Genomic DNA, 56932 nt, shown 5'->3' with positions numbered 1-56932 from the left:
CGGCTTCCGGGCGAGCGGCTCCAAGTACTACATCGGCAACGGCAACGCCGCAGGCCTCGTCTCCGTCTTCGGCCGCCGCACCGACGTCGAGGGCCCCGACGGCTACGTCTTCTTCGCCGCCGACAGCCGCCACGAGGCGTACCACCTCGTGAAGAACGTCGTCGACTCCTCGAAGTACGTCAGCGAGTTCCGCCTCGAGAACTACCCGGTCGGCCCCGACGACGTGCTGCACACCGGCCGTGCCGCCTTCGACGCCGCCCTCAACACCGTCAACGTCGGCAAGTTCAACCTCTGCACCGCCTCGATCGGCATCTGCGAGCACGCGATGTACGAGGCCGTCACCCACGCGCACAACCGCATCCTCTACGGCCGCCCCGTCACCGCCTTCCCGCACGTGCGCCGCGAGCTGACGGACGCCTACGTCCGCCTCGTCGGAATGAAGCTGTTCAGCGACCGCGCCGTCGACTACTTCCGCTCGGCCGGCCCCGACGACCGCCGCTACCTGCTCTTCAACCCCATGACGAAGATGAAGGTGACCACGGAGGGCGAGAAGGTCATCGACCTGATGTGGGACGTCATCGCGGCCAAGGGCTTCGAGAAGGACACCTACTTCGCCCAGGCTGCCACCGAGATACGCGGGCTGCCCAAGCTGGAGGGCACGGTCCACGTCAACCTCGCGCTGATCCTCAAGTTCATGGGCAACCACCTGCTGAACCCGGCCGAGTACGCCCCGGTGCCGACCCGCCTGGACGCTGCCGACGACGACTTCCTCTTCCGGCAGGGACCGGCCCGTGGCCTGGGCGCCATCCGCTTCCACGACTGGCGCACCGCCTACGACGCGTACGCCGAGGTGCCCAACGTCGGCCGCTTCCGCGAGCAGGCGGACGCGCTGTGCGCGTTCGTCACCACCGCCGCGCCCGACGAGGAGCAGAGCCGCGACCTCGACCTCCTCCTCGCCGTCGGCCAGCTGTTCGCCCTGGTCGTCCACGGCCAGCTCATCCTGGAACAGGCGCGGCTGACCGGCCTTGAGGAGGACGTGCTCGACGAACTGTTCGCCGTCCTCGTCCGCGACTTCTCCTCGCACGCCGTCGAGCTGCACGGCAAGGACTCCGCCACCGAGGAACAGCAGCGCTGGGCCCTCGGCGCGGTCCGGCGCCCGATCGTCGACGACGCCCGCTCGGCACGCGTCTGGGAGCGCGTGGAGGCCCTGTCCGGCGCGTACGAGATGAAGCCGTAGCACCGCGGCGACCAGGCCGTCCGGCCTGGTCGAGCCGGTCGTCGTCGTGGACCGCGGGAAGCCGCACATCCCGCGGTCCACGAGGGACGCCACGCCGCATGGGGGCTCCCAGGGGGCGGAGCTCTCCGCGAGTCACCGCCCCTGAGGAGGGGACGCTGGTTGACCGACAGGCATGCCGCTCGACGACTACGGCGTGCTCTCGGCTCTGGACGCCGCGGCGCTCGGCCCCGTGGCCGCACTGGGGCCCGGATACCACGACCTCGCTCACGCACCGGGTCGGGCGCGCTCGACCACCTTCGGCACCCGTTCCTGGCGAGCCGCCCCGCCGGGGGAAGCGGCGCACTGGGTGGCGTCAGCGACGTGCTGCCCGCACGTGTGGGCAGCCGTTGAGGATCCTCGTCGATCCCCGAAGGTGTCATGGCGCCCACCATGGCACGAGCGTGATCGAACACCTAGCGGAGCGGTCGGAAGTAGTGGGTGAGCGCCCAGGCCGCGAGGCGTTGGCCGGTGGCGTTGCCGACGACGTCGGCGGTCCGGAAGTGGATGCCTCCCCAGACGCGGGCATTGATCACGTCGCGGTTGTACTGCTCCGCGTAGGTGTAGTGCCGGGTGGAGCCGGTGGCTTGTGACGTGAGGGAGAGGTCGACTCGGGAGGTGCCGAGGATCTCGGTCAGCGTGCGCATGAGGGCACCGGCTGTCGTCGCGTGTCCGCTCAGATATTCCGGATGCGCCGGTGTGGAGAGCAGGGGCTCCCACGCCGGATCGGCCACGGTCTTCGGGTTTCCGTCGGTGTCGGCCATACGGATGGCGGTGACGGGCCGCCACGACCGATAGTGGAGCTTGGAGTCCCAGGCCGTGATGACCGCATCAGCTGTGGTGGTGTTCGTGGCGGCGAGCAGCCGCGCCGTCGCGGCGATGCCGAAGCGGTGCCGCGCCGCGTAGTCGCACAACGACTTCTGCGTGTTCAGGGCGCCGGAGAAGAACAGGGCGGTATCCGTCTGCTTCCGGCTTCGCTTCGTCCCGCTCTTCGCCCCGAACGCCTTCACCTCACTGACGTCCTTGGCGTAGCGGGCGGAGGTGAGCCTCGGCGGCCCGCCGGGGCGGAACTGGCCCGGAGACGTGAGCAGCATCGGTCGCAGCTTGCCCATCCAAGCGCTGTTGAAGGGGGCGTGGCCGGTCGGGGTCGGTCGCCACACCCCGGGGGCGGGGCGGGCGGCGAAGACGACGCGCGCGGAGCGGCCGTCGCCCTTCCGGGTCGTGATGATGTGGTCGGCGGCGCGTTTCCCGAACGCCACTCCCTGATCCTTGGCCCGCCCGTCGGGGATCTTGGCGAGCGAGGCGGAGTAGGCGGCCTGCAGGCGGGATTTGGAGGCCGGGAAGTACGTCAGAAGCACGCGGTGAGCGGCAGCCGCCGCGGCAGCGGCGGGAGAGGCGGAGCGGGGGCCGCGCGCCTTCCACTTGTAGGGAGCGTATCGGCCCTGAATGCCGACCACGGCGTTGTACACGGCGGTGGAAACGAAGGAATGCCAGATCGCCGGCTCGGGGATGGGGCGCCCGGCATCGATCTGGATCGTGGCGGACGCGGTGGCGGCCCAATCGCAGACCACGCTCGGGTCCGTGGCGGAAGGGACGCTTCTGCCCTCAGCGGGTGCGGGGCCGGGGCCGACGGCAAGTGCGAACCCAGCCAGACCTGTGACGACGATCCTCGCGGCTGCACGGGGCGAAGAGAACAACGTCGGACCGTTGTGGTGCATGGCACGCTCCCTCGTATACCGGCATGACACGCATGGCCGAGTCCCGGCGGACCCTTCCAGGGACTGAGCCGGAACGGGGCTCGGTCGGGGGGAGCATGCCCCGACCACGGACCTCGACGGATCAGGTTCATCGGATTTCGCCCGAATGGGGCCTCATGTGTGACGTCGGCCGACGTGGCCGCCCGCAAAACGCTTGGCGGGATCGGCCGGATAATCGCTCGGCAGCAGGATCCGGATGCGGTGCGCCCCGGCGGCCTGGAGCGTGTTAACGGCCGAGCCGCGCTGTTGCCGTCGCGCGCAAGGGCCCCGACCGGCCGCCACATCGCATCTGTGCCCTTGTCCGTCGGAGTTTGCGCGCACGACGTGTTTGCGTACACGACGCGAGGGCAGCCGGAGGGTGTCAGCAACGCGAGCGACGAGAAGGGAGTGATCGTCATGAGCGCCGGCGAGAAGGCCAAGACCAAGGGCGAGCAGGTCAAGGGCACGGTCAAGAAGGAAGCAGGCCGTGCGGTCGGCAATGAGAGCAAGGCCGCCGAAGGCCAGGCCGAGAAGTCCAAGGGCGACCTGCGCGGAGCCAAGGAAAAGGCCAAGGATGCCTTCAAGGACTGAGGCATCGCACCCCGTAGGGGCGCCGGAGGGGCCCAGCCGTCGCGGCTGGGCCCCTCCGCATGCGACAGCGGGCCGGCCTCTCCCTTGACGCCGTCAGGCGGTGGCGTCCGGCTGCTCCGGTGTGGTGCCGGCCGGTGAGGGGGCGATGAGGTCGAAGCAGGCGTCCACCGAGGCCGCGGTGGTGATCGCCTGGTCCACGCCGGTCAGAGCGAGTACGTGCTGTACGTGACCACCGATCGCCGCCAGGGCGATCCCGCCGCCGGCTGCCCGGGCGCGCTGCTGCGCGCCGAGGAGGGCGTTCATCCCGCGCGAATCGCAGAACGCGAGATGTGAGCAGTCCAGAACGACCCAACAGTGCCCGCTCTCCAGCACCTCGGTCATGGCCGCGGCCAATACCGCCTCACTGTCCAGGTCGAGCTCACCCGTCAGCCGGAGCACAGCCTGTCCCCCCTGCTCCCGGCTCGCGGGGAGAACCACCAGCCTGGTGTTCACCGCTCCTGCCTCCTCGTCCGACGCGGGTCGCGGCGCATGACGAAGTATCCCCGCGACCCACTAAAAACTACCTCATCGAAGGTAGGTATATTACGGGTCCGGGGTTAATTTTCTGACCGCTCGCAGGGGCGCCCGATGGATTCGCGCCGCGTGCGCCGGTGCGTTTTCGGTCGCCGACCGAGGCGCGAAGCCTGTGCCGAGCTCACCTACGTGCGCTGCGGCGAGGCTTCGCGGCTCGACCGGCGACCGAAAACGCATCGTGCTGCGGCTGCGGAGCGTGAGGCCACCGAAGGCTGCGCGTCAGCGCTCTCCGGTCGGCAGACAGTGGTCCTTCACCAATAGTGCCGCCGCCCGCCGACGGCATGTCCGACCGCGCCGAGGATCCACAGGATTGCCCCGATGACGAGCAGAACAATCCCGATGGTCCACAGGATGGAAATGCCGGTCAGGAAGCCGATGATGAGCAGGATGACTCCGAGGACGATCACGGTGTCCTCCGATCTCGCGAGTCGAGTGCAGGCTCAGTTCCACTATGTGCCGTGTCGGGCTCCATCGCAACGGATACTTTCGGATGAGCCTGCTCAGATGAGCATCGAGGTGATCGGAGGCTTCCGGTAGCACGGAGCGGAGGGGCGCGGGGTGCGGCGGCGACCCGCCGAGGGGAGAAGCGGTCGCCGCCCCGTCGGCTCGATCACCACCGCCTCGGCGGGCTCACTTCGGGTCAGGCATGATCCAGAGCTTGTTGCCGAACTTCCCTTGCGTCTCGTCGTTGTTGAGCTTCTCGAAGTCGGTGAGCTTCTGCTTGGCGAACTTCTCCAAGCCCGCGTTGTCGGAGTACTCCGCCTTGGGTGTTCCCTTGAGCTTGGCGGTGATCGCGTTGACGGCCTTGGCGTGGGCCGCAGGGTCCTTGCACATCTTCCGCCGGGTGACGGGATTGAACTCGCGCGTGCCGTAGAGGCTCTGCCGCACCTCGCCGGAGATGGTCTTGGTCTTGTCCTTGAGCGTGTAGGGAGCGCGGTCTTCGATCGCCGAGTACTTCTCGTACCACGTCTTGGTGCGGTCCTTGGGACTGCAGACGAAGTTGAAGATGGCTACAGCGCGGTCCGCGTAGGAGTCGTCGTACACCGATGCGGGCGCCTCGGCCGCCCTGCGATCGGCCGGGGCGGCCACGGCAGTGGTGGGCGTTCCGGTGATGGCCAGGCACGTCAGCGCGGTAGCGGTCACTCCCGTGCGGAGACCCGAGGCGACGAGCCGCGATGGGCTTCGGAGAAGGGATTCCATGAGGTGAATATCCTTGTCTCGACGAGAATCTCATGTGATGAGCGGGGTCGGGCGGCGGTGAGGCGCACGGACGGCCCCGACATGGCGGTACGACCCGAACGACCTTATGCAGCCGCCGCGGTTCCGGAGCGCTGCGGCACGGGCAAGGTCACCCATGCAGCGGGTCAGCTGCCGGTGGCTGCCACATCGAGGGAATCGATCTTCTCGCCGACCTGATATATCCGGTGGCGGTCCGAGCCGCCCGGCGACGAGGATCCCCGCATGCGTAACTTCCTGGAAACCGACCGGCTCGTCCTCCGTGCGTTCACCGAGACCGACACCGACCGCCTGCTCGCGCTGGATGGTGACCCCGACGTGATGCGCTTCATCAACGGCGGTCGGCCGACGAGCCGCGAGGCGATCGAGGCCCACACCCTGCCGAGACTCCTCCACGCATACCCCTGCCTCGGCGGCCGAGGCTACTGGGCTGCCGAGGAGAAGGGCGCCGGGACCTTCCTGGGCTGGTTCGAATTCCGGCCGCTGTCCGAGCGCGACCCGGCCGTGGTCGAACTCGGCTACCGGCTGAACAAAGCCGCGTGGGGCCGCGGCTATGCCACGGAAGGATCGCGGGCCCTGATCCACAAGGGCTTCACGGACCTCGGAGTGGAGCGGGTGACCGCCAACACCATGGCAGTCAACACACGGTCCCGGCATGTGATGGAGAAGGCGGGCCTGTCTTTCGTCCGGAGCTTCACCGGTGACTGGCCGGAGGTGATCGCGGGCTCCGAGCACGGCGAAGTCGAGTACGAACTCACCCGGCCCGACTGGCAGAGGGGCCGGCAGGAGCCGGCCGTTCAGTAGTCCGCCGACGGTCATGTCATCGCACGCCGCGTCGCCCACCCGTGGGTGTCCGGCTGCCCAAGGGTCCGGGGGCCGCCCCTGCTTCGCGTGGGCCCGCTGCCCGCCAAGGCTGAACGGGGCCGGGGCGTCCGATGCGCCTGGCAGGTGTGCAAGGAATGCTCTTCCTCCCCGCCGATGACCGGCCCCTGTTCGCCACCGCGTTGTGCAAGTGATCGCCGATACCCGCCACCGCTCCTGGCCTCGGCGGGTGGTGCCTGCTACTGCTTCCCGGCCGCCTCCTCGTACGGGAACCGGGCGAGCGGGGTCTCACCCCGGAAGAACGTCTTGGCGCGGATCATCGCCCGCTCGTCGTCCCGCACCTGACCGGGCCGGGAGCCGTTGCCGAACAGCAACCCTCCGAATCGCATCCGCATGTATGCCGCCGTGTGATGAAGGGTGGTCACCAGCCCGTCGGCGACGCGCTCGTCGTCGTCCGCCATGACCGTCACCCCCCAGAGGGTCCGGCCCGCCATCCGCTCCTTGAAGTCCGAGCCGGGTGCCGACAGCCAGCCCGACCAGTAGTCGAGGTAGCGCTTGGTGTGTGCGGAAAGGGTGTACCAGTACAGGGGCGAGGCGATGACGATGTCGGTGGCTTCCAGGGTGGCCTGCCGCAGTATCTCCTCGTTCTCGTCGGCCGGCCAGGCGCCGGTGTCGTGCCGCCCGTCCTGGAAGTCGGGCAACGGCAGGCGTGCCAGGTCCACCCAACGTTGTGGGTTGCCGGCGGGCAACTGTTCGGCGGCGGCCCGTGCCAGGACCTCGGTGTTGCCGTCGGGGCGGGAGCTGCCGAGGACGAAGAGGAACGAGCGGTCCGTGCCAGGTGATGTATCGGTGTTCATGTCTGCTCCGGTCGTGGACCCCGGGCCGGACGTCGAAAGGGCGTGTCGACGGCTGCTGTCCCGGGGGGAGTTGAGTTCCTGATCTCCAACTCCGACACCTGTGGGAGATATTCCGGCGGGTGACATCTCCTCGCCCCAGAACGAAGCTGAGCGCGATCGCGGGCGCGGCGGTTTGCCGGATGACCTGGGCGCAGTGAGCTGCCCGTCGTACGGGCCCGGCGAACGGCATGCGGCCGGGGACGGCGAGCGCGACGAGGCAGGTTTCCGGTTGCGCACTACCCCATCGTGTGCACGGCACGTGGCGCCCGGGGCCACGAATGGCTGAACGCTCGGCCGCCGGGCATGCGGGGTGCCCGGGCGTGCCGAAGACTGATCGAGCCGGGAACCGACCAGGGAACGGCCGGCATCGTGGCTCGCGAGGATTCAGACAGGGAGTGATCGAGTTGGCCCCACCGCATGAATCGGGTTGCGCGATGATGAAGCGCATCGCGAAGGACCTCGAGAAGGAAATCGACCGTACCCGTCAACGAATCAACGAGCTCGAAGACAAAATCGCTGCCCTCGAGGCGCAGGCGGATCCGGACCAGCAGGAGATCCAGGCTCTCAAAAAGATCGTGGAACAGCTCCAGAAGAAGCTGGAGGACGACCAGAGCTCCCTGTCGACGCTCCAGGACGTCATCACCGAGAACTGCTAGCCGGCCGCCTCTGTGGAGCGCTGCCCGCCGGGTGGGGGGCATGACAAGATCGCATGCGGTTCGGCATGATTGATCAGTTGCCCTGCCCTGTCCCCACCCGTTCCGGAGGAACGCCACAGTCCTCGAGCTCGCCCCGGCCTGCCTGGCGGCGCCGGGTGCGGGCCGTATGGAGCAACGCGCCACCCCGGCCATGGGCGACCCGCCCATGGGGTGCCCCGTGCAGGGTCGGAGCCATGACAGGATGTCCTTATGTCTACCAACGTTTTCTTCGACATCACCATTGACGGCGACGCCGCCGGGCGGATCGTCTTCAAGCTGTACGACGACGTCGTTCCCAAGACGGCGCAGAACTTCCGCGAGCTCGCCACCGGCCAGCACGGCTTCGGCTACGAGGGCTCGGGCTTCCACCGTGTCATCCCGGACTTCATGCTCCAGGGCGGTGACTTCACCCGCGGCGACGGCACCGGCGGCAAGAGCATCTACGGCGAGAAGTTCGCCGACGAGAACTTCAAGCTCAAGCACGACAAGCCGTTCCTGCTCTCCATGGCGAACGCCGGCAGGAACACCAACGGCTCCCAGTTCTTCATCACCACGGTGGTGACGTCGTGGCTGGACGGCAAGCACGTGGTGTTCGGCGAGGTCGTCGAGGGCCAGGAGCTGGTGACGAAGATCGAGTCCCTGGGCAGCCAGTCCGGCACCCCCCGGGCCAAGGTCGTCATCTCCGCGTCGGGCGTCGTGGGCGAGTAACACCACCTCGTCAGAGGATTCGGGGGCCGCGGGCCGGAGGTGACTCCGGTCCGCGGCCCCTGGGCTTGCGCCCTGGGGCCCGTAGCCGAGGAAGCCGCCGCCGCGTCACGCCGCGGGGTAGAGCGTGCGGACTCCGTCGATGTCGTCCTGGGAAAGAGTCCGGTGGACTCCGGCGTAGGTGGGTGCCATGACCGCCGTGGCCATCTGGGAATGGTCCAGTCCCAGAAGGTGCCCGATCTCGTGCAGTGCGACCGTCTCCGTGTCAAAGGTCATACCGCCGCCCGTCATGCTCCACTTCTCGGCGTCGTCGAAGTGCAGAGCTCCGGCATGGGTCCCACCGCAGGGAGGGGGGAAGAACGCGTGGGCGAGCGTATTGCCGACGCCGTCGAAGCCGGACCCGTCGCCATGTGATCCAGTGGCCCATCCGACCGCGAAGTCCGCGTCGGGAGAGGCCGTCGCCTCGAAGCCCATGTCGAACAGCGCACGGGCCCAGGTCTCGAAGGCATTCCCGATCGAGCCCCGCTCGTCTTCCGCGGTGATGTCCGGTGTGTCGTTGAAGAACCGGTACGTCAGGTTCTGTTGCTCGTACTTGCAGCCTCTCAGTACGAATTCGGCACTGTCGCCGTCCAGCACCCGTTCGACGCTCCGAGTGTCGGATACTCCGCAGCGGGGCTTTTCCATCACCTCTATGGTTGCCCGGTCAACCTCACCGGTCTCCTCGAGTCCGAAGAAGCGCTGGAACGTGGCCAGCGCGTCGCCCGTCGCGTCGTCGAGCCGGCCCCGCGCCCCGCTGTCGCGCAGGTAGCCGTAACGTGACAGATAGTCCTGGACCTTGACGAGCTCGGAGTCCTCCGCGCCTCTGGTGGCGTGCTCGAGCCCGATCGTGAACCGTTGCTCAGCCATCTCGTCTCCCGGCTTTCGGCCCTGCTCCTGATACCCCCTGACCCCCTCCGTGTGCCCGGGCCTACTTCCATCGTGGACATTGCTCGGTGACTCCGCACTTCGGTGCGCCGAGACCTCGTGCCGCCCTGACGACGCCCGCGACGCCACCAGGTGGCGTCATGGCCGAGCGGCGGCAGCGCGTCCCTTCTGTGGCTCGACCGGTCGGTCGGCACCTGCGCCCTTCGCCCACAGCGAGCGCACATGCCCCAGGTGCCGGGCCATGCACTTCTCGGACCCCTTGGCGTCGCCGGCCAGCATCAGGTCGAGGAGTTCCAGGTGCTCCTCGGCCGAGTGGATCAGCTCGCCGCGCTCGTCCAAGCCGGTCAGCCCGTACAGACGCGAGCGCTTGCGCAGGTCGCTGACGGTTTCCACGAGACGTTCGTTGCCGGAGAGGGCCAACAGGGACAGGTGGAACCGACGGTCGGCTTCCAGGTAGCCGATGAGGTCGTGGTCGCGCGCGGCGCGCACGATCTCCTCGGCGACCGGGCGGAGGGCCTCCAGATCCTCGCGGGACGCGGTGCGGGTGATCCGGCCCGTCATCGGCACCTCGATCAGCGTGCGGATCTCGGTGTACTGGTCGAGGTCGCGCTCGTTGACCTCGGTCACCCGGAAGCCCTTGTTGCGGACCGGCTCGACCAGGCCTTCACGGGCCAGGTCGAGCATGGCCTCGCGTACGGGCGTCGCGGAGATGCCGAAGTCCTCCGCGAGGCCGGGCGCCGAATAGACCTGGCCGGGGCGGAGTTCACCGGAGATCAAGGCGGCCCTCAGGGCGTGGGCGACCTGGTCGCGCAGCCGCTCCGTGGCGGTGATGAGGTTGCGCTGCTTGAGGTGCCCCATGGTGTCCCTTTCGTGCCCCGATGGACTGGACCACCAGCGTACAATGTCACATTACGATTGAGGTGCCAGGGTAAAAGTCCGGCTCGACGTGTAGAACTCCATTGCCGCGTGGCCCTGTTCGCGCGGGCCATGGCTTGACGTCTTGGCCCCGCCGAAGGGCAGGTGGAAGTCGACGCCGGTGGACGGGGCGTTGACGCGGACCATGCCCGTGTCGAGCCGGTCGAGACCGTGCAGAGCCGTGCCGAGGTCGGCGGTATGGACGGAGGTGACCAGGCCGTACGGGACGGAGTTGCTGATCCGTACGGCGTCCGCCAGGCCGTCCGCCGGCAGCAGGGCCGCGATCGGGCCGAAGACCTCCTCGCCGAGCAGCCGGTGGCCCTGCGGCACCTTCTCGACCAGCGTCGGGGCGGCGTACCAGCCGTGCCTGTCGGGGGTGGCGCCGGCGGCGAGGACGGCGACGTCGCCGTGCACCGCACCGACCCGGTCGCGCGCCCACGCGGAGATGAGCGGCCCGCACACCGTGGCCGGATCGGCCGGGTCGCCGACGGGGAGCGCGCGCACCGCCTCGGCCAGGGCCTCGCGCAGGGGCTCCAGGGCCGCGCCGACGGCGATCACCCGGCTGGTGGCGGTGCACTTCTGCCCCGCGTATCCGGCGATGGCCGCGGCGATGTGGGCGGCGGCCCGTTCGATATCGGCGTCGGGCAGCACGATCGCGGCGTTGAGCCCGCCCATCTCGGCCTGGACCGGGACGCCCCGGGCGGTGGCCGCCCGGACGACCTCCCTGCCGACGGCCGTCGATCCGGTGAAGGAGACGACGTCGGCGGCGGAGAGCAGGGCGCCGCCCTCGGTCGGCCCGCCGGCCACGACGGTGAGCACACCGCTCGGCAAGGCCCGTTGGGCGATCTCGGCGAGGCGCCGGGCACAGGCCGTGGCCTCGGGAGCGGGCTTGAGGACGACCGTGTTGCCGGCCGCCAGGGCGGGCGCGGCCTTCCAGCTCGGAATGGCGAAGGGGAAGTTCCAGGGGGTGATCAGGCCCGCGACGCCGTGCGGTCGGCGGCGGGTCAGCAGGAGCCCGGGGCCGGCGGCCGTCTCGTGGACGGCGCCGGTCGGCTCGTAGGGCGCCTGGGCGTAGTACCGCCAGATCGCGGCGGTGCGGGCCACCTCGGCCCGTGCCTCGGCGATCGGCTTGCCCACCTCCCGCACGGCGAGCGCGGCCAGCTCCTCGGCGGCTGCCTCGACCGCACCGGCGATCGCCGAGAGGGCGCTGGAGCGTGCGGCGGCGCCGCCGTGCAGCCAGCCGGGCTGGGCGGCGCGCGCCCGGCCCGCGGCCTCGGTGACGGCGGCGGCGCCGGGCGCGGTGAACTCGATGACGACGTCGGAGGGGTCGGCCGGGTTGCGGGACACGAAGGGGGTGGTGGTCATAGGAGGAAGCCTCCGGGGAAGGGGTCGTCCGGGTCGAGGAAGTACTGGGCGGTGCCGGTGATCCAGGCGCGGCCGGTGATGGTCGGTACCACCGCGGGCACCCCGCCGACCTCCGTCTCCGCCACCAGGCGGCCGGTGAACTCCGTACCGATGAAGGACTCGTTGACGAAGTCACGGTCGAGCGGGAGAGCGCCGCGGGCGTGCAGCTGGGCCATCCGGGCGGACGTTCCGGTGCCGCAGGGGGAGCGGTCGAACCAGCCCGGGTGAATGGCCATGGCGTGCCGCGAGCGGTGGGCGTCCGAACCGGGCGCGGCGAGGTAGACGTGCTTGAGGCCGTTGATCTCGGGGCGCTCGGGGTGGACGGGCCGGTCCGAGGAGGCGTTGACGGCGTCCATGACGGCGAGTCCGGCGGCGAGGAGGTCGTCCTTGCGGTCCCGGTCGAAGGGCAGCCCCAGCGCTTCGAGCTCGACGAAGGCGTAGAAGTTGCCCCCGAAGGCGAGGTCGTACGTCACCGTCCCGTACCCGGGTACGGTCACCTTCCGGTCGAGACCGACGCAGAAGGCGGGCACGTTGGTGAGCGTGGCGGACTTCGCCGCGCCGTCCTCGACCCGCACCTCGACCGTGATCAGCCCGGCCGGCGCGTCCAGCCGCACGGTGGTGACGGGCTCGGTGACCGGCACCATCCCGGTCTCGACGAGCACGGTGGCGACCCCGAGGGTGCCGTGTCCGCACATCGGCAGCAGCCCCGACACCTCGATGAACAGCACCCCGTAGTCGGCATCGGGCCGCGTGGCCGGCTGGAGGATCGCGCCGCTCATCGCGGCGTGACCGCGGGGTTCGTACATCAGGAGGGTACGGAGGTGGTCCAGGTGCTCGATGAAGTGGGTCCGGCGCTCGGCCATGGTGGTGCCGGGTATCACCCCGACGCCGCCGGTGATGACGCGGGTGGGCATGCCCTCGGTGTGCGAGTCGACGGCATGGAAGACATGACGGGTACGCACGAGCGTCCTTTCGGCAGGGGACTTTCGGCGGTCGGCGGCGGTCGGCGGCGGTCGGTCGTCAGCGATGGCCGTCGGCGACGGCCTTCTCGGTGGCGGCGCGGACCTGGGCCTCGATCTCCCCGGCGAGCGGGAAGCGCGGTGGCCGGGTGGGGCCGCCGTGGCGGCCGACGATGTCCATCGAGAGCTTGATGGACTGCACGAACTCGGTCTTGGAGTCCCAGCGCAGGAGCGGGTGCAGCGACCTGTAGAGCGGCAGTGCCGTCTCCAGGTCTCCGGCGACGGCGGCGTGGTAGAGCTCGGCGCAGGTGGTGGGGAAGGCGTTGGGGTAGCCGGCGATCCAGCCGACGGCTCCGGCGGTGGCGAGCTCGTGCAGAACGTCGTCCGCGCCGATGAGCAGGTCGAGTTCCGGGGCGAGCTCGGCTATCTCGTAGGCACGCCGCACGTCGCCGCTGAACTCCTTGACCGCCACGATGCTGCCTTCCCGGTGCAGCCGGGCCAGGAGGGCGGGGGTCAAGTCGGTCTTGGTGTCGATGGGGTTGTTGTACGCCACGACCGGTACCCCTGCCGCCGCGACCTCGGCGTAGTGCGCGCGTACGGCGTGCTCGTCGGCGCGGTAGGCGTTCGGCGGCAGCAGCAGGACGGATCCGCAGCCCGCCTCGGCGGCCTGGTCGGCCCAGCGGCGCGCCTCGGCGCTGCCGTAGGCGGCCACACCGGGCATCACCCGCGCGCCGTCGCCCGCCGCCTCGACCGCGGTGCGGACCACACGGGCCCGCTCCTCGTCGGTGAGGGTCTGGTACTCCCCGAGGGAACCGTTGGGGACGACGCCGTCGCAGCCGTTGTCCAGGAGCCACCGGACGTGCGCGGCGTAGGCGTCGTAATCGACGGAGAGATCCTCGCGCAGCGGGAGCGCGGTGGCGACCATGATGCCCCGCCAGGGGCGGTCGGTGTTCCAGGAGGTGGCGGTCATGCCGGTAACCCTTCCGATGGGTGACATTTCATTGACGCGGAGGCAGTCGAAAACGGTGGGGCCGGTGGTCAGCCGGCGCTCTCTTCGGTGGACGGCGGGGCTTCGAGCGCGCCCAGCACCCCGAGGGGGACGGGTACGGCGAGCGGCCTGCGCTCGGCCGACGGCGGTACGGTCCCCTGCGCTGTACCGCCGTCGGCGAGGCAGGCCACGGCCGTCGCGCACATCCGCCCCTGGCACCAGCCCATGCCCGCACGGGTGAGGAGCTTGACGGTGCGCGCGTCATGGGCGCCGAAGCAGGTGACCGCTTCGTGGATCCGGCCCGCGGTCACCTCTTCGCAGCGGCAGACGTCCGTGTCGTCGGTGAGCCAGTCGCTCCAGTCGGCCCCGGGGGAGTGGGCGGCGGCCATGGCGTCGGCGAAGGCACGCAGACGGCCGCGGCGGCGGCGCAGCTTCCGCACGCGGCCGGTGCCGGTGAGCGTCGGCTCGTCGCGCAGCCGGGCGGCCACGGCGACGCCCGCCAGCTCGCCTTCGGTGCGGGCCAGCTGCCAGCCGCCGGTCCCACCGGTCTCCCCGGCGGCCCACAGGCCCGCGACCGAGGTCTCCTGGAGGTCGTCCAGGGTGAGGGCGTACGTTCCGTCCGGTGTGCGGTGGGTCGCGCAGCCGAGCCCGGTGACGAGCTCGGTCTGCGGTATCAGTCCGTGCCCCACGGCCAGCGCGTCGCAGGCGATCCGGCGGCCCGTGCCCGGCACCGGCCGCCAGTGACGGTCGACGCGGCAGACCGTGACGGCCTCCACCCGGTCGGTGCCGTGCACCTCGGTGACCGCGCTGCGGGTCCGCAGCGCGACCCGGTGGCGCAGCAGCGCCGAGCCGTGCACGGCGGCTTCGAGGAGCTTGTGCGGGTTGGTGGCCAGCGCCCGCGGATGCCGGGCGTAGCCGAGGTAGCCGGAGGCCTCGACGACGACGGGGACGTCCGCGCCCGCCCCCGCGAGCGAGGAGGCGACGGCGAGCAGCAGCGGTCCGCTGCCCGCGACGACGATCCGTTTGCCCGGCAGGACGAGCCCCGACTTGAGCATCGCCTGCGCGCCTCCGGCGCCCACGACGCCGGGCAGTGTCCAGCCGGGGAAGGGCAGTTGCCGCTCAAAGGCGCCGGTCGCGAGCAGGATCGCGCGGGCCCGCACGCGGACCGGGCGGTCGCCGTCGCCGTCGGCTCCGGTGAGGGCGTGCGCGTTCCACAGGGCGTCGCTCTCCCGGGTCACGCTCCAGACGTGGTGGAACGTGAGGTGGTCGATGCCGTCGGCCTCCACGTCCCGACGCAGTCGGGTGAAGGCGGACCAGTCGTGGTGCAGGGCCTGTGGCCGCCGGGCGCGCGCGGCCGGGGCGGGGTGGCGGAAGTACTGGCCGCCGGGTTGCCCGGAGGCGTCCAGGAGCGCGACGGACAGGCCGAGGCGGGCAGCGGCCCCGGCGCCCGCGAGACCGGCCGCCCCCGCACCGATCACCGCGAGGTCGTACGGCTCAGACGCTGAGCTCGGCATGGCCGTGTCCTTCCTGGGTGGTGATCGCGTCGCCGGGCCGGGCGGGCACCAGGCAGGCCCTTCGGTTGGGCTCCCCGTTGACGGTGGCGAGGCAGTCGTAGCACTGCCCGATGCCACAGAACGCCCCACGCGGGCGGCCGCCTTCGCGCGTGGTGCGCCAGGCGAGGATGCCTGCCCCCCACAGGGCGGCGGCGATGGACTGGCCGGGCAGGGCGGCGACCGTACGGCCGTCGAAGGTGATCTCGAACGGCGGACCGGGCTCCGCCCCGACCAGGCCGACGGGGGTACGGGCCACTGCGGGCCTCCTCTCGGGACGAGACGGGAACGGGAACAGACGCAATGAGGTCAGTCGGCGGACGCGAACCGGCCGGGAAGGAACGGTCCTACGTCCATCGGCGGATCGTCACCCGTCATCAGCCGGGCGACGATCAGACCGGTGGCGGGGGCGAGGCCGATCCCCGCGCCTTCGTGGCCGCAGGCGTGCAGCAGCCCGGACACGCGGGGGTCGCTTCCGATCGCGGGCAGATGGTCGGGCAGGTACGGGCGGAACCCCGTGTAGGTCCGTATCGCCCGCGCCTTGGCCAGCACCGGGAACAGGGTGGTGGCCCCTTCGGCGAGGCGTCGGAGGACTTCCGTCGACAGGGTGCGGTCGAAGCCGACCCGTTCACGGCTGGCGCCGATCAGGACCGGGCCCGCCGGGGTGCCCTCGACCACGGCCGAGGTCTGCAGGGCCGCCGAGCCGCTCGCCACATCGGCGACGTAGTCCGCCGCGTACACCTTGTGCCGCACGACGCGCGGCAGCGGTTCGGTGACGAGCACGAAGCCCCGGCGCGGCAGGACGGGCAGGAACGAGTCGGCGAGCCGGGCCAGTTCGCCGCCCCAGGTGCCGGCCGCGTTCACCACGTACGGCGCGTGCACGTCACCGGCCGGTGTCCGTACGCCCCTCACCTCACCGCCCGGCCCGGTGAGGATCGCGGTGACCTCCTCGCCGGTGCGGACGCGGGCGCCCGAGGCACGCAGCAGGTGGGCGGCGGCGAGGGCGGGTTGGACCTGGGCGTCCTGGGGGTAGTGGAAGCCGCCGGCGAGGGCGGGGGAGAGGTGCGGTTCCAGCTCGCGCAGCACGGGAGCGGGGACCTCGTCGGCCTGGACGCCCGCCTTGGCCTGCGCCGCGGCGAAGTCCCGCAGCGCGGCCGTCCCCGCGTCGTCGGAGGCGACGACCAGGCCGCCCTTCGCCTCGAACTCGATGCGCGCCGGTAGCTGTTCGGACAGCTCCCGCCACAAGCGCGTGGAGAGCAGGGCCAGATCGAGCTCGGGGCCGGGCGCCTTGTCGGAGACCAGCAGGTTGCCCTCGCCGGCCCCCGTGGTCCCGCCCGCGACGGAACCACGGTCGATCACGGTGACGGAGAGGCCGGAGCGGGCGGCGTAGTAGGCGCAGGCGGCGCCGACCACGCCCGCTCCGACGACGATGACGTCCGAGGAGTTTCTGGTGGGCACGGCAGTAATATTTCACATTGCACTACCGCTGCCAAGGGTCGTCCTCGGATAACTCTTCTCACCCTTCCATCAGTTCGCCCATCCACGACTCGATCGCGTCCGGGGTCCGGGGCAGTGCTCCGGACATCAGCCGCGCCCCGTCGGCGGTGATCACCAGATCGTCCTCGACGCGCACCCCGATGCCGCGCAGTGCGGCCGGCAGCGTCTCGTCGTCGCTCTGGAGGTAGAGCCCGGGTTCGACGGTGAGCACCTGCCCCTCCTCCAGGACGCCGTCGAGGTAGGCGTCCGCCCGTGCGCGGGCGCAGTCGTGGACGTCGAGACCGAGCATGTGCCCGCTGCTGCACAGGGTGTAGCGGCGGTGGAGCTCGCCTTCGGCGCTCTGCAGGACGCCCCACTCGGCGAGCCCCTCCGCGATCACCCGCATGCCGGCCCGGTGGAAGTCGCGGAAGCTCGCACCCGGCTTGAGCGCGGCGATGCCCGCCTCCTGGGCGGCGAGGACGAGTTCGTAGACCTGGCGCTGGACGGGCGAGAAGCGCCCGGACAGCGGCAGAGTGCGGGTGATGTCGGCGGTGTAGAGGGTGTCGGTCTCCACGCCGGCGTCCAGGAGCAGCAGTTCGCCGGCGTCCAGCCGTCCGTCGTTGCGTATCCAGTGCAGTACGCACGCGTGTGCGCCCGAGGCGGCGATGGTCTCGTAGCCGGTGCCGTTGCCCTCCGCGCGGGCGCGCAGGGCGAAGACGCCCTCGATCCACCGTTCGCCGCGCGGGTGTGCCAGCGCGTGGGGCAGCGCCCGCACGACGTCCGTGAAGCCGGCGGTGGTGTGATCCACGGCCAGTTGCAGTTGTTCGACCTCCCAAGCGTCCTTGACCAGCCGCAGCTCGCTCAGGGCGGTGGCGAGCTCGGGATCGTGGGACGCGTCGCGCCCGGGCGGGAGTTGACCGTAGGCGTCCCTGTGAGCGCAGCGGATGCCGGTCATGCGCTCCGCCTCGCCGAGGTCGGGGCGCGGGCCGACCCAGAACTCGCCGTAGCGCCGGTCGCGGTAGAACTCCGCGCCGTCACGCGGGGAGCGCGGGCGCACGTAGAGCACCGCCTCGTGCCGGTGCGGGCCGTCCGGTTCCAGGACGAGCACATGACCGGCCTGCTCCTCGCCGGTCAGACCGGTCAGCCACGCGTAGGCGCTGTGCGGACGGAAGCGGTGGTCGCAGTCGTTGGAGCGGACCTTCAGTTCCCCGGCGGGCACGATCAGCCGCTCGCCCGGGAAGAGCGCGGAAAGCCTCTTCCGGCGTGTGGCGGTGAGGTCCGCCACGGGCAGCCGGATCTCACCGGGCAGCGGGGTGGCCGCCCAGCCGCCGGCCATGAAGGCCGCCAACTCCGGTGAAACGGGCAGGTCGTGACTGACCGTGCGGAGCGCGGCGACCGCTGGTTCGTTCATGGGGACTCCTCCTCGGACACAGGTGGATAACGGAGAGGCTGACACCTTGTCAGTGCAATTTCACATTACTATGTTACGGGTCACATTTCAGTCTGCGTCCGACTGTTCGACTGTTCACGGAGTGACCACTGATGAACAAGCGCACCCGTACCGTCCTCGCCGCCGTACTGGCGGCCCCCCTCGCACTCACAGCGGCCGGGTGTTCCGGCGGGAAGCAGGCGGGAGATGACGGCAGGAACGCCGGCAAGAATCCCGCCGCCGCGGGCGAGGGCTCCGTGATCGGCGGCGCCCCGCAGAAGGGCGGCACGCTCACCGTGCTGTCCAACCAGGACTTCACCCACCTCGACCCGGCCCGCAACTGGGTCATGAACGACATGGACTTCGGGACCCGGCTGCTCTACCGGACCCTGGTGACGTACAAGGCGGCCCCTGGGACTCAGGGCAATCAACTGGTCCCCGACCTGGCCACCGACCTGGGCACCCCCTCCAACGGAGCCAGGACCTGGACGTTCCACCTCAAGCGGGGGGTGACATACGAGGACGGCTCACCCGTCACCGCGCGGGACGTCAAATACAACGTGGAACGGTCCTTCTCCCCTGATCTCCCCGGCGGCGCCGACTACGCGGCCCGCTACCTCGCCGGCGCCGGGGGCTACCAGGGCCCCACCCAGGGCAAACACCTGGACTCCATCAAGACCCCCGACGACCACACCATCGTCTTCGAACTGAACAAGCCCTTCGCCGAGTTCCCCAACGCCACGGTGATGCCGACCTTCGCCCCCGTACCGCAAGGCCAGGACAAGGGCCCGCGCTATGACAACCGGCCCTTCTCCTCGGGGCCCTACAAGATCGAGTCCTACGACCGGGGCAAGAAGCTCGTCCTCGTACGCAACGACAAGTGGGACCCGAAGACCGACGAGGTGCGCAAGGCGTACCCGGACAAGCTGGTCGTCGTCATGGGACTCAAGGCCAACCAGATCGACGACCGGCTCATAGCGAGCCAGGGCGCCGATGCCTCCGCCGTCTCCTGGGGCGCCCTGCGGCCGGAGAGTGCCGCCAAGGTGCTGCCCAAGGCCGAGGTGAGAAAGCGGCTCCTGGCCGAATCCACCAACTGCACGGACATGGTCCAGATGCACACCGGCCGCGCCCCCTTCAACGACGTGAAGGTACGTCAGGCGGTGCAGTACGCACTCGACCGGGACGCCGTCCTGACCTCCTCCGGCGGCCCCGCCTTCAACGACCTGTCGACCGCGTACATGCCGGCCGCGCTGTTCGGCGGCAAGCAGCCCGACACCCTGAAGATCCCCGCCACGGGCGACACGGCGAAGGCGAAACAACTGCTGAAGGAAGCCGGAAAGCCGGCCGGCCTGTCCACCAAGATCACGGTCTCGTCGGGGGACAAGGGCCGGGCCGAGGCGATCCAGCAGTCCCTGGGCCGGGCCGGCATCAAGGTCACCATCGAGACCGTCGACCCGTCCGCGTTCTACGCCACCATCGGCGACACCAAGAACCGCACCGACATGGTCTACACCGGCTGGTGCCCCGACTACCCCTCCGGCTCCACCTTCCTGCCCTTCGTCTTCGACGCCCGCTTCATCAAGGAGAAGGGCAACTCCGGCAACCACTCGCTCTTCCGCGACGACGCGACCATGAAGCGGATGGACGAGATCGCGGCCATGACGGACGCCAAGGAGGCCGGCCGGGCCTGGCAGCGGCTGGACGGCGAGATCCTCGCCAAGGCCCCGACCGTGCCGGTGCTGATCCGGCGGTGGCCGCTGGTCCTCGGCACCAACATCGCCGGCGCCTACGGGCACACGTCCTTCGGCGGCCAGATCGACTACGCCACGGTCGGCCTCAAGGACCCCGCCAAGAGCCAGGGCTGAGGGCCGGTACCCCCATGACCACCACCGCACCCCCCGCGGCCGGCATCCCCTCGGGCAGCGGCCCCTGGCGGCTCGCCCGCGCCGAACTGCGCCGTCGCGCCTCCGTACGGATCTCGCTCCTGGTCGTCGCCCTCTTCCTGTTCATGGCCGCGGGTGCCCCGCTGCTGAGCTCACTCGCCGGCTGGACACCCGAGGAGTTCGACAAGAGCGCCGTCGACCCCTACCTCGGCGGCCAGCCCCTCGGCCCGCTCGGCGGTATCTCCGCCGACCACTGGCTCGGCGTGGAACCCGTCACCGGCCGCGACCTCTTCGCCCGCGTCGTCCACGGCGCCCAGGTGTCGCTCCTCATCGCCCTGACCGCCACGGCGATCGTCGTCGTCGCCGGAACCGCGGCCGGCATCGCGGCGGGCTACTTCGGCGGCCGCACCGACACCGTCCTCTCCCGCCTGATGGATCTCACCATGTCCTTCCCCTCCCTCATCTTCATGATCGCGATGATGTCGGTGGCGAAGGACGTCAACCGGATCGTGCTGATGACCGCCGTCATCGGGCTGTTCGGCTGGCCCGGCATCGCCCGCGTCGTCCGCGGCCAGACCCTCTCCCTCAAACACCGCGAGTACGTCGACGCCGCCCGCGTCGGCGGCTCCGGGCCCTGGCGCATCCTCACCCGCGACATCCTCCCCGGCGTCCTCGGGCCCGTCATCGCCTACACCACCCTCATCATCCCCGGCATGATCGCCACCGAGGCGGCCCTGAGCTATCTGGGCGTCGGGGTCCGGCCGCCCACCCCCTCCTGGGGGCAGATGATCGCCGAGAGCGTCGCCTTCTACGACACCGACCCCATGTACTTCGTCATCCCGAGCACCTGCCTGTTCCTGACGGTGCTCGCCTTCACCCTGCTCGGCGACGCGCTGCGCGACGTCCTCGACCCCAGGAGCGGCCGCGCATGATCCTCTACATCGGCCGCCGGCTCCTCGGTGTCATCGGGGTGCTCATCGCCATCGCCGCCGTCACCTTCACCATCTTCTACGTGCTGCCCTCCGACCCCGCGGCCGCCGCCTGCGGCAAGTCGTGCAGCGCGGAACGACTGACCGCGATCCGCACCCACATGGGCCTCGACCAGCCCCTGTGGCGGCAGTTCGCGGACTTCGTCACCGGCATCTTCGCCGGCCGGACCGTGGGCAGCGGCCAGTACGCCCTGCACTGCGACTTCCCCTGCCTCGGCTACTCGTACGAGAACTCCCAGGCCGTCTGGGACCTGCTCATGGACCGCCTGCCGGTCTCGGCGTCCCTCGCCCTGGGCGCGGCCGTGCTCTGGCTGCTGCTCGGACTCACGGCCGGGGTCACCGCGGCGCTGCACAAGGACTCCCTCACCGACCGTGCCCTGATGGTCGGCGCCGTCGCCGCCGCCTCCCTGCCGGTCTACTTCACCTCGATGATGCTCATCTACGGCCTCATCCGGGTGGCCGGACTGCTGCCCTACCCGAGTTACGTCCCCTTCGGCCACGACCCGCTGGACTGGGCGTCGAACCTGCTCCTGCCCTGGCTGGCGCTGGCCGTGCTGTACGCCGCGATGTACGCGCGCCAGAGCCGCAATTCGATGATCGAGACCATGGCGGAGCCCTACATCCGCACCGCCCGCGCCAAGGGCCTGCCGCGCCGCACCGTCGTCGTCAAACACGGACTGCGGGCGGGCATGACCCCGATCCTCACCCTCTTCGGCATGGACCTCGGCGGACTGCTCGCCGGCGCGGTCATCACCGAGTCCATCTTCGGGCTCCCGGGCATCGGACGGCTCTTCTACGGCGCGCTGTCCACCGGCGACCAGCCCGTCATCCTCGGCGTCACCCTGCTGGCCGCCGCCTTCATCGTCGTCGCCAACCTGGCCGTCGACCTGCTCTACGCCGTCGTCGACCCGCGAGTGAGGTACTGATGACCGCTGAACAGCCACCCCTGCTCGACGTGCGGGACCTCACCGTCACCTTCCCCACCAAGCACGGCCCCGCACGGGTGGTGGACTCCCTGGCCCTGACGGTGCACCGCGGCCGAACCCTGGGCATCGTCGGCGAATCCGGCTCCGGCAAGTCCGTCACCTCCATGGCGATCATGGGCCTGCACACCGAGGCCGAGGTCACCGGCTCCATCACCCTCGACGGCCGGGAACTTGTGGGCTTCCCCGAACGGGAACTGCGCCGACTGCGCGGGCGCCGGATGGCGATGATCTTCCAGGATCCGCTCTCCAGCCTCCACCCCTACTACACCGTCGGCGAGCAGATCGCCGAACACCACCGCGTCCACTTCGGCTCCCGCCGCGCGGCGGCCCGCAGACGGGCCGTCGACATGCTCGGCGAGGTCGGCATTCCGGAGCCCGCGCGCCGGGCGGGGGAGTACCCCCACCAGTTCTCCGGTGGCATGCGCCAGCGCGTCATGATCGCCATGGCACTCGCCTGCGAACCCGAGCTGCTCATCGCCGACGAGCCGACCACCGCCCTCGACGTCACCGTCCAGGCGCAGATCCTGGAGCTGATCGCCCGCCTGCAGGAGCAGCGCGGTCTCGCCGTCGTCATGATCACGCACGACCTGGGCGTCGTCGCCCGCGTCGCCCAGGACGTGCTGGTGATGTACGGCGGCCGGGCGGCGGAACAGGCTCCGGTGGACGCCCTGTTCGCCGAACCGGCCCACCCCTACACACGGGGTCTGCTCGACTCCCTGCCCCGCCTCGACGACGGCGACGACCAGCCGCTGCGAGCCATTCCGGGCAGCCCGCCCTCCCTGCTCACACCCGCCCCGGGGTGTGCCTTCGCACCGCGCTGTCCACGCGCGGCGGCCGCGCCGCCGGCCGACCGCGCCCGCTGCACGGGGACCAGGCCCGAGCTCACCCCCTCGCGTGACCACCTGGTCGCCTGCCACCTGTCCCTGCACACCGCTGCCCACCCGTGCGGAGGCACCCGATGACCGCGACGGCCGAACCCCTGCTCTCCGTCCGGGACGTGAGCATGACCTTCCCGGGCAAACGGGGCCGCTCGGCTCCCGTGCGGGCCGTCGACGGCGTCTCCTTCGACGTGGCGGCGGGCGAGACCCTGGGGTTGGTCGGCGAGTCCGGCTGCGGAAAGTCCACCACCGGCCGCATGATCGTACGGCTCCTGGAACCGACCGCGGGATCGATCACCTACGACGGCCGCGACATCAGCCGTCTGCGGCAGCGCGACCTCAAACCGCTCCGCCGGGACCTGCAAATGGTCTTCCAGGACCCGCACTCCTCCCTCAACCCGCGCCAGACCGTGGCCCGGATCATCGCCGACCCGCTGCTGGTACAGGGGCATTCGGCGACACGGGCGCGCGAACGGGCGGCGGAGCTGATGGCACTCGTGGGCCTCATCCCCGAGCACATCGACCGCTACCCGCACGAGTTCTCCGGCGGGCAGGCACAGCGCATCGGCATCGCCCGCTCCCTCGCCACCGGCCCCCGTCTGATCGTCGCCGACGAGCCGGTCTCGGCCCTCGACGTCTCCGTACAGGCCCAGATCGTCAACCTGATGGAACGGCTGCAACGGGAGCTGGGGCTCGCCTACCTGTTCATCGCCCACGACCTGTCGGTGGTCAAGCGGGTGTGCGACCGGGTGGCCGTGATGTACCTCGGACGGATCGTCGAAGTCGGCGACAAGGAACGGGTGTACGCGGCCCCGGCCCATCCGTACACGCGCGCCCTGCTCTCCGCCGTCCCGCTGCCCGACCCGGCCGCCGAACGCGAGCGGGAGCGGATCACCCTGCTCGGCGACCCGCCGAGCCCGGCCGCACCCCCGCCCGGCTGCACCTTTCATCCGCGCTGCCCCAAGGCGCGGGAGATCTGCCGGAGCGAGGCCCCGCTGTTGCGGATCGCGGTACCGGGCGAGGCGCGGGAGGTGGCCTGCCACTTCCCCGAGGAACCCTGAGCGCCCGGGCACGCCTCGCGCCCCGGGCCCGCCGGGCCCGGGGACGCGGGCGCGTGCACGGCGTCATGATTTGGTGACGCGGACGATCTCGCCGTGGTGATCGGAGCTCAGGACGTCGATGCGGACGCCGGCGGCGGAGTCGGTGAACGACCGGCCCCCCCGGTAGGGCGCGTCGTCCAGCGGCCGGCAGCCGCTCGCGGGGGCGGTCTCGGGTTCGGCGTCCATCACCCGGATCGGTCCCTTGCCGGTCGGTACGGACGAGTCCACCCGGTAGACCAGGGCGCCGGTCGCGCAGGCTCGCGCGTCCGCCCGCACCGCCCGCCGTGACTCGACGACGTAGGCGGTCGTCGGGCCGGTGCGTATCACGGCCATCTTCGTGCCGCCGCCGTACTCGACCGCGGTCAGCCGGACCGTGTCGCGGCCCCGCGACGCCCGGCAGAGGACCTGGCTGTCGTGCGTCCAGCCGAGCTTCCACGACTGCCAGGCGAAGTACTGCGAGCCGGCCCCGCCGATCAGACCCATCACGTCCCAGCCGCCGGTGAAGCGGTGGGTGTCGCCGCCCGCGTCGAAGGCGTAGAGATCGGGCAGACCGAAGGCGTGCGCGGTCTCGTGGCCCACCAGCCGGTGGTCCCAGTGCCACATGTCCTGACCGAACGTCACCGCCCACGCCACGCGCCTGCCGTCGGCGACCACGCCCGCCGTGCCTGGCTCGTGGATATAGGTCGGGGTGAAGGAGAGGGCCGAGGCGTTGCGGGTGGGCACCACGTACACCATGTCGTAGCGGGAGAAGTCCACGTACGGGTCGGCGGCGGTCACGGCGTCCTTGAGGTAGGCCTCGTGCGTCTCGTGGCTGAGTCCGCGGGCGAAGCCGTAGTCCGTGGAGCGGTGCGGCATGCGCGCCCATCGCCGGTGCTCGGCGAGGGACAGCCGCGTCCTGCCGTAGGACGCCTGCCTCACCCAGTCCGCGCCGGGGGCGATCCGGGCGCTGTCGGAGGCCGGGGACTCGGTGGCGGGCGCGTCGGGGAAGTCCACGAAAATCACGGCGATCCCGACGATCCCGGTGGGGCGCTTGAAGACGGAGTGGTCGGTGTCGTGACCCGCGTCGGTCCAGCCGGTGGCGCCGGGCAGGGCGCACGCGAACGGCTTGTCGCGCACCTCCGTACTGTGTCCCGCCCAGGCGGGCGGCGTACAAAGGAGCAGCACGACGGCGAGCACCGTCGACAGCAGGGCCGGCACCACCGGCCTCGAAGGCGGCATTTTCCTCATGGCTGCACGCGACCCTCCGTCGTCGGACCTGTGATCCTTCGCACAAGAGTGCTGCGGCCGTGGGCTGTTCGGAAGCTCACGCCGGTCCATAACATCCGCGCCATGGAGCTTGAGCTACGGCACCTGCGGGTGGTGTGCGCGATCGAGGACGCCGGCAGCCTGACCCGTGCCGCGTCGGTACTGCGGATGTCCCAGCCGGCACTCAGCGCCCAGCTGCGGCGCATCGAGACGATGCTCGGCGGGGCCCTCTTCGACCGTCGGCACGCCGGCGTGGTGGCCACGGGCTTCGGTGAACTGGTGCTCGCGCGGGCCCGGTCCATCCTGCCGGGTGTCGACGGCCTGCTGGCCGACACCGCCCGCGCCACCCGCCGCCAGGCCACGCGGGACCGGGTCCGCGTCGGCTCGGTGGGCGCCCCGCTGCTCGGCCATCTGATCCTGGCGATCCGCGAGACACTGCCCGGCGTCGCAGTGACCGCACGCTGCCGGAACTCCCCGGTGCCGCTCCTCGACGATCTCGTCGCGGAGCGCCTGGAAGCCGCGGTCCTCGGTGACAACCCCGGCCGGGAGCTGAAGCCCGACGGCGTCGTCGAGCTGCGCCCGCTGGTCACCGAACCGGTCTTCGCCCTGCTGCCGTCCTCCCATCCGCTGGCCGCGCGGGCGGAGGTTGGCCTGAACCGTCTCCTCGAGGAGGACTGGGCCGTGCCCCGGTCCGACGGCGACCGGACCCGGGAGTACTGGTCGGCCGCGTTCGCCCTGACGGGGCGTCAACCACGTGCTCCTTACGAGGCGGAGGGGCGGCAGCTGGTGGAACTCGTGCGGTCGGGACTGGCCGTGAGCCTCTGCCAGGCCACCTTCACCGAGGCCCCGGGCACCGCCGTCCGCCCCCTGTCCGGCAATCCGCTCTGGTACCGCCACGTTCTGGCCTGGCACCGCGAGGGGCCGCTCGCCCCCTACGGCGACGAGATCGTCCGCAGGGTGGGGGAGGGATACCTGTCCACCTGCGCGGCCAGTCCGGCGTACGCGCGGTGGCGCGCACGCCACCCGGGGTCGGCACGGTTGACCGACTGACAGCGCTTGCGGAGTTCAGTCATCCGCTTGATGTTCACCGAAAATCAAGGTCTCTGAGGGCTTGTCAGTAACATTTCACATTACTACGTTACACATCACATGGCGCCGCAGCAGTCCCCCACGTACCGCCTGTCGGAAGGCGGCTGAAGCACCGCCGCGCCGTCATCAGCACGCACGCCGTCCTGCTTCGCGTGCGGCTTCACTCCACACCTCCCACACAGGAGTCATCGGTGTACCAGTCCACAACCCTGCGCAGATCCCTGCTCACCGCCGCGATAGCCGCGACGCTCTGCGCCACCGCCGTCCAGCCCGGCTACGCGGACTCCTCCTCGCCCGCGTCCTCCGCCGCGGCGGCTCCCGCGGCGACCACGCGCCCGGACACCCCCACGCCGAACCCCTTTGACGAGGTCACCCGACTGGCCAAGGCCCCCCGGCCCGCCATCCAGTCCCCGACCGCGCCGGGCGGCCTCACCGACGGGCGCGTGCCGGGCCTGCGCACCGACAAGCCGAAGGCCGGCCAGGGCAAGGCCGACCAGGGCAAGGGGAAGTCAACGTCCCCCGCTCCCACGGCCGTCGTCGGGAGCACCGCGGTTCCCTGCACGCTCGACGGCGTCACCGGGCTCGGCCCCGAGCAGTTCGCCGACTTCCTCGCCGACCGGGCCGTCACCGCCGACGGCTGCCTGCGCGACATCCTGTGGACCTGGGACCAGCGGCTGGTCCCGGTCATGTCGAAGGCGCACGTCCAGGCCGTCTCCCGCCGGATCGAGAGCCTGGCCGCCGCGCACGACGGGAAGAACGACAGTCACCTGCTGGAGATGTTCACCTACCTCCACGCCGTCGCCTACCACGACTTCTCGCGCGACGAGATCGACATCACCGACGCACCGACCGTGGAGGCCATGCGCCGCGCGGTGCACTCCTTCGGCTCGGCCGCCCGTACCTTCGACGTCACCCGCACCAACGCCGAGTCCCTGCGCGAGGCCCTCTACGCGGCGAGCTCGCCCGGTCTGCGCCAGCACCAGCTCCCGCTGATGAAGCGCGTCCTGGCCACCATGGACGCGGCCCACCCCGCGACCGCGCGGGACACCTCCTGGGCCGGTGCCGCCCTCGCCGCCCTCTCCGTCAACTACCTGGGCGTCTACCCGGGCAACCACGACAGCGCCTTCCACGCCGCGGTGACGGCCGACCCCTCCTACCGCGCGGCCCTCAAGGCATTCGCCGACCACACCCACCTCAAGGGCACGGCCAATGCCTGGGTGGCCCGCGACGGCGTCAGCGAATACGGCCGGCTCGGTCAGGTCGACGCACTCAAGAACGAGATCACCGCCGCCCTCGGCGGCCTGCTGAGCACCACCGTGCGGAACTTCGGCGAAGGCAGCGAGCCGTGGGGCAAGGTCGTCGGCTGGCTCAACACGTATGACGCGTGCAAACAGTACGGGGTGTGCAAGGCGGACATCGAGCGCCGCATCTTCCCCTACACCTACACCTACGACAACGGCGCCATCAAGGTCCGCACCGCACTCGCCCGGACCACCGTCGACCGGCTGTACTACGCGAGCAAGCAGGTCAAGGCGCAATTCCACCGCGTCCTGGGCACCGAGCAGCCGTTGGCGGGCGACACCAACACCAGCCTGAACATCGTGCTGTACGCCTCGCGCTCCGACTACGAGATCTACCACCCGCTGCTGACGGGCATGGGCACCAACAACGGCGGCATCTACATCGAGAACGGCGCCACCTTCTACACCTACGAGCGCCGGGTCCCGCAGGACTCGACCCTCACGTTGGAGGAGCTGTTCCGCCACGAGTACACGCACTACCTCAACGGCCGCTGGGCGGTGCCGGGCCTCTTCGGCGAGGGGTCGTGGTACCAGGGCGACCGCACCACCGCGATGGACGAGGGCACGGCGGAGTTCTTCGACGGCGCCTCCCGTGGCGACGGCATCAAGGTCCGCAAGTCGCTGGTGCAGAGCATCATCAACGATACGGCCGGCGGCAAGCCGCGCATGAGCGTCGACCAGCTGCTGCACGCGGAGTACGACAGGGACGGCTTCCGTTTCTACTCCTACGCCGGAACGTTCTTCGAGTTCCTCTGGAGTGAACGCCCCTCGCTGCTCAAGGAGATGTACGGCTACACCCGGGCCGACGACCCGGCCGGCTTCGACGCCTGGCGCAACCGTCTCGGCAGGGACGCGAACCTGCAGCGCGCGTACGACACGTTCCTGGACCGGCAGATCGCCAAGGTCAAGGACCTCTACGTGCCGAACACCACGTTCACGCCCGTCGGCGGGCTGGACGCCGGACACCCCGCCACGGTCCGCGCGTCGTTCGCCGCCACGACCGGCAACAGGCCCGACTGCCGCGCCAACGGCGACCCGCAGCGCCCCCGCTTCATATGCACGGGCCGCATCACCGCCAACCTCAGCAGCCCGGGCAACGCCGACCTGGTCTTCAAGGACATGTCCGACACGGTCGACTACTTCATTCTCGAGCGGACGAAGAAGGGCACCAACAACTTCGCCGACATGAACTGCTCCTTCGGCAAGGTCGACCTCTGGAACGGCCGTCCCGCGGGCTCGGCGGACTTCACCTGCGAAGGCCCCCTCCGCGGCTGACGGAACCCCCCTTGTGCTCCAGGCGCGTCACCCGACCGGAGATGCGTCACAGCGGGCATGAACACAGGTGTGGGGACCGGCGTTCCGCCGGGCCCTGCACCTGTGAGGAGTGGGGGCAGGGTGTGAACCGTCAGTGGCCCGCGTCACCGATCACGGCTGTGGCGAGCACCGAGCCAGTGTTGATCATGCTGCGTGTGACGTCGTCGATCTGCCTCCGCGCGACGACCGGCAGACAGCCGTCCTCCCATGCCTTGACCGCACGGTCGCCCAGGGTCCGCTCGGCCTCCTCCCGGGAACACCCGTGCCGCCCGGCGTGGTGCGTGATCTCGTCCGGCGTGGGCAGGACGGGCGGGTCGGTCAGCCACGCCCGCTCCAGGTGGTGGGCGAGCGGGCCGAAGGGACGCGCCGGGGCGACGTGGGCACCGAGGAGCGTCACCATGGGGCTCTCGAGCGGGGACCGGGTCCGCCACTGGTCCACGAGGGCGTCCGCCATGCTCACCAGGTCCGCGAGCCAGGCCAGGTACTGCGTCGTCCACGGCCCCCACGGCTCCGGTCGCGGGGGCATCGCCGGACGCGGGTGCTTTTGCAGTTCACCACGGCGGAAGAGGAATTCCCCGCCCAGTGCCTGTTCGTTCTCGGTCGGGACCCATGCCCGCTGGCGGAGAGCGGCCTCGATGGCCTCGACGGTGTCAGTCACCCCGCCACCGTACGGCCCCGGGTCGGACCGGGCGCTCTCCGGCCCGCGGCCGACCCGGCTCGCCCGGTGCGGGCACGAGCGCGGGCCGGAGGGGGAGTGCGGCAGAATCCCGGTATGCGAATTGTGATCTTGTGCGGTGGAGAGAGCCCGGAGCGAGACGTCTCACTGGCCTCGGGCCGGTCGGTTGCCCGGGCCCTGCTCGAGCGGGAACACGAAGTGGTGCTGGTCGACCCGGCCGCCGCGGAGCCGGTCCTGGCCGGGCCGCTGCGACCCGGTGATGTGGTCGAGGCGGTCGCGGTCGGGAAGGAGCCGCCGTCCCAGGCGGAACGGCAGCTGTTGCGGGGACGCATGCACGCCGCCCTGACCGGCGGTCCGGTGCTTCAGCTGCTGCGCGGCGCGGAGCTGGTGTTCCTGGCGCTGCACGGCGGCTGGGGCGAGGACGGGCATGTGCAGGCGCTGCTGGAGATGGCCGGCGTGCGGTTCACCGGTGCGGACAGCGCGGTCTGTGCGGCGGCGTGGCACAAGGGGCGGGCGCAGGCGGTGCTGGGTGCGGCAGGCGTGCCGGTGGCCGAGCGGGTGCTGTGGCGGCCGGGGGTGCGTGAGGTGCCGCAGGACGTGCGGCGGCTGGTGGCGGCCGGCCCGGTGGTGGCCAAGCCGGTCGCGGACGGTTCGAGTGTGTCGGTCCACCGCGTCGACTCCCTGTCGCAGTTGGCACAGGTCGCGGCCGAGGTGCACTCCGGTGATGTCGAGCTGCTGGTGGAGCCGTTCCTTCCGGGGCGGGAGTTCACCGTGGCCGTGGTCGGCGGCCAGGCGCTTCCCGTGGTCGAGATCGAGCTGACGACGCCGATGTTCGACTACACCGCCAAGTACCAGCCCGGCGCGGTCGGCGAAGTGTGTCCGGCGCGGGTCCCCGCCGACTTCGCGTCCCGGCTGCAGGCGTTGGCGCTGCGCGCGCACGATGCCCTGGGGTTCGGCTCTGACGCGTACTCGCGCACCGACTTCCGCTGCGACGCCGACGGCGAGCCGATGTGCCTGGAAGTGAACACGCTGCCGGGCCTGACGGCGACGAGCCTGCTGCCGCTCGCGGCGGCCGGGGCCGACTGGGCCTACCCCGACCTGATCCAGCGCATCGTGGACCTCGCGACGTGACGCGCCCACCCGGGTCGAGCGCTGCCCAGGGGTGACCGCCCGGGCCCGCTGCGGGGCCGGACCGGGGCCGGCGCCCGACCCCGTCCGCACGACGCTCTCCGCCGACGGAGGTCACAGAGGCCTTGACTGGGCAGGCTCGAAGGCATGTCCTAGGGTGCGATTCATGACTGACGCCGTCACCACCAGCCTGTTCGACGAGCTGCGCAAGGATGCCGTACGAGACGTCGCGGGCCTGCGTTCGCTGTACGAGATGCCGGGCGCCGCCGCCATCCGCAAGGAAACGGGGCACCTCACCGACGAGACACGGCAGTTGGTGGGCCTTTCCTCCTTGGTCTTCGTCGCGACGGCCGACGCCGACGGCCGCTGCGACTCGACCCCGCGCGGCGGCCCGGCCGGCTTTGTGGCCGTGCTCGACGAGCGGACCCTCGTCATCCCCGACGCCACCGGCAACAAGCGCCTCGACAGCATGCTGAACGTGCTGGAGAACGGCCACGTCGGCCTGCTCTTCGTCATCCCCGGCCGCACATCCACGCTCCGGGTGAACGGCCGGGCGTGTGTCTCCGCCCGGCCCGAGCTGCTCGACCGGCTCACCGCGGTGGGCAAGCGGCCGGTCAGCGCGCTGGTGGTGGAGATCGACGAGGTGTATCCGCACTGTCCCAAGGCCCTGTTGCGCGGCTCGGCCTGGAAGCCCGAGGAGTGGCTCGCTCCTGATGCCCAGCCGTCCTCCGCGGAAGTGACGCACGCTCAGTTGCGGATGCCCGACATCACCGTCGAGGACGTGCGGCGGGCCGAGGAGGATTCCCTCAAGTACCGCTACGCATAGGGAACCCGGGCCCCGGGATCCGCCGCCGGACACGCTCGTGCCGGCGCACCGGCCCGGGTCATGCCGTCCGGCCGTCCGGCATCAGTTCCATATCGCTGAACGTGTCCGCGACCCGCGACCGCTCGCCCGCGTCCTCGTTCATGCTCCGCCTGCCGCCGCCGTCCAGCGTGCGCAGCCGGGCGACCGCTTCCTTCAGGTGGTAGGCCCCGCCTCCGAGCACGACCCACTTGCCTACGTCGGGGTGCATGGCCAGGGCGGCGTCCCGGTTCTCGGCGTCGGACGTGGGACGGTTCACCCAGATGTCGCAGCTGCCGGTCACCCCGACCGGCACACCGCCCGCCGACCACGCGACCGTCACCGTCACCGTGTGCCGGCCCGGTCGTTCGAGCGGGAAACCGTCGGAGCTCCAGAACACGCGGTAGTCGGCTTCCAGGGAGCCGCCCGGCTCCAGCGGGGCCAGCTTCGCTTCCTCACAGGTGATGACGAAGGGGCGGACCGGCCTCTCCTCGCCGCTCTCGTCGAGACTCGACATGCTGGTGTACAGCGCCTCCATGCGGAGGTCGTCGGGGACCAGCAGGTCGGCGTCGGAGGTGTTGGTCAGCTTCCACGAGACGGTGACGGGTGCGCCCAGGGGCGCGCGATCGGTCTCGGCGCTGACCTCGAACTCCAGCTCGCTCGCGTAGAAGAGGTTGCGGTCGGACGCCTGCGGGGCACCGGCGGGGAACCAGCTGCTGAACGGCCAGCCGCCGGGGCGCACCACCGGGTCGGGCATGTGGGCCAGATGGTTGCGCACCGTGGTGTTGAAGCCGAGGTTGATCTGGTCCGGGAACACCCCGGGTGCACCGGTCGTGGGGCCGCCCAGGACGTCGGCCACGCTCGGCGTGGTGGTCATGATCGAGTTGTCCGGGGCGGTCTCGGTCTCCTGGTGGATCTGGTTGAAGGCGTGGGTCACCTCGTGGGTCGCCGACCGGAGATAGGCACGCGGCACGTTGCGTTGCCGCTGGTTCGCCGCCGCTCCGAAGTTCGGGGAGCTGTTGCTCGGGTAGCCGTCGTCGCTGAAGCTGGCGGATCCCTCGCGCGGGACCCCGATCTGGTCGTACATCTGCCCGCGGGAGCAGCCCATGGTGGCCGGGACGACCACGAGGTGCGTGCGCCACTCGGCGTCCAGATCAGTGCCGGCCTTGCGCACGCTCGCCATGAGCGCGTGCAGGTCGGCAGGCGACCAGCAGGCGACGGGATCGACGCCCGAGGGTACCGGGATGTCGGTCTGCGCTTCGACGCGGTCGATGGTCAGCTGCCAGCGTGCCTTCGCGTAGACGGTGTCGAAGAACTCCGTCCCGGTGCCTGCCGGGTCGGGGACCGGGACGGGTGCGACGGCCCCGTTGAGGGTGTCGATCTCGAGTACGGCGCGGCGCAGGAAGCTCGACACCCAGGTCAGGGTCACCGAACCTTGGTCGACGCCGCCTTCGAGGACGCGGCCCTCGAACCGGGGCCCGGGGGAGACCGGGGAGGGGAAGGCGCCCGGCACCTGGTTGAGGACGAATCTCAGCGACCGGCCGGGTGAGCTGAGGAACGCCCCCTGGAACGAACCCGCCGGTGGCTGCGTGTAGGCGAACTCGTCCACGTCGAGGGTGACCTGACACGGTTGTCCCGGCAGGGAGACGCTCGGTACCACCAGGCGTGTGCCCTTGAGATACGCACGGTATTGGCCCCGCGGGAAGATCGGGATGCGCCGGCGCGGGAAGGGGACCGGCCCGTCCGCCCGACTGGCCGCGGCGGCGACGGATTCGCCGGGGGTGCCACGGATCACCGGGCCCTCCTGGTCGGGCGCGGCACCGGACAGGGACGACGACCCCGGGTCGTCCGCGACCGGTTGTGCCACGGGGGGCGGCTGCCGGTACAGGTCACCGCTGATGATCACCCCGTCCGGCCCGGCGGCCGGGGCCTCCCGGTCGACCCGCAACGTACCGACGGTGCTCTGGAAGGAGCCCAGGGTCGGGCGGATCGTGATCTGGTAGCAGCCGTCGCGAAAGTCCGGTCGGCATGGCGGCGGCCCCGGTTGCGGGCCGGGCGCGTCGGCGTTCGTTCCGGATGCGCCCGGTGCCCCCGCCGGCTCGTCCTCGACCGTGAGGGGGACGGCGACCGGGACCCCGGGCGGAACCATGTCGGCGCTGTTGGGCAACAGGTGCTCGTCGATGTCGGACGTCTGTCGTGCGCGGTCACACATGAAGTCCTCCTGGGGCCGATACGGTCGTACACAGGGTGGACACCGTCCCTGTCCGTACCGATCCCCGCCCCCCTCCGGCCCCGGACGCGCGGGCCGGACACGGCAGAGACTTCTCCCGACTCAGCCTGCGCCCCGAGAGGGAGCGCGGCAACATGGAGAAGAGAGCGCGGCAACAGGGAGAGCGGCGCCGGCCTCGCGTCGGCGAACCGCCTATAATCGTCCGCACTATGACGGATCCGGGCGCTTCAGAGCCACGGCTCGTCTCGGGCCGCTGGCGTCGTATCTCCGACTCCGAGTGCGCTCGGCGATACCCGGCCGCACTCACCATCGGTCCGGGGACCCGGTACCTCGGCACCCGCGACCCCGACCAGGGGCTGCCGGTGTGGGACGTGGGCACGGCCCAGATGCCGGACGACTCGACGCTGGTGATGAGCACATCCAGCGACGAACTCGTCCGCTACCCGGTCGAGGTCGCCGGCGGCCGGTTCACCGTCACCGCCCCGGACGGGTGCGTCGTCACCTTCGAGCGACAGGACTGACCTACGCGACGTCCGATGCCGGTTCTCTCCCCCCGGACGTCGGTGTGGCTGAACACCTAACTTCGCTCAGCGCTCGTCGTCATGACGGTGGCCCGGGTGCCGCAGGCGCACCCAGATGTCCCTGGCACGACGACCGGCCTCGGTCCGGCTGTCGGCGACCAGCAGCCGGGCCTGTTCGGGCGTCTCCACCATCGGCCCGGAGCCCCGCAGCGGCTTGCCCGCCGTCTCATGGAGGAAGAACGCCGAAACGAGCCCGATCGCACCCGCGGCCATCAGGTAATACGCGGGGATCATGTCGTTGTCGGTCGTTTCGAGGAGAGCGGACACCGCCAGGGGAGTGGTGCCGCCGAAGAGCGACACGGAGATGTTGTACGAGACGGACAGCGCCCCGTAGCGCAGCCGGGTCGGGAAGAGCGCCGGCAGCGTCGCGGCCGCGGTGCCCGCGAAACACACCAGCAGCAGGCCGAGAATCAGGCAGCCGAACGCCGGAAGCAGGGCCCCGTCCGCGCGGACCAGCAGCATCGAGGGGACGGCGAGGGCGATCAGGGCGGCACTGCCCGCCATGAACATCGGCCTGCGCCCCCAGACGTCGGAGGAGCGTCCCACGACCGTGATGGTCAGGGCCACCAGAATCATGGTGCCGAGGATCAGCAGCTGGGCGGTCGTGGCGTCCTTGCCGAGTGTTTCGGTCATGTACGTCGGCAGGTAGGAAGTGACCATGTAGCTGGTCACGTTGTAGACGACCACCAGCCCCATGCAGATCAGCACGGCCTCCCAGTGCCGGGTGAAGATTTCCTTCAGCCGTCCGTGGCCGGACTGGCGTGCCTGCTCGACCTCCTCCTCGTGGGAGCCGGCGGTGAGCGACGACCGCGCCTGCGCCGCCTCGGTCTCCGCGCGGAAGGCGGGCGTCTCCTCGAGCCGCATCCGCATGTACAGGCCGATCAGCCCGAGGGGCCCGGCGACCAGGAAGGGCAGGCGCCACCCCCAGTCGGTCATGCCGTCGGTACCGAGCACCGCGGTGAGCACCGTCACCAGCCCCGACCCGAGCGCGTAGCCGACGAACGTTCCGAAGTCGAGCCAACTGCCCAGGAACCCGCGGCGGGTGTCGGGTGCGTACTCGGCGATGTACGTGGTGGCTCCGGCGTACTCACCGCCCGTGGAGAAGCCCTGCACCAGACGGCAGACGAGCAACAGCACGGGAGCGACGAATCCGGCCGTCGCGTAGCCCGGCAGGAAACCGACGGCGAAGGTGCTCACCGCCATCATGATCATCGTGGCGGCGAGCACCCGCTGGCGTCCGATGCGGTCACCCAGCGGCCCGAAGACGACACCACCGAGGGGCCGGACGAGGAACGCGGCCGCGAAGGTGGCGAAGGTGGAGATGACCTGTGCGCCGGACGAGCTGGAGGGGAAGAAGACCTTGCCCAGGGTGACCGCCATATAGGCGTACACCCCGAAGTCGAACCACTCCATCATGTTGCCCAGCGCGGCGGCCAGCACCGCGCGCCGGACCTCGGGGCGGTCGGTGACCGTGACGTCCTCGATGTTCAGCGATTTTTTGCGGCGCCGCAGCAGGGTGCGGAGCATCCGGTCGGTGGCCACCGCGCCTCCGCGCGAGGGGGTGGTCCGCCCGGACTTCGGGGTCTTCTTGCGATCGGCGCTCACGGTCACCTGCCGGTGGGTCGGGGGTCCAGGCGCTGGGGCTCCTGGGGCGTTCATGTACTCATGGGCCGTATCTTGCGGTTTATGCATTGAACCTTGTTCGGCCCCCGACAGGCCCATGACCCGCCCGTCACGCCGGACCCGTGCAAGGGGAAGCGCTAGGGCCGTGCCCGGAGGCCGCTCTCGGGATGCGTCCTGGCCACCGCGGACGGAGGCTGGAACCATGCCAGGACATGTGCGGATCGTCGTCCACCCGCCGTCTCCGTCGGGTGGCCGGCAGGTGACGGTCGGCCGGGAGGTCCTGGGCACCGCGTACGGGGTGATCGACCTCTACGAGTTCATGCGCCGGGCCGGCGTGCCGAAGGACGAGGTGCGACTCGAGGACACGGGGCTGATCGACTGGCAGGGCGGGGGTCCCGGCGTCTGGTCGTGACGCGGGGAAGGAATAGCCGGAAGTCGTGACGCGGGGAAGGACCGGCCGGGAGCAAAGCCGCGCACCCCGCCGCGGGCGCCGCGTTGTCGTCAGGCGCGCGAGCTGCCGCCGACCGCCGGCCAGGACGTGTTGTAGCGCAGCAGGTAGGCGGCGAAGCGCGCGAGGTCGGTCTCGTCCCAGTCGGCGAGGCGCTCCCGGAAGGCCGCGCGGCGATGGCCGCTGACCTGCGTCAGGGCGGTGGTGCCGCGGGCGGTCAGATGCAGCATCTGCGCCCGCTGGTCGCGGGGGTCGGGGCGGCGTTCCACAAGGCCGAGGCGCTCGAGGTCGGCGACCTGCCGGCTGACGGTGGACTTGTTGAGCAGGAATTGGTCCGCGAGGTCGGTGGCCCGGCAGCCGTGCTGGTCCTCCATGTGGGCGAGGAGGGCGAAGGAGACCAGGGACAGCTCGGGGTGCATCCGGGCGGCAGCCGCCCGGGAGCGCCGGGCGAAAGCCGTCAGCTCGCGCTGGATGGTCTCGACGGAATCGTCGCGGTCGGACACGGGTGGCCTCTCTTCCCTATCTAGATGTAGAGTACAACTGGATTAAGTAGTTGTAGATGCCAACCATCCCTTTCGGGGGAGTCGAGGAACCACCATGAAATCCGCGACGGGCGGCGCGCTGCGCCATGTCCTCACCCATCTGCTCACTCCGCTGCTCATGTGTGTCGGCATGGGCCTGGCCTACCTCGGCGCGTTCGCCGATCCCGCACCGCACGACCTGCCGGTCGCCGTGGTGGGGTCCGGTCCGAGCGCCGAGCACCTCGCGCGGACCATCGCCGACAAGGCGGGCGACGCCCTCGCCGTCCACACCGTCGACAACCGGGCGCAAGCGGAGGACCAGCTGCGCCACCAGGACATCTTCGGCGCGTTCGTCCCCGACGGGAAGAGCCCCGAGCTGCTGGTCGCCTCGGCCGGATCGGACACCACCGCCACCGTCGTACAGAAGGTGTTCACGCCCGTGGCCGCCCGCCAGGGCGCCCCGCTGAAGGTCACCGACATCGCGCCGCCCGCCCAGGACGACCCGACCGGGCAGGGCATCTTCTTCCTGCTGGTGGCCGTCAGCATCGGCTCCTACGCATCCGTCGCGGTGATCGGCGGAGCCGGTGCGGTCCTGCCCATGCGGATACGGGCGCTGCTGGCCGCGGCGACCTCCGTGGTGGTCAGCGCGATCGGCGTGCTGCTGGCCGGGCCCGTCTTCCACCTCGTCGACCACGGGCTGGGCGGACTGTGGGGGATGGCATGGCTCTACTCCGCCGGTGTCCTGTTGATCGGCACCGGGCTGCACACCTTCCTCAAGCGGTGGACGACGCTGGCGATGATGGTGCTGTTCGTGATGCTCAACTTCACCAGCTCCGGGGGCATTTTCCGGCCCGAGCTGCAGAACGGCTTCTTCGCCTCCCTGCACGGCTTCTGGAACGGTGCCGCCTTCGTCGAAGGCACCCGCGGCCTCGCCTACTTCGACGGCACCGGCTTGGGCCGGCACGTGGGGACGCTGGCCGTATGGCTGTTCGCCGGCATGGCCGTGACCGCCCTCGCGTGGGCGGCCGAAACCCGGCGGCGGACCGGCACCGCGACCACGGCCGCCGCCGACACCGAGGAAGAGATGGAAGAAGCCGTCGGCGTCTGACCCCACCGCCCGCCCCGTACCGCTGCCGCAGTCACGGCGGTCACCGCCCCGTGACTGCGGCCTGTTTCGCCGCGCCCGTCAAACCGTCAATGTGGCACTGTGGTTGCCGAATTCACGAGGGCGATGACATTTTGGTTGTCATGAATAACGTCGAACCGGCCTCGTTCCTGGAGATGACATGAGCAGCGCCCTCCTCGTGATGGATGTCCAACAGGCCATCGTGGACCTCACCGACGACGGCTCCGGATATCTGCCGCGCCTGCGCAGGGCGATCGACGGGGCCCGGTCGGCGAACATCCCCGTGATCTACGTGGTCATCGCGTTACGTCCCGGCTTTCCGGAGGTCGGCACGCGAAACAAGCCCCTCGCCGCCATCGCACGGGCCGGCTTGTTCGTCGAGGGCGCCCCGGGCACCGGGATCCACCCCGAGATCGCGCCCCGGCCGGGCGACGTGGTGGTCACCAAGAGACGGGCGAGCGCGTTCTTCGGCAGCGACCTCGACGTGGTCCTGAGGGCACGCGGTATCGACAGCCTCGTGCTCAGCGGCATCGCCACCAGCGCTGTGGTGCTGTCCACTCTGTGCCAGGCGAACGACCTGGACTTCGGCCTCTCCGTTCTCTCCGACGCCTGTCTGGACACCGACCCGGAGGTACACCGGGTCCTCGTCGAGCGACTGTTCCCGCAATGGGCGGATGTCGTCACCGTCGACGACTGGCTCGAGACGATCGCACCCCGGTAGCGGCGGGTCAGCCGGTTACCGCAGCCTCTACCGCCGCCGGTACACCGAGCGGTGAAGCTGGTCCTTGGCCGGGCCGGTGGTGCGCCAGCGCAGATGCCATTCGTCCCGGGAGACGATGGTGAACGTCCCGTCGTAGAGGTCGTCGGCGCAGGGGTGACGGACGTCCCAGCGGCCCGTGCGCAGATCCAGTGAGTGAAAGGACCGGCCGTCGGCGAAGGTCACCTCGGCGGTGCCGTCCGGCCCGGGGTACAGCCGGAGCGTCCGGCCCGCCCGGTTGACGGTGCCGTTCCAGGTCAGTTCGCCGTCCTCGACGTGCAGGATGTACGCGGGGTCGCCGGACGCCCGGAACGCGGCCGTGCCGTGGAACGCCCCCTCGGTGCCGGTGGCCAGATCGAGGAGCCTACGGTCGACCGCCCACTGACCGCCCAGGTAGGCCACCGCATCGGGAACGGGATGCGGGGCCGGGACCTCGGCGGGGGGCGGATCGTGGGCGGTGGAACTCATGGCCCTATTATCGCCCGGCGCCGCGTGCCACCGGCGAGCGGCCATCGGGACGGGCGGGGATGTCTAGGGCCTGTCCGACGAGTCAGTGACGGACAGGGGCGAGCACTCGTTCCAGGGCATGTGGGGCGGGGCGAGCCACTGCCCGACTGGGAGAACAGCACCGGGTGCTGCGGACCGGCAGGCGACGAGGGACTCAACCGGGCCTGCCCCTGCGGTGCTCCGGTCGCCACCCTCGCGGCCGACTGCTTCGGGCCCTACGAACTGCACCTCGACCCCGTCCGGACCTACCCGTTCTCCCGCTGAGACCGCAAAGCACGCGTCCCTCATGGCTTGGGCCCGTACTCGCTGTAGGGCCCGATGCCGAGTCGGATGGCGTTGGCCTCCTCCTCGATGGCGACGGCCTGCTGCTGCGGGAGGAGGCCGAGACCCTGCGCTGGGAACCTGGCCGGGCCAGCCGCGGCCGCGGCACCGCCGGTCCTAGCGACCCGTCCAGGGCCACGCCACCGACAGGGCAGCGGACGGCGAGAAGGCAGCGCGGCCAGCGTGGGCGCCGGATACTCGCCGGCCCCTGGCGGTGAGAGCACCTGACCGGCTATGCCTCTCACCCGTGGGAACGTGCGGGCATACCTCGCGTTGCTGGTAGCCGCCTGCCCCCCTCACCGACTGTGGTCCAAGGCGCGCGAGTCGCGGAAGTGGCCGCCGAGGGTGTGCGAGGACAGTCCGGGATGCTCCCGGCGCAGCGCGGCCAGCCCCGCAGCGGCCAGTCCGCAACGCTGGAACGGCTCGGTGGTGTAGGGGCTCTCGACCCAGCCGAGCCAGCAGTGGCGGCAGGTGCGGTAGTCGACGGCGAACGGGCGGTCCTCCTCGCCTTCCACACCGCTGCGCCCCCGGGGTACCGGGAGTGCCCCGGCGGGTGCCGGGGGTGTACGGCGGCGGACCGGGCCGCTCGGGCGGCGCTGGCGCGAGGCGTACAGGAACTGACCTTACGCGCCGTATGCCATATTCACTCTGTTTCTGCGCCTTGTCGTATTCCGTTCTTTCACGTCCAGTGGGGAAGAGGAAGAGTAGTCCTCGGTTCTGGATGTCCGAGAGCGTGCGGGCCCCCTGTGAATGCCGCCCGGAGGTGGTGGAGATGGCAGCCGGAGCGGAAACGCGCTGGGACCGGTGGGTCGTCCTGCGAGGAGGCCCTCCGGATCTGCCGCAGCTGTACCGGCTTCCAGACGGTCACGCCGACATGTCACAAGTGGTGGTGGCCTTCTACGGACGGCACCAGCATTTCGAGCATACCGGCGAACACCGCCTGGTGAATGGCGACTTGCTGCCAATACTCCAGTTCACCTACAGCACGAAGATCGCGGAGTAGGAGGCCGGGCATGTCAGCATCCCGTACGGAACCGATCGCCGTCATCGGGATCGGCTGCCGGTTCCCCGGCGGGGTCGAGACGCCGGACGGGCTGTGGCGGCTGGCGGCCGAGGGGCGGCAGACGGCCGGTCCGGTACCAGCCGACCGGTGGGACGCGGCCCATCTCGCGGCCGTGCACGATCCCGGGCTGGAGGCTCCGGCGGCCATGGGCTGTTTCCTTCAGCGGGATGTGTGGGCGTGGGAGCCGGAGGCGTTCGCGATCGCGCCGGCGGAGCGGGAGTGGGTGGACCCGCAGTCGCGGGTGATGCTGGAGGTGGCCTGGGAGGCGGTGGAGCACGCGGGGATCCCGGTGGACCGGGTGCGCGGTTCGCGGACGGGGGTGTATGTCGGTACCTACGCTCCGGACAACCTGTTCCGCGACGCCCGTCCCATCGAGGACGCCCCCAATCCCGCCTACCTGTTCGGCAATTACGCGGCGGGCGCCGCGGGGCGGATCGGTTTCGCGCTGGACCTGCGCGGCCCGGTGATGGTGGTCAGCACGCACTGTTCCTCAGGCCTGGTCGCACTCGACACGGCGTGCGGGGCACTGGCCCTGGGGGAGTGCGACATGGCGCTGGCCGGTGGGGTATTGCTCATGCTCGCACCGCAGACGCACTACTTCGAGGCGCCGCTGCTGTTGTCACGGCGCGGCGCTTGCTATGCCTTCGACGCGCGCGCCGACGGGTACGTGCGGGGCGAGGGGGCCGGTGCGGTGCTGCTGAAGCGGCTGGCGGATGCCCGGCGCGACGGGGACCGGGTGCTTGCGGTGATCCGCGGCAGCGCGGTCAACAACGACGGGCAGGCAACGAGGCTGACCGCGCCGTCCACCGACATGCAGCAGCGGCTGTTCAGGGAGGCGGTGGACCGGGCCGGGATTGATCCGGGTGAGGTAGGTCTGGTCGAGGCGCATGGCCCGGGCACGCCGGTGGGTGACCCGATCGAGTACCTGTCGGTCAACGCCGTCTATGGGCGGGGACGGGGCCGGTGCGCGCTGGGCTCGGTCAAGACCAACATCGGGCACTGCGAGCCGGTGTCCGGGATCGCCGGTCTGATCAAGGCGGTGGAGTGCCTGCGGCGTGGGGTGATCCCCCCCAACCAGAACTTCGCCCATTGGAATCCGGGCATCACGCGGGAGGAGGAGTCCCGGCTGTTCATCCCCGTTGAGCCGACCGCCTGGCCGGTGCCCGGCGAGGGCCGGCTGGCGGCGGTCTGCTCCTACGGTGTGAGCGGGACCAACGCCCACGTCGTGCTCGAAACGCCGCCCGCGGGCCGGCGTCGCGGCGCGGTACGGGGGCTGGCCGAGCCCGGCCAACCTTGGCTGTTCCTGCTGTCCGCCGGTTCGCCGCACTCCCTGACCGCGGCAGCCGGGCGCCTGGCCGACTGGATGAAGGACGAGGGGGCGTCCGCGGACCTGCACGATGTGGCGCACACGCTGGCGGTACGCCGCCAGCACGCCGCGCACCGGCTGGGCATCGTCGCCGCCGACGCCGGTCAGCTGGCCGCGCGGGCCCACGCGTTCACCGCAGATGAGGCCGTGGACGGGGTGGTCCACGGTACGCCGGTGCTGCCGCCCGGACATGCCGGGCCAGTGTTCGTGTTTACCGGGCAGGGCTCGCAGCGGCCCGGCATGTGCCGGCGCCTGCTGGTACAGGAGCCGGTGTTCGCCGCGGCCCTCGAGGAACTGGAGCCGCTGATCCAGGCGGAGGCCCACTTCTCGCTGCGGGAGGTGATCGAGCGTCCCGGGCAGCTGACCGGTCTGGAGCGGATCCAGCCCACTTTGTTCGGGGTGCAGGTGGCGCTGGCCGCATTCTGGCGGTCCTGGGGTGTCGAGCCGGCTGCGGTGATCGGCCAGTCGCTGGGCGAGGTGGCCGCCGCCGTCGTCGCGGGCGCGCTGAGCCCTGCCGACGGGGTGAAGGTCATCTGCCGCCGCGCCCGGCTGCTGGCCCGGGTCGCACACGGCGCGATGGCCTCGGTGCTGCTCAGCGCGCCGGAGACCCAGCAGGCCCTGGAGGCGGCGGGCGCCGACAAGGTGTCCGTCGCCGTGCTCACCGGCCCTCACGCCACGGTCGTCTCCGGCGACGCACAGCAGGTACGCGCACTGGTCGAGGCGTGGAGTGCGGCGGGCGTCGTCGCTCAGATGATCGACGTGGATGTGGCCTCGCACTCCGCCCAGGTCGAACCGATCATCGACGACCTGCGCACCGCCCTGATCGGCCTACCTGCCCAGCATCCACAAGGGACGGTGTTCTTCTCCACCGTTACCGCCGACCCGCACGATCCCGGTCCGCTGGACGCGGAATACTGGGTCCGCAACCAGCGCGATGCCGTCCAGTTCCAGCGTGCCGTGACCGCTGCCCTGCACGACGGGCACCGGCTGTTCATCGAGTGCACCGCACACCCGCTGGCCTCGCGGCCGATCCTGGACATCGCGGCCGACGCCGGCGTGCATAACGCGGTCGCCGTGGGCAGTCTGCGCCGCGGCAGCGACGACCAGCAGGCGCTGCTGAGCCACCTGGCCACCGTGTACGCCGCCGGCTACGACGGCATCGACTTCACCGCCCGCTACGGGGCCGGCGACCTGGTCGATGTCCCCACCACCGCCTGGCACCGTGCCCGCTACGGCGGCGAGCGGCCCCCGTATGCCCTCGTCGCACCGGAACTGCCCGCGGCCACCCAGCACCCGCTGCTCGGCGGGCGGATCCAGGATCCCGAGCAGCCCGGCCGGCACCTGTGGCAGGCCCCCATCAGTGCGAACCGCCTGCCCTGGCTGGCCGACCATGCCGTGGCCGGCACCCCGGTGCTGCCCGGTACCGGGTTCGCCGAGATGCTGCTCGCCGCGGGGGCCGAGGTCTTCGGCACCGGCCGGATCGCTTTGGAGGATCTGCGGGTCGCCGCTCCGTTGGTCCTTGACCCCGAGCCGACGGTCACCACCCGCCTCGTCTGCGGCGCGGACACCGCACACGCCGACATCGTGACCCAGGCGGACGGCGACATCCTCCTCCACGCCCAGGCCACAGTCCGGGCCCTGTCCGGCAACGCCACGGTTGTCGTGCAGGATCCGGTTCCCCGCCCGGAGTCGGCCTGGCGGGATACGGCCCCTGCCGACCTGTACCGGCTCTTCCGAACACGCCACGACGTCGTCCACGGCCCGTCCTTCACCGCCGTCGACCGCATCCAGGTGCACCCTGACTGCGACCGTGCCGTTGCCGCCGTGCGGATCGCCGACAGCGCCCGGATCTCCGCGGCGGCCTTCAGGCTGCATCCGGCCCTGGCCGACGAGTTCGTACAGACCGCGGTCGCTGCCTGGCTTGAGTACTGCCCCACCAGCCCCGGCCCGGTCGTGGTCGTTGGCTTCGATGAGATCCGCCTGTACGGCCCTACCGCACACACCCGCCACGCGAATGTGCTCCTGCAGCACGCCGACGACCTGCGCTGCACCGCCTCCGGCACCTTGACCACGGCCGATGGCCGTGTCGTCGCCGAGATCCGCGGCCTGCGCCTGGCCAACATCACCCCACCCGAGCAGCGCTACGTCTCACGGCTGTCCCACCTTGCCTGGATACCCGAGCCACTCCGCCGACCACTTGACGACCCGACAGATCAGCACTGGGTGGTCATCGCACCCGAGGACAGCCTGTGGGCCAGGAGGCTGAGCATCCTGATCGCCAAGAACGCGGCCAACGCCCACCTGGTGACCGACGCCGCACCGGGCCTCGCCGACCAGACCGCACCGCCGTGCACGCGCGTGCTCCTCGTCCTCGGACGCGGGGACACCCCCAGTGCGCCGGCGACGGCCCGCAGCCAGGTGCTGCGCACGGTGGAGGTCATGCGGCAACTCGCCCAGCACGCCCAGCCGCCGCGGCTGTGGGTGATGTGGCAGGGCGAGGACACCCCGGCCGCCGGGATCCAGGGACTGTTGCGGAGTGCCGCGTTCGAGTACCCGCAGCTTGGCCCCAGCAGCCTGGAAGTCGTCGGCGACACGCCCCTGGAGGCCGTGCTGCCCGACCTGCTCGCCAAGGACCCGCCGATCACCGAGATCAGCTGGTGCCACGGCGTCCGCGGCGTCACCCGCCTCCGCCCCGGCCCGGGCCCTGCCAACAGTGGCCTGCCCCAACTGGTCAGGCCGGACGGAAGCTACCTCGTCACCGGCGGCCAGGGCGGTCTGGGACTGCTGACCGTGCGCCGGTTGGCCGAACGCGGCGCCCGCCGCATCGTGGTCTGCGGCCGCACAGCCCCCTCGCAGGCCACCGCACGCCAGCTCGCGGACCTGAACACCGACATCCCCGTCGTGCTCGGCGACATCGCGGAGACAACGACCGTCGCGAAGGCAATCAAGAAAGCCACCAAGGACGGCCTCCACCTGCGCGGCATCGTGCACGCCGCCGGCGTCGTCGAGGACGCCACCCTCGCCAACCTCGACGAAAACCTGCTAAACCGGGTCTGGCGGGGCAAGGCCGAGGGAGCCTGGGCCCTGCACCACGCCACCCTGGGTGCCGAGCTCGACTTCTTCGCCGTCTACTCCTCACTGGCCTCGCTGATCGGCTCCCCCGGCCAGGCCGCCTACGCCGCCGCCAACGCCTTCCTCGACTGGCTCGTGGCCCGGCGGCTGGGCCAGGGACTGCCGGCCACCAGTATCCGCTGGGGCGCCTGGGCCGAGACCGGCCGCGGCCAGCACCTCGCCGACCGCGGCTTCGTGATGATCCAGCCAGCCGACGGCATCGACGCCTTCGAACGCATCCTCACCGAAGGCCACCACCAGATCGCCTACTCACCCATCGACGCCACCGCCTGGACCGCCCCGTACCCCCACCTGCACCAGTCCACCCTGCTATCCGACCTGCTCGCCGGCCACACCGCCCCCGACAACACCGAACCCGACAACCTCCGCGACGAACTCCTGGCCGCCGAGGCCGCCGAACGCCGCCCGTTGATGGAAAACTTCATCATCGGCCAGGTACGTGACCTGCTCGGCGGCACTACCCGCCACATCGGGGCCCACACCAGCCTGGTGACCCTGGGCCTGGACTCCCTGGGCGCCGTCCAGCTCCAGCAGCGCCTCCACCGCGCCTTCCAGACCGACATCAACCCCGGCGTGATCTGGACCAAACCCAGCGCAGCCAGCCTCACCGGCTGGCTCCTGGAGCACATGGGCCTGGCCACCGCACCAGAGCCAGCCGGTGAGACTGCCCCCACCGGCAAGCGTGTACCCGAGACCACCAGGAACATCGCCAAGGGGTGACGCCGCATGCCGCATGACAGCTCCCCGGCCCCCTCGCGGACCAAGACATCCGAACCACTCGCCCACCGGCGCTGGCTGTGCCCGTCCGTTGCATGGGCCGCCATCGGCGCGGCGGCGTTCCTCGGCCAGCTGTGGGTGTTCGCCCGCTGGACGGCCGATGGGAACGTCCATGCCTACCCCGCCGGCGGCTACGAGATCCCCACCCCCCTGAAGGTCGCCACCCGGGCGACGGAAGTGGTGCTCATCACCAGTTGGGCAGCAGGTATCTGGTGGTGCTGGCACAAGTGCCGCGCAGCGGGCCGGGTGACCCTGCCTGCCGCGCTGCTCGCCGGCTGCTCCCTGTCGTTTTGGCTGGACGGCTACCTCAACGCCACCCACCACACCATCGGGCACAACCGCTACGGCCTCAATGTGATCAGCTGGGGCCCCTATCTGCCCGGCTGGTCCGGCCCGCCGCCCGGGGTGAAGACCGAAATCATGAGTCTCCTCGTCATCGGCGCCTACCTTGCGCTCATCCTGTGGATCTTCATGGGCGTGGCCATCGCCACCCGCCTGCGGCGCTGGCGGCCGCAGTGGAGCCGCCTGCGGGTCGCCGCCCTCACGGCCGCGGCGTGCCTGGTCCTGGACATCCCCATGGAGCAGACGTACCAGCGGGTCGGCGGCTACGGCTACGTCTACACCCTGCCCCACCTCACCTTCTTCGAGGGCCACTACTACCAGCTCCCGATCTCCTCACCGCTCTCCATGATCTTCCTTGTGGTGATGCCCGTGGTGCTGATGACGCTCTACGCCAAGCCCGGCCGGGAAGTGTGGATCCTCGGCGGCTCGCTCCGCCTTCCCCGCCGGGCCCAGCCCTGGGTACGCCTGTTCGCGGGAGTCGGATACATGACCGTCGCCGTCGCGGCAGCGTTGGTGTTCATCACCGCGGCGGCCCTCACGATCGGCCACCCGGTCGACTTCCCCGCCTGGTTCAGCCCACCCGCCGCCTGACCTGGAACGCCCCGCAAGCAGATCCGTCCGGTCCGCCGTGGCCCGGACCAACCGAAAGGGGAGCGGCGTGGACCGCCGTGATGATCAGCCCCGTCCCCCGCAGCGCCGGTTCGGGCAGGCCGTCGTTATCGGGGCCGGCATCGCCGGGCTGCTCGCCGCCCGCGCGCTCAGCGACACCTTCGACCAGGTCACCATCCTTGAGCGCGACCATCTCCGCCCAGAGCCACACCCCCGCAAAGGGGTCCCGCAAGGCCGCCACGCCCACGCGCTCCAGGCCCGCGGCCTGCAACTCTTCGAGGAACTCCTCCCCGGCATCCAACAACAGCTCAAGGCCGCCGGGGCACCCTTGGTGGACTTCTGCCAGCACGCCCGTCTGCAACTGCCCCACGGCACGCCACAGGCAGTGCTCTCCGGGATTCTCATCCAGCCCGCTAGCCGCCCCCTGCTGGAGACACTTGTCCGCGCCCGTGTCGCCGCACTGCCCGGCGTCCGCATCCACGACGGCCGCACGGTGACCGGACTCCAGACAGACCCCGCAGGCCAACGGATCACCGGTGTCCACCTCACACATCACCCGGTCGGCAGCCGGAGCCGGACGCACACAACCCAGGCGGCGGACCTGGTCGCCGAGGCCAGCGGCCGCGCCTCCCACCTGCCCGACTGGCTGGCCGACCTCGGACTCCCGCGCGTGGCCGAGACCACAGTGAACGCCCGCGTCGGCTACGCCTCCCGCATCTACCGCATCGAACCGGACACACCGCCGTCCTGGCGCGCTCTGTTCGAGCCTCCGTACGCGCCCGACCGCACCCGCGGCTGCTTCGCCCTCCACATCGAAGACCACCAGCTCCTGGTGACCTTGCAAGGCGCGGCCGGCGACCACCCGCCCATTGACGAAGCGGGCTTCAACGCCTTCATCGAGTCCCTCCACGGCGACCTGGCTGGTGCCCTTGCCGACCTGGAACCCCTCTCATCGATTCCCCGGTACGCGCGCACCGACAACCGCCGTCGGCAGTACCACCGCCTCGCCCCCTGGCCCGACCGGCTCATCGCCCTTGGCGACGCGGTCTGTGCCTTCAACCCCGTCTACGCCCAGGGAATGACGGTCGCCGCTCTCGAAGCCCGCGCCCTACAGGCCCTGCTCGCTCGTCACACCGACAGCGAGCTGCGGGGATTTACCCGAAGGTTCCAGCGCCATCTCGCCCGGATCACCGTCTGGCCCTGGACCATGGCCATCCTCGCCGACTACGGCTGGTCGTGCGACAGGCCCCCTACCCCGGCCGTCCGGGCCGGACAGTGGTACCTGAACCGATGGCAAGAACGCATCCCGGAAAACCCGCGCATGTTCCAGGACTTCGCCCGGGTCGTCAACATGCTCTCCGGCCCGGCCACCCTCGTCCGCCCCCGGCACCTCGGCCGGATCATCGCCCCGGCTTCTGTCGACCACCGCCAGCAGGCGTACCGGCCCAGCCCCCCCCGCGACGACAGGCAACCCGCCGTGACCACCGGGGAACTCGGCCGGGCCGCACCCAACTCCACCATCGCGCCCACAGCTGGCCTGATCACCTGCAACCGCTGCTTCCTGCGTGCCACGGCGGGGACACCGCACCGAGCAGGTCGCCGAGTGCGCCAGTGACGGCGAACGCCGCCGCACCCACTGCCGCACCGGTCCAGCAAACGGGCTGCCGTCCGTTCACACCACCGCCGTCAAGGACACCACCATGACCAATCCATCCCCCTTGTCACCCGAACAGATCCGGGACATCCGACGCGCCGGCTGGGCAGGAATCCTCGGTGTGCTGGTGATGCTTGTCTCACTTGTCTCGACCCCGCAACGGTTTCCCGAGCTCTTCCCGAACTGGGGCCTGTCCGGCGCGCACATGACCGCCTGGTTCGCCGAGCACCGCGTCGCCGTCATCTCCCAGTCCTTCACGGCTGGCATCGGCCTCATTCTGCTGATCTGGCTCATCGCCGGGCTCACGGCCTACCTCGAAGGCTGCGGACGCCGGACCATCGCCACCCGCATCATGACACCGGCGGCCGTTGCCGCCTCGTTGTCTGTGCAGATCACCTCTCCGCTGTGGGTACTGCTGGGCCTCGGCGGCACCACCGGCCACCCCACCAACGCCATGCTGGCCCACTACACCTTCGAAGCCGGTTTCGTGAGCTACCAGTTCTTCCAGCTCTACGAGGCGTTCCTGCTGACGGCCATCGGAATCGCCTTTCTGCAGACGCGCCTGTTCCCTGCCTGGGCCACCGCATCGACCTTCGCGACCGGCGCCGTATGCGCCCTCGGCTCACTGCAGGTCCTGGCTGGCCAGGGGTGGCTGGCCCCCGGCGGCTTGGCGTCCATGGCGCCCTGGGCCGTGCTCACCGCCTGGATGCTCACTACCAGCATCGCGCTGCGGCGCATCCCCGTCACCGCCCCCACCACCCGCGCACACCACCCCACAGCCAGTCGAAATGCCAGTGCCCCCACCAGCCGGCGCCAGGAGGAGACATGACCCCACGCCAGGAGATCCGCTGGGCTGGCCTCGCCGGCATCATCGCCCTCCCCAGCCTTGCCCTGATCGGCTTCTTCTCCCCGGACTTCCCGCACGTCTTCCCCAACTGGGGCACCTCGACGGCCCAGATCGTGGACTACTTCGCGCGGTACTCCGACTTCTACATCGTCCAGTGCTTCCTGGCCTTCGTCTTCTACGCGGTGACCCTGCTGTTCAGCGCCGGGCTGACCGACGTACTGCGCATGTCCGGGTGCCGCACCATGTTCGTCTCCCTCATCACGCCCGCCATGGCCCTGACCATGGCCTTCTTCCAGCTAGCGGCCGTCTTGTGGATGACGGCATCCGCCGCAGCCGGGTACCACCCCACCCTGAGCGACGACTTCATCCGCTTTGTCTTCGAAGCCTCACTCTTCGTCTGGCTGCCCACCCAGTTCTTCACCAGCCTCCTGACCTTCTCCGCCGGCATGGCCATTCGCCACACCCAGGTGCTGCCGCGCTGGACCGCGACCTACAGCTTCGCCACCGCGGCACTGGGCCTGCCCCACCCGTTCCTCCTCTTCGCCAACCGCGGATGGCTCGCCCCCGGCGAACCCCTCAGCATGTTCTTCTTCTCCCTGCTCTTCGTGTGGACCACCGTCCTCGGTACCGTCATGCTCCGGCTTCCGTCCGACCAACTCCACCGGCCAGAACCACAGACGCGGCCCTGTCCCCTGACCGGCAAGAGTCCGGAAACGGCATCCAGCCAACACGAAGAAGAGACAACGACCCCATGAGCGAGCTTGGGGGCTTCCACCAGCTCATCGCAACGAGTGAGCTGCCTGGAGGTCGCGGGCACCGTGGAAGCGCTGGAGGACGCAGGAGAGAGGCCCGGTGGACCGACTCGGACGCGGCTTCGTCATCGCATCGCTGGGCACGCTCGCCGCCGCCGGCACCCACCGGGCCGCCACACCCCCTGGCCGCCGTCGGCGCCATCCGCGGCTGGCGCATCGGAGCCTGGGCCGCAGACCTCTTCGAAACACTTCTGGACACCCTGTGGCACCTGGGCGACGCCGTCAGCTCCCCACACCTGCGACGCTGCTGTCGCCGGGTTACGGCTGATCACGGGCGGGCTCACGACGAACTCCCACAGCGACGCCGCCGGGAAAGCGCCTGTACGCGGCAGCCGCCGAGGCGTGCCAACTCACGGGCCGGTGCGCGTACGGCAGCGGACGCCGATGCGCGGGCGCCCCCTACGGGGACATTTCAGTCGTGGGCTGCCATGGCGAGCGGCGGTAGGCATGGCAGGGCCCAGGCGAGGGCGTGGACGACTGCGGTGGTGGTGCCCGTGAAGCTCTCGGGGCCCCAACATGAGCCAGGCGAGGAAGACGTTCCAGAAGGCGGCTGTAGGGAGCAGGCCAGAGAGCATGACGGGGCGGAAGAAGCGGTCGGCGACGGCGATCATCGGGATCGTCGCGGCGGTCATCAGCGCTAAGGGGGCCGCCACTTGCTTCCAGGACAGGAAAGCGGCGCCGGGGCGAGGACGGTGAGGAGCCGTCGAGAGCACAGACGCCGGGGTGACGGTCTGACGAACCCACGGCAGCCCCGGGGTCCTCCGGGCCACCGGCGGATGTTCACTGTCACCCGAATCCGCCAGAGTCGGTCCAACACCGCTGGCTCCAAGCCCACCTCAAGCTCGTCGGCTGGCCGTCACCTGGCCGCGACGCTCGCAGCGTCTGCCGACGAGGCCTGACTTACCGTCGTCGGCAGACGCTGCGACCGGACGGGGGCACCGGCAGCACGGCGACGTCCCCTGGCCCGGCCGGTCACCACGAGCAGTGATAGCGGAGCACACGCTCCCGCGATCCCTGCCGGTCACTGCCAAGCTCCCATCACCCGGACACGCCCTCGTCGAGGAGCCCGGCGGGGTGCGGCTGGTGGACCGAGTCTTCTTCCCCCCGGTTCCCTTCCTCGCCGGGCCGTGGATTTGTCGTCTTACGGACGACGCTTTTCGTCGTCCTCCGGACGATGCTTTCGTTAGATCGTCACCCTGATCCGCGGAACCCTGACCGCCGACCTCGCCCCGGCACCACCCGCGCACTTCCTCGGGGGCAGGGGGCGGGGGTGTAGGTGAGCGGGGCGTCGGGGCAGGACACGACGAGCTGTTGTCCGTAGCGGCTGTCACGCTCGGTGCTACATGTCGCTTGGCGGCGGCTCCAGGCGTTCGTGTGCGCTCGGGTCAGCGGCGGATGAGGCCGAGGTCGGTTGCGGTGGCGACGGCGGCGGTACGGGAGTCGACGTCGAGCTTGGCGTAGATGCGGGCCAAGTGGGACTTGACGGTGCCTTCGGTCAGGTGGAGGCGCCCGCCGATGGCCTGATTGGACAGCCCGTCGGCGACCAGGGCGAGAACTTCGGTTTCCCGCCGGGTCAGGGTGGTGCCGGGGGCGCGTAGCCGGTTCATCAGCCGGTCGGCGACGGTGGGCGCGAGTGTGGTGCGGCCGACGGCTGCGGTGCGCACGGCGGCGGCCAGCTCCTCGGGCGGTGCGTCTTTGAGAAGGTAGCCGGTGGCGCCGGCCTCGATGGCGGGCAGGGTGTCGGCGTCGGAGTCGTAGGTGGTGACGATCAGCACGCGGGGGGCGCCCGGGCGGGCGGTGATCTGGGCGGTGGCCTCGGCGCCGCCCATGCCCTTGCCGAACTGCAGGTCCATCAGGACGACGTCGATGTCGCCCTCGGCGGCGCGGGTGATGGCGTCCTCGGCGGTGGCGGCTTCGGCCATGACAACGAGGTCGGGCTCGGTTTCCAGCACGGCGCGCAGTCCGGCCCGTACGACGGGGTGGTCATCGGCCAGGAGCAGGCGGATGGGGGTGTCGGTCACGGGCGGGCCTCGGGCTCGGTGTCGGCTGGCGGGGTGAGGGGCAGTTGGGCGGCCAGGGCGGTGCCGTGGCTGGGGGCGGATTCGATGGTGAGGGTGCCGCCGAGGGCCTGGGTCCGGGCGCGCATGGCGGCCAGGCCGAACCCGCCGGTCTCGGGGTCGGGGGCGGGCAGGAGGGTGGGGTCGAAGCCGCAGCCGTCGTCGACGATGTCGAGGGCGACGTGGTCGCCGAGGTAGCTGAGGGTGACGTCGGCGGTGGTGGCTTCGGCGTGGCGGACGGTGTTGGCCAGGGCGGACTGGGCGATGCGCAGCAGGGCGACCTCGTGTGCGGTGGTGAGCGGGGCGGGGGTGCCGGTGAGGTGGAAGCGTGCGGTGAGCCGGTGCCGGGCGGAGGTGGTGGTGCACAGGCGTTCCAGGGCATCGGCCAGGGTGGTGCCTTCCAGCGTGGGTGGGGTGAGGGCGGCGACGAAGCGGCGGGCTTCGGCGAGGTTGTCGACGGCGGCCTGCCGTGCTTGGTCGACGTAGCGGGCCGCGTTCTGTGGGGCCTGGGGAAGTGCTCGTTCGGCGGCGCGCAGCAGCAGCTGGATGCTGGAGAGGCCCTGGGCGAGGGTGTCGTGGATCTCGCGGGCCAGGCGGTCGCGTTCGGCGAGCACGCCGGCGGTGTGCTGGGCGGCGGCTAGATCAGCGCGGGTGGCGGTGAGTTCCTCGATCAGCTGTCGGCGGTGTTCGCTCTCCCGGTACAGGGCCTGGTACCCCCGGACCACCGCGACGGCTACGGCGGCGCCGAGGGCTGGTCCTATCGCCATCGCGGCGCTGAAGGAGTCCTGGTGCACGGCGAAGCCTGCGATGGCCACCACTGCGGTGGCGGCGACGGCGGCCACGCCAGTACGGCGGGGTAGCAGGTGGAGCCAGAGAAAGTACAGCGGGAACGCCACCCACACTCCGTCGGCGGACAGGGCAAGGAGCACCAGCCAGCAGGCGCTCACGGCGGCCAGCCACAGGGTGGCGGCCCGCCGTGAGCGGCGTATGCGAGGCAGCGTGGGTCCGGCCGCGTACACCAGGCCGCACACTGCCGAGGCGGCGATGATCCATCCGGCGTGGAGCCGGTCGTCGGCCACGGCCCGGCCGGCGGCCAGGGCGAGCAGTCCGATGATCAGCAGGTGCAGGCACCAGGCCAGGGCCCGGGTGGTCGGGGTCAGGGCAGGGGCGGCAGAGTTCACAGTGCGTCCCAGGTTACGAAAGTCGGCAGCGAAGGGGCATCCATCGAAAGTTAGAACCCGCGTGCCGTCTTTCAGCCCGCGAAGTGCCGTCCTGCGCCAGACGCGCACGTAGGGGGTCGGCGGAGACGGTGGAGTCATAGCTGCTTCCACCGCTGGAAAGGACAGGCCAAGGCCGTGTTTGTCGCCTGGAGAGACCTGAAGTTCGCCAAGGGGCGCTTCGCCTTGATGGGGACCGTCATCGTGCTGATCACCCTGCTGGTCGGGCTGCTGTCCGGGCTGACGGCCGGACTGGGCCAGCAGAACATTTCCGCGATCACGTCCCTGCCCGCCGACAAGATCGCCTTCCAGGCTCCCAGCGGCGGGCAGGACCTGTCGTACTCCAACTCCACCGTCACGCAAGCGCAGTGGAAGAAGTGGTCGAAGGCGCCGGGTGTCAAAAGCGCCGAACCGCTGGGGATCACCACGACCAAGGCCACCGCGGGAGACAAGAGCACCGGGGTCTCGGCCTTCGGCGTCGAGCCCGGCTCCCGCCTCGCCCCGGACAGCGACAAAATCACCGGCAGCGCGGTGGTGCTGTCCACCGCGGCCGCGGACGACCTCGGCGTCAAGGCCGGGGACGCCCTGACCCTGGCAGGCCGGCAGCTGGAGGTGGCCGCCGTCGCGGGCGATGCCCACTACAGTCACACACCGGTGATCTGGACCAGCCTGGACACCTGGCAGAAGACCGCGCCGCCCACTGGCACCGCAGAAGGCCCGACCGCGACCGTCATCGCCCTGAGCACCACCTCCAGCGCCGATACGGCCACCATCGACCGCCAGGTCGGCACCAAGACGGTTTCCACCGACGACTCGCTGTCGGCGATCGGCTCCTACACCTCCGAGAACGGTTCCCTGCAGCTGATGCGCGGCTTCCTGTTCGCCATCTCTGCCCTCGTCATCGGCGCCTTCTTCACCGTCTGGACCATCCAGCGCAGCGGCGACGTCGCCGTCCTCAAGGCCCTGGGCGCTTCCACTGCCAATCTGCTCAAGGACGCCCTCGGTCAGGCCGTCGTCCTGCTCGTCGGCGGCACCCTGATCGGCACCGGCATCGCCGCCGTCCTGGGCGCACTCGTGGCCGGCTCCGCCGTGCCGTTCCTCCTCACCCCCGCCACCGTCCTGCTCCCGGCCGTCGTGATCATCCTCCTCGGTGCGCTCGGCGCTGCCCTGTCCATCCGCCGCATCACCTCCGTCGACCCGCTGACCGCCCTGGGGAGTGTCCGATGAGCCTGACCCTGACCGACATCACCCTCACCTACCCCGACGGCGACACCCGCCTGACCGCTCTCGACCAGGTCAGCCTGGAGGTCCCCCAGGGCAGCCTGACCGCCGTGGTGGGCCCCTCCGGGTCCGGCAAGTCCAGCCTCCTCGCGGTCGCCGCCACCCTGATCACCCCCGACAGCGGCACCGTCACCATCGACGGCCAGAGCGCCACCAGCCTCACCCGCGGCGAACTCACCGAACTGCGCCGACACAAGATCGGCATCGTCTTCCAGCAGCCCAACCTGCTGCCCTCCCTCACCGCCGCCGAACAACTCCAGGTCATGGCCCAGGTCGACGGCCGCAAACCCCGCACCGCCCACACCCGCGCGATGGAACTCCTCCACGCCGTCGGCCTCGCCGACCAGGCTGGCCGCCGCCCTCACCAGCTCTCCGGCGGCCAGCGCCAGCGCGTCAACATCGCCCGCGCCCTGATGAACGACCCCACCGTCCTCCTGGTCGACGAACCCACCAGCGCCCTCGACCACGAACGCGGCGCCGCCGTCCTCGACCTCATTACCCGCCTCACCCACCAGCAGGCCACCGCCACGATCCTGGTCACCCACGACCGCACCCACCTCACCGCCGTCGACCAGATCACCGAAGTCCACGACGGACGCCTGCACCTCCCGGCATCAACGCGCTGAACCAGCAGCCCGCCAAGCGGTGGCCCCTGCACGCAGGGGCCACCGCTCAAGCCGTACGCGGACCTCCGACGCCCTGCGCGTACAGCACAGGCTGCGCAGGATCGTCGACGTGATCAACGTGGCGCCGGCTCACGCATCGCCGGGCTCCGCAGAGGCGGCAGGCGCCCCACACCCACCACCACGCCGACCACGCAACCCGCCCGTGAACGGTCCGCCGCCCAGTGGCCCGAGCGGCCTGTTCCACTTCCGTACCGGCCCCACCTGGCGCCCGGCTTGCTAGTGGGGCGCCCTCGTCCTCGTCGAGCTCGACCACGTCCGGGTCGCTCAGAGGCCGCAGCCCACCCGCAGGAGTAGACGGGGTGAAGCTGTAGCGGCCTAGGTTCTGTCGTCAAATGTCACGCCCACATCAGGAGTGATGCGAGAGTGACGGCTGCTTCGTGGGACTGGGCGGTTTTGTCGTAGCGGGTGACGATGCCGCGCCATTGTTTGAGGCGGTTGAAGCACCGTTCCACGACGTTGCGGTGCTTGTAGATCTCGCGGTCGAAAGCCGGCGGGCGGCCTCCGTGGCTGCCTTGTCGGGTCCGGTTGCGGACCTGCTCGGCGCGCTCGGGGATCGTGTGCGGGATGCCGTGGCGGCGGAGCCAGGTGCGGATCGCTTTTGAGCTGTAGACCCGGCCGGCCAGGGTGGTCGCGGACAAGGGCTACTCGTCACGCAAGATCCGCAGCTACCTGCAGCAACGCGGCATCGCCTGCACCATTCCTGAGCGCGCCGACCAGATCAGCGGACGCCGACGACGCGGCGAAAGCCCGTGCCGCCTCGACCGCGAGGTCTACCGGCGCCGCAACGTCATCGAACGCTGCTTCAACCGCCTCAAGCAGAACAAGGCCCTCGCCACCCGCTACGACAAACGAGCCCGCCACTACCAAGCCCTGGTCACCCTCGCCTGCCTGCGACTATGGCTCCCCAACTGACTTTGCGGACACGCCCTAGGTGTGTTGTTCGGACAGGTTGGTGACGCGGCTGGCTGGTGGGTGGCCGTCGATGCCGGTGTGGGGTCGGTGGTAGTTGTACCAGTCCAGCCAGTCGGGAAACGCTGCCTGGCGTTCGGCGTCTGAGGTGTAGGGCTGGATGTAGGCCCACTCTTCGAGCAGGGTGCGGTGGAAGCGTTCGACCTTGCCATTGGTCTGTGGCCGCCAGGGCCGGGTCCAGCGAGGGGTGATGCCCAGGTCGCGGCAGGTATCGCGCCAGGTGTTCTTGGTGTAGGCCCAGGCGTTGTCGGTCAGGACCCGCTCGACGGTGATGCCCCGGGCGGCGAACCAGGCGGTGGCCCGGGTGAGGAAGGCGGCGCAGGTGGCGGCTTTCTCGTCGGGCAGGTCTTCGGTGTAGGCCAGGCGGGAGTGGTCGTCCAGGGCGGTGTGGAGGCAGGCGAGGC

50 protein-coding genes and 2 pseudogenes (1 of these 52 cut by a window edge) are annotated in these 56932 nt (G+C 70.7%); 27 read left to right on the top strand and 25 right to left on the bottom strand.

The features are described from left to right. Nucleotides 1-1237: the 3' portion of an acyl-CoA dehydrogenase family protein gene (locus ACZ53N_RS12625; protein ID WP_469140858.1), read on the top strand. It extends 485 nt beyond the left edge of the window; only the last 1237 of its 1722 coding nucleotides appear in the window; its start codon lies beyond the left edge, outside the window; its stop codon occupies nt 1235-1237. 452 nt (nt 1238-1689) lie between these two features. Here ACZ53N_RS12625 and ACZ53N_RS12620 read toward each other — a convergent pair whose 3' ends face one another. Further along, nucleotides 1690-2844, bottom strand: a complete 1155-nt coding sequence (locus ACZ53N_RS12620) for a vanadium-dependent haloperoxidase (RefSeq protein WP_469140857.1) — start codon at nt 2842-2844, stop codon at nt 1690-1692. A gap of 582 nt (nt 2845-3426) precedes the next feature. Here ACZ53N_RS12620 and ACZ53N_RS12615 point away from each other — a divergent pair. Continuing rightward, nucleotides 3427-3600 carry a CsbD family protein gene (locus ACZ53N_RS12615; RefSeq protein WP_469140963.1) on the top strand — a complete coding sequence of 58 codons (174 nt, stop codon included), beginning with the start codon at nt 3427-3429 and terminating at the stop codon, nt 3598-3600. A gap of 93 nt (nt 3601-3693) precedes the next feature. On the opposite strand, the gene ACZ53N_RS12610 is transcribed toward ACZ53N_RS12615, so the two are convergent. From ACZ53N_RS12610 to ACZ53N_RS12600, 3 genes are all read right to left on the bottom strand, one after another. Further along, on the bottom strand, nt 3694-4092 hold the full coding sequence (locus ACZ53N_RS12610; protein WP_469140856.1) for an STAS domain-containing protein: 399 nt from the start codon (nt 4090-4092) through the stop codon (nt 3694-3696). 332 nt (nt 4093-4424) lie between these two features. Further along, complete coding sequence (locus ACZ53N_RS12605; protein WP_469140855.1) at nt 4425-4580, bottom strand: DUF6131 family protein; 156 nt, start codon at nt 4578-4580, stop codon at nt 4425-4427. 223 nt (nt 4581-4803) lie between these two features. Beyond that, a complete protein-coding gene (locus tag ACZ53N_RS12600) occupies nt 4804-5373 on the bottom strand; it encodes a hypothetical protein (protein ID WP_469140854.1) in 570 nt (189 codons plus the stop codon). Between the two features lie 261 nt (nt 5374-5634). On the opposite strand from ACZ53N_RS12600, the gene ACZ53N_RS12595 reads away from it, so the two are divergent. Then, complete coding sequence (locus tag ACZ53N_RS12595; protein WP_469140853.1) at nt 5635-6213, top strand: GNAT family N-acetyltransferase; 579 nt, start codon at nt 5635-5637, stop codon at nt 6211-6213. Nucleotides 6214-6470: 257 nt separating this feature from the next. Here ACZ53N_RS12595 and ACZ53N_RS12590 read toward each other — a convergent pair whose 3' ends face one another. Continuing rightward, nucleotides 6471-7088, bottom strand: a complete 618-nt coding sequence (locus ACZ53N_RS12590; protein ID WP_469140852.1) for a flavodoxin family protein — start codon at nt 7086-7088, stop codon at nt 6471-6473. A 473-nt stretch (nt 7089-7561) separates the two neighbouring features. Here ACZ53N_RS12590 and ACZ53N_RS12585 point away from each other — a divergent pair, with 473 nt between their 5' ends. Both ACZ53N_RS12585 and ACZ53N_RS12580 read left to right on the top strand, forming a co-directional pair. Next, nucleotides 7562-7783 (top strand): hypothetical protein, encoded by a 222-nt coding sequence (locus ACZ53N_RS12585; RefSeq protein ID WP_469140851.1) that lies wholly within the window; start codon nt 7562-7564, stop codon nt 7781-7783. Between the two features lie 249 nt (nt 7784-8032). Continuing rightward, nucleotides 8033-8530 (top strand): peptidylprolyl isomerase, encoded by a 498-nt coding sequence (locus ACZ53N_RS12580; RefSeq protein WP_469140850.1) that lies wholly within the window; start codon nt 8033-8035, stop codon nt 8528-8530. A 105-nt stretch (nt 8531-8635) separates the two neighbouring features. On the opposite strand, the gene ACZ53N_RS12575 is transcribed toward ACZ53N_RS12580, so the two are convergent. The 9 genes from ACZ53N_RS12575 to ACZ53N_RS12535 all read right to left on the bottom strand — a co-directional run bounded on the left by ACZ53N_RS12575 (nt 8636) and on the right by ACZ53N_RS12535 (nt 18154). Next, the gene (locus tag ACZ53N_RS12575; protein WP_469140849.1) at nt 8636-9433 is read right to left on the bottom strand and encodes a matrixin family metalloprotease; all 798 of its coding nucleotides are present in this window, start codon (nt 9431-9433) and stop codon (nt 8636-8638) included. Nucleotides 9434-9589: 156 nt separating this feature from the next. Further along, a complete protein-coding gene (locus ACZ53N_RS12570; RefSeq protein ID WP_469140848.1) occupies nt 9590-10309 on the bottom strand; it encodes a GntR family transcriptional regulator in 720 nt (239 codons plus the stop codon). Nucleotides 10310-10360: 51 nt separating this feature from the next. Further along, nucleotides 10361-11731, bottom strand: coding sequence for an aldehyde dehydrogenase family protein (locus ACZ53N_RS12565; protein WP_469140847.1), 1371 nt, complete (start codon nt 11729-11731; stop codon nt 10361-10363). Continuing rightward, nucleotides 11728-12732 carry a proline racemase family protein gene (locus tag ACZ53N_RS12560; RefSeq protein ID WP_469140846.1) on the bottom strand — a complete coding sequence of 335 codons (1005 nt, stop codon included), beginning with the start codon at nt 12730-12732 and terminating at the stop codon, nt 11728-11730. Before ACZ53N_RS12560 ends, ACZ53N_RS12565 begins: the two co-directional genes overlap by 4 nt. Before the next feature lie 58 nt (nt 12733-12790). After that, the gene (locus ACZ53N_RS12555) at nt 12791-13699 is read right to left on the bottom strand and encodes a dihydrodipicolinate synthase family protein (RefSeq protein ID WP_469140845.1); all 909 of its coding nucleotides are present in this window, start codon (nt 13697-13699) and stop codon (nt 12791-12793) included. A 68-nt stretch (nt 13700-13767) separates the two neighbouring features. Next, a complete protein-coding gene (locus ACZ53N_RS12550; protein ID WP_469140844.1) occupies nt 13768-15231 on the bottom strand; it encodes an FAD/NAD(P)-dependent oxidoreductase in 1464 nt (487 codons plus the stop codon). After that, nucleotides 15212-15526, bottom strand: a complete 315-nt coding sequence (locus ACZ53N_RS12545) for a (2Fe-2S)-binding protein (RefSeq protein WP_469140843.1) — start codon at nt 15524-15526, stop codon at nt 15212-15214. The genes ACZ53N_RS12550 and ACZ53N_RS12545 overlap by 20 nt, the downstream gene beginning before the upstream one ends. 50 nt (nt 15527-15576) lie before the next feature. After that, complete coding sequence (locus ACZ53N_RS12540) at nt 15577-16725, bottom strand: NAD(P)/FAD-dependent oxidoreductase (RefSeq protein WP_469140842.1); 1149 nt, start codon at nt 16723-16725, stop codon at nt 15577-15579. Nucleotides 16726-16783: 58 nt separating this feature from the next. After that, nucleotides 16784-18154, bottom strand: a complete 1371-nt coding sequence (locus ACZ53N_RS12535; RefSeq protein ID WP_469140841.1) for an aminopeptidase P family protein — start codon at nt 18152-18154, stop codon at nt 16784-16786. Between the two features lie 131 nt (nt 18155-18285). Between ACZ53N_RS12535 and ACZ53N_RS12530 the strand changes: the two genes are divergently transcribed. From ACZ53N_RS12530 to ACZ53N_RS12510, 5 genes are read left to right on the top strand one after another with little or no spacing between them, the layout of a single operon-like run. Beyond that, nucleotides 18286-20037 carry an ABC transporter substrate-binding protein gene (locus ACZ53N_RS12530; protein ID WP_469140840.1) on the top strand — a complete coding sequence of 584 codons (1752 nt, stop codon included), beginning with the start codon at nt 18286-18288 and terminating at the stop codon, nt 20035-20037. Between the two features lie 14 nt (nt 20038-20051). Then, entirely contained in the window at nt 20052-20987 is a 936-nt protein-coding gene (locus ACZ53N_RS12525; RefSeq protein WP_469140839.1) for an ABC transporter permease, read from the top strand. Then, a complete protein-coding gene (locus ACZ53N_RS12520) occupies nt 20984-21970 on the top strand; it encodes an ABC transporter permease (protein ID WP_469140838.1) in 987 nt (328 codons plus the stop codon). The genes ACZ53N_RS12525 and ACZ53N_RS12520 overlap by 4 nt, the downstream gene beginning before the upstream one ends. Next, nucleotides 21970-22992 (top strand): ABC transporter ATP-binding protein, encoded by a 1023-nt coding sequence (locus ACZ53N_RS12515; RefSeq protein WP_469140837.1) that lies wholly within the window; start codon nt 21970-21972, stop codon nt 22990-22992. The genes ACZ53N_RS12520 and ACZ53N_RS12515 overlap by 1 nt, the downstream gene beginning before the upstream one ends. Continuing rightward, complete coding sequence (locus ACZ53N_RS12510; RefSeq protein WP_469140836.1) at nt 22989-23969, top strand: ABC transporter ATP-binding protein; 981 nt, start codon at nt 22989-22991, stop codon at nt 23967-23969. The genes ACZ53N_RS12515 and ACZ53N_RS12510 overlap by 4 nt, the downstream gene beginning before the upstream one ends. A gap of 63 nt (nt 23970-24032) precedes the next feature. On the opposite strand, the gene ACZ53N_RS12505 is transcribed toward ACZ53N_RS12510, so the two are convergent. Beyond that, complete coding sequence (locus tag ACZ53N_RS12505) at nt 24033-25226, bottom strand: M6 family metalloprotease domain-containing protein (protein WP_469140835.1); 1194 nt, start codon at nt 25224-25226, stop codon at nt 24033-24035. Between the two features lie 111 nt (nt 25227-25337). Between ACZ53N_RS12505 and ACZ53N_RS12500 the strand changes: the two genes are divergently transcribed. Both ACZ53N_RS12500 and ACZ53N_RS12495 read left to right on the top strand, forming a co-directional pair. Beyond that, a complete protein-coding gene (locus tag ACZ53N_RS12500) occupies nt 25338-26303 on the top strand; it encodes a LysR family transcriptional regulator (RefSeq protein WP_469140834.1) in 966 nt (321 codons plus the stop codon). Nucleotides 26304-26533: 230 nt separating this feature from the next. Further along, nucleotides 26534-28918 (top strand): collagenase, encoded by a 2385-nt coding sequence (locus ACZ53N_RS12495; protein ID WP_469140833.1) that lies wholly within the window; start codon nt 26534-26536, stop codon nt 28916-28918. Between the two features lie 130 nt (nt 28919-29048). On the opposite strand, the gene ACZ53N_RS12490 is transcribed toward ACZ53N_RS12495, so the two are convergent. After that, nucleotides 29049-29615, bottom strand: coding sequence for a hypothetical protein (locus ACZ53N_RS12490; RefSeq protein WP_469140832.1), 567 nt, complete (start codon nt 29613-29615; stop codon nt 29049-29051). A gap of 114 nt (nt 29616-29729) precedes the next feature. On the opposite strand from ACZ53N_RS12490, the gene ACZ53N_RS12485 reads away from it, so the two are divergent. Both ACZ53N_RS12485 and ACZ53N_RS12480 read left to right on the top strand, forming a co-directional pair. Next, entirely contained in the window at nt 29730-30764 is a 1035-nt protein-coding gene (locus tag ACZ53N_RS12485; RefSeq protein WP_469140831.1) for a D-alanine--D-alanine ligase family protein, read from the top strand. A gap of 163 nt (nt 30765-30927) precedes the next feature. After that, nucleotides 30928-31587, top strand: coding sequence for an MSMEG_1061 family FMN-dependent PPOX-type flavoprotein (locus tag ACZ53N_RS12480; RefSeq protein WP_469140830.1), 660 nt, complete (start codon nt 30928-30930; stop codon nt 31585-31587). A 58-nt stretch (nt 31588-31645) separates the two neighbouring features. On the opposite strand, the gene ACZ53N_RS12475 is transcribed toward ACZ53N_RS12480, so the two are convergent. Then, entirely contained in the window at nt 31646-33814 is a 2169-nt protein-coding gene (locus tag ACZ53N_RS12475; RefSeq protein WP_469140829.1) for a hypothetical protein, read from the bottom strand. Between the two features lie 227 nt (nt 33815-34041). Between ACZ53N_RS12475 and ACZ53N_RS12470 the strand changes: the two genes are divergently transcribed. Then, nucleotides 34042-34353 (top strand): hypothetical protein, encoded by a 312-nt coding sequence (locus tag ACZ53N_RS12470; RefSeq protein WP_469140828.1) that lies wholly within the window; start codon nt 34042-34044, stop codon nt 34351-34353. A 66-nt stretch (nt 34354-34419) separates the two neighbouring features. Here ACZ53N_RS12470 and proP read toward each other — a convergent pair whose 3' ends face one another. Further along, on the bottom strand, nt 34420-35940 hold the full coding sequence (gene proP, locus ACZ53N_RS12465) for a glycine betaine/L-proline transporter ProP (RefSeq protein WP_469140962.1): 1521 nt from the start codon (nt 35938-35940) through the stop codon (nt 34420-34422). A gap of 298 nt (nt 35941-36238) precedes the next feature. Here proP and ACZ53N_RS12460 point away from each other — a divergent pair, with 298 nt between their 5' ends. Continuing rightward, the gene (locus ACZ53N_RS12460; RefSeq protein WP_469140827.1) at nt 36239-36448 is read left to right on the top strand and encodes a hypothetical protein; all 210 of its coding nucleotides are present in this window, start codon (nt 36239-36241) and stop codon (nt 36446-36448) included. 89 nt (nt 36449-36537) lie between these two features. On the opposite strand, the gene ACZ53N_RS12455 is transcribed toward ACZ53N_RS12460, so the two are convergent. After that, complete coding sequence (locus ACZ53N_RS12455) at nt 36538-36987, bottom strand: MarR family winged helix-turn-helix transcriptional regulator (RefSeq protein ID WP_469140826.1); 450 nt, start codon at nt 36985-36987, stop codon at nt 36538-36540. A 94-nt stretch (nt 36988-37081) separates the two neighbouring features. Between ACZ53N_RS12455 and ACZ53N_RS12450 the strand changes: the two genes are divergently transcribed. Both ACZ53N_RS12450 and ACZ53N_RS12445 read left to right on the top strand, forming a co-directional pair. Next, on the top strand, nt 37082-38113 hold the full coding sequence (locus tag ACZ53N_RS12450; RefSeq protein WP_469140825.1) for a hypothetical protein: 1032 nt from the start codon (nt 37082-37084) through the stop codon (nt 38111-38113). Between the two features lie 178 nt (nt 38114-38291). Further along, complete coding sequence (locus ACZ53N_RS12445) at nt 38292-38852, top strand: cysteine hydrolase family protein (protein ID WP_469140824.1); 561 nt, start codon at nt 38292-38294, stop codon at nt 38850-38852. Nucleotides 38853-38879: 27 nt separating this feature from the next. Here ACZ53N_RS12445 and ACZ53N_RS12440 read toward each other — a convergent pair whose 3' ends face one another. Next, on the bottom strand, nt 38880-39356 hold the full coding sequence (locus tag ACZ53N_RS12440; RefSeq protein WP_469140823.1) for a DUF6314 family protein: 477 nt from the start codon (nt 39354-39356) through the stop codon (nt 38880-38882). A gap of 656 nt (nt 39357-40012) precedes the next feature. Beyond that, nucleotides 40013-40231, bottom strand: coding sequence for a hypothetical protein (locus ACZ53N_RS12435; RefSeq protein WP_469140822.1), 219 nt, complete (start codon nt 40229-40231; stop codon nt 40013-40015). Nucleotides 40232-40488: 257 nt separating this feature from the next. On the opposite strand from ACZ53N_RS12435, the gene ACZ53N_RS12430 reads away from it, so the two are divergent. From ACZ53N_RS12430 to ACZ53N_RS12405, 6 genes are all read left to right on the top strand, one after another. Further along, nucleotides 40489-40719 (top strand): DUF5988 family protein, encoded by a 231-nt coding sequence (locus ACZ53N_RS12430; protein ID WP_469140821.1) that lies wholly within the window; start codon nt 40489-40491, stop codon nt 40717-40719. Between the two features lie 10 nt (nt 40720-40729). Further along, nucleotides 40730-45997, top strand: coding sequence for a type I polyketide synthase (locus ACZ53N_RS12425; RefSeq protein ID WP_469140820.1), 5268 nt, complete (start codon nt 40730-40732; stop codon nt 45995-45997). Nucleotides 45998-46003: 6 nt separating this feature from the next. After that, nucleotides 46004-46987: a spirocyclase AveC family protein gene (locus ACZ53N_RS12420; protein WP_469140819.1), complete on the top strand. Its 984-nt coding sequence runs from the start codon at nt 46004-46006 to the stop codon at nt 46985-46987. Between the two features lie 67 nt (nt 46988-47054). Beyond that, on the top strand, nt 47055-48620 hold the full coding sequence (locus ACZ53N_RS12415; protein ID WP_469140818.1) for an FAD-dependent oxidoreductase: 1566 nt from the start codon (nt 47055-47057) through the stop codon (nt 48618-48620). An 85-nt stretch (nt 48621-48705) separates the two neighbouring features. Then, nucleotides 48706-49488 carry a hypothetical protein gene (locus ACZ53N_RS12410; RefSeq protein ID WP_469140817.1) on the top strand — a complete coding sequence of 261 codons (783 nt, stop codon included), beginning with the start codon at nt 48706-48708 and terminating at the stop codon, nt 49486-49488. Then, a complete protein-coding gene (locus tag ACZ53N_RS12405; RefSeq protein ID WP_469140816.1) occupies nt 49485-50261 on the top strand; it encodes a hypothetical protein in 777 nt (258 codons plus the stop codon). Before ACZ53N_RS12410 ends, ACZ53N_RS12405 begins: the two co-directional genes overlap by 4 nt. 1442 nt (nt 50262-51703) lie before the next feature. Here the strand turns inward: ACZ53N_RS12405 and ACZ53N_RS12400 are convergent. Then, nucleotides 51704-52339 (bottom strand): response regulator, encoded by a 636-nt coding sequence (locus ACZ53N_RS12400; protein ID WP_469140815.1) that lies wholly within the window; start codon nt 52337-52339, stop codon nt 51704-51706. Further along, nucleotides 52336-53556: a sensor histidine kinase gene (locus tag ACZ53N_RS12395; protein WP_469140814.1), complete on the bottom strand. Its 1221-nt coding sequence runs from the start codon at nt 53554-53556 to the stop codon at nt 52336-52338. The genes ACZ53N_RS12400 and ACZ53N_RS12395 overlap by 4 nt, the downstream gene beginning before the upstream one ends. A gap of 174 nt (nt 53557-53730) precedes the next feature. Between ACZ53N_RS12395 and ACZ53N_RS12390 the strand changes: the two genes are divergently transcribed. Continuing rightward, entirely contained in the window at nt 53731-54819 is a 1089-nt protein-coding gene (locus ACZ53N_RS12390) for an ABC transporter permease (protein WP_469140813.1), read from the top strand. Beyond that, the gene (locus ACZ53N_RS12385; RefSeq protein WP_469140812.1) at nt 54816-55499 is read left to right on the top strand and encodes an ABC transporter ATP-binding protein; all 684 of its coding nucleotides are present in this window, start codon (nt 54816-54818) and stop codon (nt 55497-55499) included. Before ACZ53N_RS12390 ends, ACZ53N_RS12385 begins: the two co-directional genes overlap by 4 nt. A gap of 395 nt (nt 55500-55894) precedes the next feature. On the opposite strand, the pseudogene ACZ53N_RS12380 reads toward ACZ53N_RS12385, so the two are convergent. Next, a pseudogene (locus ACZ53N_RS12380) lies at nt 55895-56182 on the bottom strand (transposase); the annotation flags it as partial. Between ACZ53N_RS12380 and ACZ53N_RS12375 the strand changes: the two are divergent. Continuing rightward, nucleotides 56169-56471, top strand: a pseudogene (locus ACZ53N_RS12375) (transposase); the annotation flags it as partial. The pseudogenes ACZ53N_RS12380 and ACZ53N_RS12375 sit on opposite strands and share 14 nt — an antisense overlap. 15 nt (nt 56472-56486) lie before the next feature. Here ACZ53N_RS12375 and ACZ53N_RS12370 read toward each other — a convergent pair. Next, nucleotides 56487-56932: integrase core domain-containing protein (locus ACZ53N_RS12370; RefSeq protein WP_469140811.1), on the bottom strand; the 446-nt coding region annotated here is incomplete at its 5' end.

This window comes from Streptomyces sp. NPDC033229, from assembly GCF_055576875.1.
Note: the sequence above shows the minus strand (reverse complement) of the source record. Positions and strands in the feature narration are given on the sequence as shown.

Excerpts from the sequence above, each read along its gene's own strand:
- ACZ53N_RS12615 (WP_469140963.1), top strand. The coding sequence starts at position 3,427 with ATGAGCGCCGGCGAGAAGGCCAAGACCAAGGGCGAGCAGGTCAAGGGC.
- ACZ53N_RS12600 (WP_469140854.1), bottom strand. The coding sequence starts at position 5,373 with ATGGAATCCCTTCTCCGAAGCCCATCGCGGCTCGTCGCCTCGGGTCTC.
- ACZ53N_RS12595 (WP_469140853.1), top strand. The coding sequence starts at position 5,635 with ATGCGTAACTTCCTGGAAACCGACCGGCTCGTCCTCCGTGCGTTCACC.
- ACZ53N_RS12590 (WP_469140852.1), bottom strand. The coding sequence starts at position 7,088 with ATGAACACCGATACATCACCTGGCACGGACCGCTCGTTCCTCTTCGTC.
- ACZ53N_RS12585 (WP_469140851.1), top strand. The coding sequence starts at position 7,562 with ATGATGAAGCGCATCGCGAAGGACCTCGAGAAGGAAATCGACCGTACC.
- ACZ53N_RS12580 (WP_469140850.1), top strand. The coding sequence starts at position 8,033 with ATGTCTACCAACGTTTTCTTCGACATCACCATTGACGGCGACGCCGCC.
- ACZ53N_RS12575 (WP_469140849.1), bottom strand. The coding sequence starts at position 9,433 with ATGGCTGAGCAACGGTTCACGATCGGGCTCGAGCACGCCACCAGAGGC.
- ACZ53N_RS12570 (WP_469140848.1), bottom strand. The coding sequence starts at position 10,309 with ATGGGGCACCTCAAGCAGCGCAACCTCATCACCGCCACGGAGCGGCTG.
- ACZ53N_RS12565 (WP_469140847.1), bottom strand. The coding sequence starts at position 11,731 with ATGACCACCACCCCCTTCGTGTCCCGCAACCCGGCCGACCCCTCCGAC.
- ACZ53N_RS12555 (WP_469140845.1), bottom strand. The coding sequence starts at position 13,699 with ATGACCGCCACCTCCTGGAACACCGACCGCCCCTGGCGGGGCATCATG.
- ACZ53N_RS12550 (WP_469140844.1), bottom strand. The coding sequence starts at position 15,231 with ATGCCGAGCTCAGCGTCTGAGCCGTACGACCTCGCGGTGATCGGTGCG.
- ACZ53N_RS12535 (WP_469140841.1), bottom strand. The coding sequence starts at position 18,154 with ATGAACGAACCAGCGGTCGCCGCGCTCCGCACGGTCAGTCACGACCTG.
- ACZ53N_RS12530 (WP_469140840.1), top strand. The coding sequence starts at position 18,286 with ATGAACAAGCGCACCCGTACCGTCCTCGCCGCCGTACTGGCGGCCCCC.
- ACZ53N_RS12525 (WP_469140839.1), top strand. The coding sequence starts at position 20,052 with ATGACCACCACCGCACCCCCCGCGGCCGGCATCCCCTCGGGCAGCGGC.
- ACZ53N_RS12520 (WP_469140838.1), top strand. The coding sequence starts at position 20,984 with ATGATCCTCTACATCGGCCGCCGGCTCCTCGGTGTCATCGGGGTGCTC.
- ACZ53N_RS12515 (WP_469140837.1), top strand. The coding sequence starts at position 21,970 with ATGACCGCTGAACAGCCACCCCTGCTCGACGTGCGGGACCTCACCGTC.
- ACZ53N_RS12510 (WP_469140836.1), top strand. The coding sequence starts at position 22,989 with ATGACCGCGACGGCCGAACCCCTGCTCTCCGTCCGGGACGTGAGCATG.
- ACZ53N_RS12505 (WP_469140835.1), bottom strand. The coding sequence starts at position 25,226 with ATGCCGCCTTCGAGGCCGGTGGTGCCGGCCCTGCTGTCGACGGTGCTC.
- ACZ53N_RS12500 (WP_469140834.1), top strand. The coding sequence starts at position 25,338 with ATGGAGCTTGAGCTACGGCACCTGCGGGTGGTGTGCGCGATCGAGGAC.
- ACZ53N_RS12485 (WP_469140831.1), top strand. The coding sequence starts at position 29,730 with ATGCGAATTGTGATCTTGTGCGGTGGAGAGAGCCCGGAGCGAGACGTC.
- ACZ53N_RS12480 (WP_469140830.1), top strand. The coding sequence starts at position 30,928 with ATGACTGACGCCGTCACCACCAGCCTGTTCGACGAGCTGCGCAAGGAT.
- ACZ53N_RS12475 (WP_469140829.1), bottom strand. The coding sequence starts at position 33,814 with ATGTGTGACCGCGCACGACAGACGTCCGACATCGACGAGCACCTGTTG.
- ACZ53N_RS12470 (WP_469140828.1), top strand. The coding sequence starts at position 34,042 with ATGACGGATCCGGGCGCTTCAGAGCCACGGCTCGTCTCGGGCCGCTGG.
- proP (WP_469140962.1), bottom strand. The coding sequence starts at position 35,940 with ATGCTCCGCACCCTGCTGCGGCGCCGCAAAAAATCGCTGAACATCGAG.
- ACZ53N_RS12460 (WP_469140827.1), top strand. The coding sequence starts at position 36,239 with ATGCCAGGACATGTGCGGATCGTCGTCCACCCGCCGTCTCCGTCGGGT.
- ACZ53N_RS12450 (WP_469140825.1), top strand. The coding sequence starts at position 37,082 with ATGAAATCCGCGACGGGCGGCGCGCTGCGCCATGTCCTCACCCATCTG.
- ACZ53N_RS12445 (WP_469140824.1), top strand. The coding sequence starts at position 38,292 with ATGAGCAGCGCCCTCCTCGTGATGGATGTCCAACAGGCCATCGTGGAC.
- ACZ53N_RS12440 (WP_469140823.1), bottom strand. The coding sequence starts at position 39,356 with ATGAGTTCCACCGCCCACGATCCGCCCCCCGCCGAGGTCCCGGCCCCG.
- ACZ53N_RS12430 (WP_469140821.1), top strand. The coding sequence starts at position 40,489 with ATGGCAGCCGGAGCGGAAACGCGCTGGGACCGGTGGGTCGTCCTGCGA.
- ACZ53N_RS12425 (WP_469140820.1), top strand. The coding sequence starts at position 40,730 with ATGTCAGCATCCCGTACGGAACCGATCGCCGTCATCGGGATCGGCTGC.
- ACZ53N_RS12420 (WP_469140819.1), top strand. The coding sequence starts at position 46,004 with ATGCCGCATGACAGCTCCCCGGCCCCCTCGCGGACCAAGACATCCGAA.
- ACZ53N_RS12410 (WP_469140817.1), top strand. The coding sequence starts at position 48,706 with ATGACCAATCCATCCCCCTTGTCACCCGAACAGATCCGGGACATCCGA.
- ACZ53N_RS12405 (WP_469140816.1), top strand. The coding sequence starts at position 49,485 with ATGACCCCACGCCAGGAGATCCGCTGGGCTGGCCTCGCCGGCATCATC.
- ACZ53N_RS12385 (WP_469140812.1), top strand. The coding sequence starts at position 54,816 with ATGAGCCTGACCCTGACCGACATCACCCTCACCTACCCCGACGGCGAC.